The 55973-nt window shown below is 66.3% G+C and carries 56 protein-coding genes and 1 tRNA gene (2 of these 57 cut by a window edge); 36 read left to right on the top strand and 21 right to left on the bottom strand.

All coding sequences use genetic code 11. From position 1 onward, the window contains the following. The 3 genes from queC to ACDC67_RS11630 form a co-directional block, all read left to right on the top strand. Window positions 1-625, top strand: the 3' portion of a protein-coding gene (queC, locus tag ACDC67_RS11640) for a 7-cyano-7-deazaguanine synthase QueC (protein ID WP_376693352.1). 38 nt of this gene lie to the left of the window's left edge; only the last 625 of its 663 coding nucleotides appear in the window; its start codon lies beyond the left edge, outside the window; it ends in the stop codon at window positions 623-625. A 100-nt stretch (window positions 626-725) separates the two neighbouring features. Beyond that, window positions 726-3113 carry a protein kinase domain-containing protein gene (locus ACDC67_RS11635; protein ID WP_376693321.1) on the top strand — a complete coding sequence of 796 codons (2388 nt, stop codon included), beginning with the start codon at window positions 726-728 and terminating at the stop codon, window positions 3111-3113. Between the two features lie 152 nt (window positions 3114-3265). Next, on the top strand, window positions 3266-5104 hold the full coding sequence (locus tag ACDC67_RS11630) for an SLC13 family permease (RefSeq protein ID WP_376693319.1): 1839 nt from the start codon (window positions 3266-3268) through the stop codon (window positions 5102-5104). A 35-nt stretch (window positions 5105-5139) separates the two neighbouring features. On the opposite strand, the gene ACDC67_RS11625 is transcribed toward ACDC67_RS11630, so the two are convergent. After that, window positions 5140-5997 carry a substrate-binding periplasmic protein gene (locus ACDC67_RS11625; protein ID WP_376693318.1) on the bottom strand — a complete coding sequence of 286 codons (858 nt, stop codon included), beginning with the start codon at window positions 5995-5997 and terminating at the stop codon, window positions 5140-5142. An 85-nt stretch (window positions 5998-6082) separates the two neighbouring features. Further along, window positions 6083-6427 (bottom strand): Rieske (2Fe-2S) protein, encoded by a 345-nt coding sequence (locus ACDC67_RS11620; RefSeq protein ID WP_376693316.1) that lies wholly within the window; start codon window positions 6425-6427, stop codon window positions 6083-6085. Window positions 6428-6442: 15 nt separating this feature from the next. Here ACDC67_RS11620 and ACDC67_RS11615 point away from each other — a divergent pair, with 15 nt between their 5' ends. Continuing rightward, window positions 6443-6709: a hypothetical protein gene (locus ACDC67_RS11615; RefSeq protein ID WP_376693315.1), complete on the top strand. Its 267-nt coding sequence runs from the start codon at window positions 6443-6445 to the stop codon at window positions 6707-6709. Window positions 6710-6739: 30 nt separating this feature from the next. On the opposite strand, the gene ACDC67_RS11610 is transcribed toward ACDC67_RS11615, so the two are convergent. From ACDC67_RS11610 to ACDC67_RS11565, 10 genes are read right to left on the bottom strand one after another with little or no spacing between them, the layout of a single operon-like run. After that, window positions 6740-8440 (bottom strand): proton-conducting transporter transmembrane domain-containing protein, encoded by a 1701-nt coding sequence (locus ACDC67_RS11610; protein ID WP_376693313.1) that lies wholly within the window; start codon window positions 8438-8440, stop codon window positions 6740-6742. Beyond that, on the bottom strand, window positions 8430-8645 hold the full coding sequence (locus tag ACDC67_RS11605; RefSeq protein WP_376693311.1) for a hypothetical protein: 216 nt from the start codon (window positions 8643-8645) through the stop codon (window positions 8430-8432). The genes ACDC67_RS11610 and ACDC67_RS11605 overlap by 11 nt, the downstream gene beginning before the upstream one ends. Next, a complete protein-coding gene (locus tag ACDC67_RS11600; RefSeq protein ID WP_376693309.1) occupies window positions 8645-10093 on the bottom strand; it encodes a proton-conducting transporter transmembrane domain-containing protein in 1449 nt (482 codons plus the stop codon). The genes ACDC67_RS11605 and ACDC67_RS11600 overlap by 1 nt, the downstream gene beginning before the upstream one ends. Continuing rightward, the gene (locus ACDC67_RS11595; RefSeq protein WP_376693307.1) at window positions 10090-11577 is read right to left on the bottom strand and encodes a monovalent cation/H+ antiporter subunit D family protein; all 1488 of its coding nucleotides are present in this window, start codon (window positions 11575-11577) and stop codon (window positions 10090-10092) included. The genes ACDC67_RS11600 and ACDC67_RS11595 overlap by 4 nt, the downstream gene beginning before the upstream one ends. Further along, a complete protein-coding gene (locus ACDC67_RS11590; RefSeq protein WP_376693306.1) occupies window positions 11574-11945 on the bottom strand; it encodes a cation:proton antiporter subunit C in 372 nt (123 codons plus the stop codon). The genes ACDC67_RS11595 and ACDC67_RS11590 overlap by 4 nt, the downstream gene beginning before the upstream one ends. Beyond that, the gene (locus ACDC67_RS11585) at window positions 11945-12394 is read right to left on the bottom strand and encodes a Na(+)/H(+) antiporter subunit B (protein ID WP_376693305.1); all 450 of its coding nucleotides are present in this window, start codon (window positions 12392-12394) and stop codon (window positions 11945-11947) included. The genes ACDC67_RS11590 and ACDC67_RS11585 overlap by 1 nt, the downstream gene beginning before the upstream one ends. Continuing rightward, window positions 12391-12939, bottom strand: coding sequence for a DUF4040 domain-containing protein (locus tag ACDC67_RS11580; RefSeq protein WP_376693303.1), 549 nt, complete (start codon window positions 12937-12939; stop codon window positions 12391-12393). The genes ACDC67_RS11585 and ACDC67_RS11580 overlap by 4 nt, the downstream gene beginning before the upstream one ends. A 26-nt stretch (window positions 12940-12965) precedes the next feature. Beyond that, the gene (gene mnhG, locus ACDC67_RS11575) at window positions 12966-13313 is read right to left on the bottom strand and encodes a monovalent cation/H(+) antiporter subunit G (protein WP_376693302.1); all 348 of its coding nucleotides are present in this window, start codon (window positions 13311-13313) and stop codon (window positions 12966-12968) included. Then, window positions 13306-13599 carry a monovalent cation/H+ antiporter complex subunit F gene (locus ACDC67_RS11570; protein WP_376693300.1) on the bottom strand — a complete coding sequence of 98 codons (294 nt, stop codon included), beginning with the start codon at window positions 13597-13599 and terminating at the stop codon, window positions 13306-13308. Before ACDC67_RS11570 ends, mnhG begins: the two co-directional genes overlap by 8 nt. Further along, entirely contained in the window at window positions 13596-14087 is a 492-nt protein-coding gene (locus tag ACDC67_RS11565; protein ID WP_376693298.1) for a Na+/H+ antiporter subunit E, read from the bottom strand. Before ACDC67_RS11565 ends, ACDC67_RS11570 begins: the two co-directional genes overlap by 4 nt. Before the next feature lie 118 nt (window positions 14088-14205). On the opposite strand from ACDC67_RS11565, the gene ACDC67_RS11560 reads away from it, so the two are divergent. Further along, entirely contained in the window at window positions 14206-15717 is a 1512-nt protein-coding gene (locus tag ACDC67_RS11560) for an AAA family ATPase (RefSeq protein WP_376693296.1), read from the top strand. 51 nt (window positions 15718-15768) lie between these two features. Here ACDC67_RS11560 and ACDC67_RS11555 read toward each other — a convergent pair whose 3' ends face one another. After that, window positions 15769-17190, bottom strand: a complete 1422-nt coding sequence (locus ACDC67_RS11555; RefSeq protein WP_376693350.1) for a phospholipase D-like domain-containing protein — start codon at window positions 17188-17190, stop codon at window positions 15769-15771. A gap of 341 nt (window positions 17191-17531) precedes the next feature. On the opposite strand from ACDC67_RS11555, the gene metK reads away from it, so the two are divergent. The 3 genes from metK (at window position 17532) to metF (ending at window position 21353) form a co-directional block, all read left to right on the top strand. Beyond that, the gene (metK, locus tag ACDC67_RS11550) at window positions 17532-18749 is read left to right on the top strand and encodes a methionine adenosyltransferase (RefSeq protein WP_376693295.1); all 1218 of its coding nucleotides are present in this window, start codon (window positions 17532-17534) and stop codon (window positions 18747-18749) included. A 182-nt stretch (window positions 18750-18931) separates the two neighbouring features. Then, entirely contained in the window at window positions 18932-20392 is a 1461-nt protein-coding gene (ahcY, locus tag ACDC67_RS11545; RefSeq protein ID WP_376693293.1) for an adenosylhomocysteinase, read from the top strand. 91 nt (window positions 20393-20483) lie between these two features. Beyond that, window positions 20484-21353, top strand: a complete 870-nt coding sequence (metF, locus tag ACDC67_RS11540) for a methylenetetrahydrofolate reductase [NAD(P)H] (RefSeq protein ID WP_376693291.1) — start codon at window positions 20484-20486, stop codon at window positions 21351-21353. A 34-nt stretch (window positions 21354-21387) separates the two neighbouring features. Here metF and ACDC67_RS11535 read toward each other — a convergent pair whose 3' ends face one another. Both ACDC67_RS11535 and ACDC67_RS11530 read right to left on the bottom strand, forming a co-directional pair. Beyond that, window positions 21388-21585: a CPXCG motif-containing cysteine-rich protein gene (locus tag ACDC67_RS11535; protein ID WP_376693289.1), complete on the bottom strand. Its 198-nt coding sequence runs from the start codon at window positions 21583-21585 to the stop codon at window positions 21388-21390. Further along, on the bottom strand, window positions 21582-22577 hold the full coding sequence (locus ACDC67_RS11530; protein WP_376693288.1) for an isoaspartyl peptidase/L-asparaginase family protein: 996 nt from the start codon (window positions 22575-22577) through the stop codon (window positions 21582-21584). The genes ACDC67_RS11535 and ACDC67_RS11530 overlap by 4 nt, the downstream gene beginning before the upstream one ends. Window positions 22578-22664: 87 nt before the next feature. Here ACDC67_RS11530 and ACDC67_RS11525 point away from each other — a divergent pair, with 87 nt between their 5' ends. Continuing rightward, entirely contained in the window at window positions 22665-23072 is a 408-nt protein-coding gene (locus tag ACDC67_RS11525) for an MAPEG family protein (protein ID WP_376693287.1), read from the top strand. Window positions 23073-23077: 5 nt separating this feature from the next. On the opposite strand, the gene ACDC67_RS11520 is transcribed toward ACDC67_RS11525, so the two are convergent. After that, entirely contained in the window at window positions 23078-23599 is a 522-nt protein-coding gene (locus ACDC67_RS11520) for an NUDIX hydrolase (RefSeq protein WP_376693285.1), read from the bottom strand. 105 nt (window positions 23600-23704) lie between these two features. On the opposite strand from ACDC67_RS11520, the gene ACDC67_RS11515 reads away from it, so the two are divergent. Further along, the gene (locus tag ACDC67_RS11515; RefSeq protein WP_376693283.1) at window positions 23705-25144 is read left to right on the top strand and encodes an NHL repeat-containing protein; all 1440 of its coding nucleotides are present in this window, start codon (window positions 23705-23707) and stop codon (window positions 25142-25144) included. Here ACDC67_RS11515 and ACDC67_RS11510 read toward each other — a convergent pair. Continuing rightward, the gene (locus tag ACDC67_RS11510; RefSeq protein WP_376693281.1) at window positions 25101-26054 is read right to left on the bottom strand and encodes a 5'-3' exonuclease; all 954 of its coding nucleotides are present in this window, start codon (window positions 26052-26054) and stop codon (window positions 25101-25103) included. The genes ACDC67_RS11515 and ACDC67_RS11510 overlap by 44 nt on opposite strands. Next, the gene (locus ACDC67_RS11505) at window positions 26054-26653 is read right to left on the bottom strand and encodes an HNH endonuclease (protein WP_376693279.1); all 600 of its coding nucleotides are present in this window, start codon (window positions 26651-26653) and stop codon (window positions 26054-26056) included. The genes ACDC67_RS11510 and ACDC67_RS11505 overlap by 1 nt, the downstream gene beginning before the upstream one ends. A 221-nt stretch (window positions 26654-26874) precedes the next feature. Between ACDC67_RS11505 and ACDC67_RS11500 the strand changes: the two genes are divergently transcribed. From ACDC67_RS11500 to ACDC67_RS11480, 5 genes are all read left to right on the top strand, one after another. Further along, complete coding sequence (locus ACDC67_RS11500) at window positions 26875-28230, top strand: Do family serine endopeptidase (RefSeq protein ID WP_376693278.1); 1356 nt, start codon at window positions 26875-26877, stop codon at window positions 28228-28230. 103 nt (window positions 28231-28333) lie between these two features. Continuing rightward, entirely contained in the window at window positions 28334-29446 is a 1113-nt protein-coding gene (locus ACDC67_RS11495; RefSeq protein WP_376693276.1) for an MlaE family ABC transporter permease, read from the top strand. Then, the gene (locus ACDC67_RS11490; protein ID WP_376693275.1) at window positions 29443-30240 is read left to right on the top strand and encodes an ABC transporter ATP-binding protein; all 798 of its coding nucleotides are present in this window, start codon (window positions 29443-29445) and stop codon (window positions 30238-30240) included. Before ACDC67_RS11495 ends, ACDC67_RS11490 begins: the two co-directional genes overlap by 4 nt. 2 nt (window positions 30241-30242) lie before the next feature. Then, window positions 30243-31205, top strand: a complete 963-nt coding sequence (locus ACDC67_RS11485) for an MlaD family protein (protein ID WP_376693274.1) — start codon at window positions 30243-30245, stop codon at window positions 31203-31205. After that, window positions 31202-31828 (top strand): ABC-type transport auxiliary lipoprotein family protein, encoded by a 627-nt coding sequence (locus tag ACDC67_RS11480; protein ID WP_376693272.1) that lies wholly within the window; start codon window positions 31202-31204, stop codon window positions 31826-31828. The genes ACDC67_RS11485 and ACDC67_RS11480 overlap by 4 nt, the downstream gene beginning before the upstream one ends. Here ACDC67_RS11480 and ACDC67_RS11475 read toward each other — a convergent pair. Continuing rightward, window positions 31822-32919, bottom strand: a complete 1098-nt coding sequence (locus tag ACDC67_RS11475; RefSeq protein ID WP_376693271.1) for a GGDEF domain-containing response regulator — start codon at window positions 32917-32919, stop codon at window positions 31822-31824. The genes ACDC67_RS11480 and ACDC67_RS11475 overlap by 7 nt on opposite strands. Window positions 32920-33124: 205 nt before the next feature. Here ACDC67_RS11475 and ACDC67_RS11470 point away from each other — a divergent pair, with 205 nt between their 5' ends. Together ACDC67_RS11470 and ACDC67_RS11465 are read left to right on the top strand one after the other, a co-directional pair. Next, the gene (locus ACDC67_RS11470) at window positions 33125-33604 is read left to right on the top strand and encodes a DUF2937 family protein (RefSeq protein ID WP_376693269.1); all 480 of its coding nucleotides are present in this window, start codon (window positions 33125-33127) and stop codon (window positions 33602-33604) included. Window positions 33605-34020: 416 nt separating this feature from the next. After that, window positions 34021-35388 (top strand): leucyl aminopeptidase family protein, encoded by a 1368-nt coding sequence (locus tag ACDC67_RS11465; RefSeq protein ID WP_376693267.1) that lies wholly within the window; start codon window positions 34021-34023, stop codon window positions 35386-35388. 1 nt (window position 35389) lies between these two features. On the opposite strand, the gene ACDC67_RS11460 is transcribed toward ACDC67_RS11465, so the two are convergent. Continuing rightward, the gene (locus tag ACDC67_RS11460) at window positions 35390-36052 is read right to left on the bottom strand and encodes an SEL1-like repeat protein (protein ID WP_376693265.1); all 663 of its coding nucleotides are present in this window, start codon (window positions 36050-36052) and stop codon (window positions 35390-35392) included. A gap of 178 nt (window positions 36053-36230) precedes the next feature. On the opposite strand from ACDC67_RS11460, the gene ACDC67_RS11455 reads away from it, so the two are divergent. The 12 genes from ACDC67_RS11455 to pmbA all read left to right on the top strand — a co-directional run bounded on the left by ACDC67_RS11455 (window position 36231) and on the right by pmbA (window position 51534). Further along, on the top strand, window positions 36231-36764 hold the full coding sequence (locus ACDC67_RS11455) for a hypothetical protein (protein WP_376693263.1): 534 nt from the start codon (window positions 36231-36233) through the stop codon (window positions 36762-36764). A gap of 86 nt (window positions 36765-36850) precedes the next feature. Continuing rightward, complete coding sequence (gene leuS / locus ACDC67_RS11450; RefSeq protein ID WP_376693262.1) at window positions 36851-39439, top strand: leucine--tRNA ligase; 2589 nt, start codon at window positions 36851-36853, stop codon at window positions 39437-39439. Continuing rightward, window positions 39439-39948, top strand: a complete 510-nt coding sequence (locus tag ACDC67_RS11445) for an LPS-assembly lipoprotein LptE (RefSeq protein ID WP_376693260.1) — start codon at window positions 39439-39441, stop codon at window positions 39946-39948. Before leuS ends, ACDC67_RS11445 begins: the two co-directional genes overlap by 1 nt. Continuing rightward, window positions 39945-40964 carry a DNA polymerase III subunit delta gene (holA, locus tag ACDC67_RS11440; protein WP_376693258.1) on the top strand — a complete coding sequence of 340 codons (1020 nt, stop codon included), beginning with the start codon at window positions 39945-39947 and terminating at the stop codon, window positions 40962-40964. The genes ACDC67_RS11445 and holA overlap by 4 nt, the downstream gene beginning before the upstream one ends. After that, window positions 40961-41635, top strand: coding sequence for a nicotinate-nucleotide adenylyltransferase (gene nadD, locus ACDC67_RS11435; RefSeq protein ID WP_376693257.1), 675 nt, complete (start codon window positions 40961-40963; stop codon window positions 41633-41635). Before holA ends, nadD begins: the two co-directional genes overlap by 4 nt. Window positions 41636-41689: 54 nt before the next feature. Further along, the gene (gene rsfS / locus ACDC67_RS11430; RefSeq protein WP_376693255.1) at window positions 41690-42052 is read left to right on the top strand and encodes a ribosome silencing factor; all 363 of its coding nucleotides are present in this window, start codon (window positions 41690-41692) and stop codon (window positions 42050-42052) included. A 1-nt stretch (window position 42053) separates the two neighbouring features. Beyond that, window positions 42054-42515, top strand: coding sequence for a 23S rRNA (pseudouridine(1915)-N(3))-methyltransferase RlmH (gene rlmH, locus ACDC67_RS11425; RefSeq protein ID WP_376693254.1), 462 nt, complete (start codon window positions 42054-42056; stop codon window positions 42513-42515). Between the two features lie 251 nt (window positions 42516-42766). Next, on the top strand, window positions 42767-43345 hold the full coding sequence (locus tag ACDC67_RS11415) for a Maf family protein (RefSeq protein ID WP_459117373.1): 579 nt from the start codon (window positions 42767-42769) through the stop codon (window positions 43343-43345). 93 nt (window positions 43346-43438) lie between these two features. Further along, entirely contained in the window at window positions 43439-44911 is a 1473-nt protein-coding gene (gene rng, locus ACDC67_RS11410; RefSeq protein WP_376693252.1) for a ribonuclease G, read from the top strand. Continuing rightward, window positions 44908-48690 (top strand): YhdP family phospholipid transporter, encoded by a 3783-nt coding sequence (locus ACDC67_RS11405; protein ID WP_376693250.1) that lies wholly within the window; start codon window positions 44908-44910, stop codon window positions 48688-48690. The genes rng and ACDC67_RS11405 overlap by 4 nt, the downstream gene beginning before the upstream one ends. Before the next feature lie 34 nt (window positions 48691-48724). Beyond that, window positions 48725-50155, top strand: coding sequence for a metalloprotease TldD (gene tldD, locus ACDC67_RS11400; RefSeq protein WP_376693248.1), 1431 nt, complete (start codon window positions 48725-48727; stop codon window positions 50153-50155). Beyond that, complete coding sequence (gene pmbA / locus ACDC67_RS11395) at window positions 50152-51534, top strand: metalloprotease PmbA (protein ID WP_376693247.1); 1383 nt, start codon at window positions 50152-50154, stop codon at window positions 51532-51534. The genes tldD and pmbA overlap by 4 nt, the downstream gene beginning before the upstream one ends. Window positions 51535-51642: 108 nt before the next feature. On the opposite strand, the gene ACDC67_RS11390 is transcribed toward pmbA, so the two are convergent. Next, window positions 51643-52224: a YceI family protein gene (locus ACDC67_RS11390; RefSeq protein WP_376693245.1), complete on the bottom strand. Its 582-nt coding sequence runs from the start codon at window positions 52222-52224 to the stop codon at window positions 51643-51645. 134 nt (window positions 52225-52358) lie between these two features. On the opposite strand from ACDC67_RS11390, the gene ACDC67_RS11385 reads away from it, so the two are divergent. From ACDC67_RS11385 to ACDC67_RS11355, 7 genes are all read left to right on the top strand, one after another. Next, window positions 52359-52931 carry a DUF2845 domain-containing protein gene (locus ACDC67_RS11385; RefSeq protein WP_376693243.1) on the top strand — a complete coding sequence of 191 codons (573 nt, stop codon included), beginning with the start codon at window positions 52359-52361 and terminating at the stop codon, window positions 52929-52931. A 107-nt stretch (window positions 52932-53038) separates the two neighbouring features. Then, window positions 53039-53788: a triose-phosphate isomerase gene (gene tpiA, locus ACDC67_RS11380; RefSeq protein WP_376693241.1), complete on the top strand. Its 750-nt coding sequence runs from the start codon at window positions 53039-53041 to the stop codon at window positions 53786-53788. A 29-nt stretch (window positions 53789-53817) separates the two neighbouring features. Continuing rightward, window positions 53818-54255: a preprotein translocase subunit SecG gene (gene secG, locus ACDC67_RS11375; RefSeq protein WP_376693239.1), complete on the top strand. Its 438-nt coding sequence runs from the start codon at window positions 53818-53820 to the stop codon at window positions 54253-54255. A 34-nt stretch (window positions 54256-54289) separates the two neighbouring features. Continuing rightward, a tRNA-Leu gene (locus ACDC67_RS11370) sits at window positions 54290-54376 on the top strand. 115 nt (window positions 54377-54491) lie between these two features. Continuing rightward, the gene (locus ACDC67_RS11365; RefSeq protein ID WP_376693237.1) at window positions 54492-54848 is read left to right on the top strand and encodes an NADH-quinone oxidoreductase subunit A; all 357 of its coding nucleotides are present in this window, start codon (window positions 54492-54494) and stop codon (window positions 54846-54848) included. Window positions 54849-54856: 8 nt separating this feature from the next. Beyond that, complete coding sequence (locus ACDC67_RS11360) at window positions 54857-55384, top strand: NuoB/complex I 20 kDa subunit family protein (RefSeq protein ID WP_459117374.1); 528 nt, start codon at window positions 54857-54859, stop codon at window positions 55382-55384. Beyond that, window positions 55381-55973, top strand: partial view of an NADH-quinone oxidoreductase subunit C gene (locus ACDC67_RS11355; RefSeq protein ID WP_376693234.1) — the 5' portion only. Its footprint extends 133 nt past the window's final position; 593 of the gene's 726 nt are visible here — the first part of the coding sequence; it begins with the start codon at window positions 55381-55383; its stop codon lies beyond the right edge, outside the window. The genes ACDC67_RS11360 and ACDC67_RS11355 overlap by 4 nt, the downstream gene beginning before the upstream one ends.

Below are 55973 nucleotides of genomic sequence, written 5' to 3'. Positions count from 1 at the left end.
GCTGGCCGAGGCGGTTGCTGCCGGCCACCAGTGTCACTCCCTGGCAGTGGATTACGGACAGCGCCACCGCGCCGAGCTGCAGGCGGCCCGGCAGCTGAGCCGCTCCCTGGGAGCGGCTTCGCACCGTGTTGTGAGCGTCGACCTGCGTGCGATCGGCGGTTCAGCGCTGACCGACGACATCGAGGTGTCCGAGGCCGAGACAAGCGGCATCCCGTCCACCTACGTCCCGGCTCGCAACACGCTGATGCTTTCACTGGCGCTCGGGCATGCGGAAGTCATCGAGGCCACCGAGTTGTTCGTGGGCGTCAACGCCGTCGACTATTCCGGCTACCCGGATTGTCGGCCGCAGTTCATCGCGGCCTTCGAAGCGCTTTGCCAGGTGGCGACCCGCGCCGGCGTCGAAGGCGCGGGCTTTCGGGTGCATGCGCCCCTGATCAGTCTCTCCAAGGCGGAAATCATCCTTCGTGGCGTGGCGCTGGGCGTCGATTACGCCCAGACCGTGTCCTGCTACCAGGCCGACGAGTCAGGCCGAGCCTGCGGGCGTTGCGATTCCTGCCGTCTTCGGCGCTCGGGCTTCGAAGCCGCCGGCCTGGCTGATCCGACGCGCTACGCGGCTGCCGTTTGAGTGCGGCTTGCACGCGGCCCGGCCGGGCGCCGATACTCGCGTGCCACGCCCCTGGGCCAGCCAGACGCCTGAAGGGGTATTTCGATACAGGCTTTCGAACATGAGCAATAACGTGCCACCCGATGAGGATCGAACCGTCGTCGACGGTGCCGGGTCCGCTGCCTCGGCGGCGTCGGACGTGCCCGACCGGATCGGGGCCTATCGACTGATTCGGCAGCTCGGCCGCGGCGGCATGGGCGAGGTTTATCTCGCCGAGCAGCTCGAGCCGGTGCAGCGCAAGGTGGCCCTGAAGCTGATTGGCGCACGTGCGCAGGGCGGCTCGGTCGGAGCCATGTTCGAGGTGGAACGGCAGATGCTCGCGCGCATGCACCATCCGGCGATTGCCCAGGTGTTCGATGCCGGAACAGCCGATGACGGTCGACCCTGGTTTGCCATGGAGTGGGTGCGGGGGGAGCCCATCGTCGATCACGTCGAACGGCACGCCCTCGGTATCGAGCAGCGGCTGGATCTTTTCGTGCGTGTTTGCGGCGGCATCCAGCATGCCCACCAGCAGGGCGTGATCCACCGCGATATCAAGCCCGGCAATGTCCTGGTCGATCGCGTCGACGGGGTTTCCATGCCCAAGATCATCGATTTCGGGGTGGCAACGGGGGTGGTCGAGCACGCAGGTCGTGCGCGCTCGGATACAACCGACCGGGCCGGGACGCGTGGCTACATGAGCCCGGAGTTGCTGGCCGGCCCCGCGGCCGAGGTCGATACCCGAACGGACGTCTATTCGCTCGGTGTCCTGTTGTTCGAACTGCTGACCGATGGTCGTCCGCCACCGGCTGACGACACGGTTGCGATCGACTCCATTCGCCGGATGCTGCTCGGTTCGACCGGCCGGGACACGCCGCTCGACGGCGATGCCCTGAAATCGGCGCACGACGCCCGGCATCTGCCCCGCGAGCTGCGCTGGATCCTGGCGCGGGCACTGGCTCCCGACCGGGAGGAGCGCTACGACTCGGCGGCTTCGCTGGCGCGTGATCTGAGGCGCTACCTGAACAACGAGGTGGTCGAGGCGGTGCCGAACACGCGCGCCTATCGCGGGCGCAAGTTTCTTGCGCGCCATGCCCTGGCGGTTTCGGCCGCAAGCGTCGTGACCCTGGCGCTGGTGGCCGGTCTGGTCGTCGCGGTCTACGGTCTTCTGGAGGCGCGGGCCCAGGCCGACCGGGCCGAGCAGATCGCGGCCTTTGCAACCCGTATGCTGTCTTCGATCGATCCCGAGGTCGCCGAAGGTGCGCCAACGCCGGTGCTCGACCGGGTGCTTGCGGATGCCGCCGAGCGGGTCGACAAGGAGCTGGCCGGCCAGCCCCGGATTCGCGCCGAGATCGAACTGACGATCGGCGAGGTCTACGCCAGCCTCGGCCAGTACGAACGCGCGCGTGAGCACTTGCAGAATGTGCTTGAGCTGATCGATCGACGGCAGGCCGTCGAGATCTACCTCGATGCCGGGGCGGAATTGAGCCTTATCGATATCCAGGAGTCGAAGCTGGCCGATGCCGAGCGTCGCGTCGATCAATTGCTGCATACGGCAGAGCAGCATCTTCCCGAGCGCCGGGTGCAGTGGCTCGACCTGCTGTCGATCCGGGGCAGCGTCCGCTTCGAGCAGGCGCGTCACGACGAGGCCTTTGCGATCTACCAGCGCATTCTCGACGAGATCGGGCCGGAGCCCCCGGATGCCCTGCGCTGGACCTACGTCAGCGTCATGCGGCAAATGGGGCAGTCCTATTCCGAGATTTACGAGTTGGAGCAAGCCGGGCAGTGGTTTCAGGCTGCCCTTGAGGCAACCAGCGAGTGGGACGATCCGACGGCGCGATCGATCAGGACAAAGCTGTTCAACGACCGAGGCGTGGTACTACTCAGGCAGCAGCGCTACGCCGAGGCCGAGAGCGTACTGCGCGAAGGCTTGCGCGAGTCCGTGCGGCTTTATGGAGAAGATCACCCGGGCCTGATCGTGCAGTACGGCAACATGGCCGGCGCCCTCCGGCAGCAGGGTGGGGACGACAAGCTCGAAGCCTCGCTGCCCTACTACGAGCGGGCCCGCGGCATGGCCGTCGAGCGCTACGGGCCCGATCACCCACAGTCCGTGGCCTTTACCTACAACCTGGGAAACGCCTATCGCGATTCGGGACAGGTCGACCAGGCCCTGGCCATGCATCGTGAGGCGCTCGAGCGGCGCAGCGTCATGCCCGAATCCCACATGTTCCAGGGCCTCGTCCACTTCGGCCTGGGGCAGAGTGAACTGGCGGCCGGCCATTTCGAGGCTGCGCGGGATCACCTGCAAACCGCCGTCGATCGCCTGGGCGAACTGGTGGGCGAGGACTTTGTTCGGCGAATCGAGGCGATGGATTTCCTGGCCCAAGCCTACGACGAGCTCGGCCGCCCCGACCGCGCGGCGGCTTTGCGCGAAGAGGCCGAAGCGCTCCGCGCCGCCGGCAGCGAATGATCCGGTCTTTCAGCGACCCCGATTCGATTCCCCACCCGATCGGGTTCCAGGCGCGCCGATCTACTGAAAATCCGCGCATTCCCGTTATCCTTCGGGTAAGGTAATCGAACGGGAATCATTCGAACCAAGCACGGAATCCAAGCATACGCACGATGGACGGCGGCCTGAACCTCAGCGGCGACATGATACTGGTGCTGATGCTGCTGGGGCTGACCGTCGTGTTGTTCGTCACCGAACTGGTTCGCCTGGACGTGGCCGCCATTTGCATCATGGTGCTCGTGGGCCTTCTTGGCCTGATTCCCGGCGATCAGCTCTTTTCAGGGTTTGCCTCCAACGCCGTCATCGCCATCATCGCGGTGATGATACTCGGCGCCGGCCTGGACCGGACCGGCGTGATGAACGTGGTTTCCTCGTTCATCGTCAAGGTCGGCGGGCCGTCGGAATCGCGCATCGGGACGATGCTCTCGGCGACCGTTGGGATTACATCGAGCTTCATGCAGAACGTGGGCGCCACGGCACTGTTCATGCCCGTGGTCAGCCGCATTTCCGCGCGCCTGGACCTGCCGCTGTCGCGGCTGCTCATGCCGATGGGTTTCTGCGCCATCGTGGGCGGTACGATGACCATGGTCGGTTCCTCACCGCTGATCCTGCTCAACGATCTCATCGACACATCCAACCGCTCGCTGCCCCCGGGTGCGGAATCCATGCAGCCGTTCCAGCTGTTCGACGTCACCCTCGTTGGTCTCGGCTTGCTGGTGAGCACGCTGCTTTATTTCCTGCTCGCCGGCTCTTCACTGCTGCCCAAGACCGAGGAAAAAAAGCCGGCTTCGCCGGGGCGCACCAAGAACTACTTCAAGGAGGTTTACGGCATCGAGGGCGATCTCTACGAGATGCTGGTGACCGTCGATTCGCCGCTGGTCGGCATGCGCATCGCCGAAGCCGAGAATCTCGAGGGTGCGCCGTTGATGCTCGCCATCCAGAACACCGACCAGCCGCGCCTGGCGCCGCCGGCCGGCGAGATGATCTGGGTCGGTACGGTGCTGGGGGTGATGGGAACGCGCGAGCAGGTCGGTGAGTTCGCCCTGGCCAACAACCTGCGCCTGCAGCCGCGCTTGCGCACTTTCGGCAGCCTGTTCAACCCGACCCGCGCCGGCATTTCGGAGGTCGTCATACCGCCGGGCTCGCGGTTGATCGGCCAGACCATCGGTGACGCCCGCCTGCGTTCGCGCTTCGGTATTTCCGTTCTGGCGATCAACCGCCGCAACGAGATCATCACCGAGGACTTGCGCGAGGGCGTGCTACAGGTCGGCGACTGCCTGGTGTCGCATTCGACCTGGCGCGACCTGGCCAGCCTGGCGCGCGACAAGGACTTCATCGTCGCCACCGACATCCCGAAAGAGGAGCAGCGTCCGCAGAAAGTCGTGCACGCCGTGTGTTTTTTCGGACTGAGCCTGTTCCTGATCCTGTTTACCGATTTCGAGCTGTCCATCGCGCTGATGGCGGGTGCCATCGGCATGGTGCTGACCGGCGTGTTGAGCATGGACGAAGCCTATCAGGCGGTGAGCTGGAAGACGGTTTTCCTGATGGCGGGACTCATTCCGCTCGGCATCGCGATGGAAGTGACCGGCACGGCGGCCTGGCTGGCTGAGCAGGTGCTGGACGCACTGGGTGACGTCCCGGACCTGGTCGTGCAGATCGTGCTTGCGACCCTGGCGACCTTGTTCACCCTGATCATGTCGAACGTGGGTGCGACGGTACTGCTGGTGCCCATCGCCATCAATATCGCGCTCGCTACCGGCGGTAATCCGGCCGTCTACGCCTTGCTGATTGCGCTGGCGACCTCCAATGCGTTCATACTGCCCACCCATCCGGTCAACGCCCTGATCATGGGGCCGGGCGGGTACAAGGTGAAGGACTTCGTGCGGGTCGGCGGCATCATGAGCGTGATCTTCATGGTCGTGATGCTGGTCGGGCTCAATCTGGTCTACTAGTCAGGTAACGCTCAGCCGCATGGCCCACCAAGCCCTCAGTCCTTCTGCATGTAACGGTCGAGGATGCGCTGGTGTTCGCCGCTGTCGTGCAGCTCGGCCAATGCGTCGTCGAAGCGCTCGACCACTTCAGCGTCGACGCCGGCCTTGCTGAACATCAGGTGCACGCTGCCGCTATGAATATCGGCCGGCAGCGCCTCGAAGGTCACGCCCCATTCGCGTCGGTGGTCGATGCTGGCGGCCACGAAGGGGTCCTCGAGAAAGCCGTCGATGCGGAAATCCATCAGGTTGAGGAAGTTCAGTTCGCCGACCGGGGCTTCGACGATCTGGTCGCGCCATTGCGGGTCGTCGAGCACCGCGTCGACCTCCTCGCCGTAGATGTAGCCACGGGTCAGCCCGAGACGGAAATCGTTTTCCAGCAACTCTGTCAGGGTCATGCCCGACCATCGATCGGACTCATCGGCGCGCACGTGGATGCGGAACGACTCCTGCCGATAGGGGGCGGAAAAATGGGCGAACGCCTCGCGCTCGGCGGTTCGGGTCGCGCCGGGCAGCACGTCGAGATCGCCGGAGCGGACGAGTTGCAGCATGCTGGCCCAGCTGCCCTGTTCCCAGGCCAGTTCGCAGTCGGCCGCGTCGGCCATGGCTTCGATCAGGTCGACATCGAGGCCCTGGACGCGGTTGCCGACGGGGGCGTAGTGGTAGGGTTCCCAGGGATCCCATCCAATGGTGAGCCGACAGTCATCGGTGGTCCGCGTGGTCTCGCCGCTGTCGGCCGTGGTTGCTTCGGCCGCTGCACCGGCGTCGTCGTTGTCGGGGGCCGTCGAGGGGGCATCAGCTTCCTGGCACGCCGTCAGCAGCAGGGCCAGAATCAGGGTTGCAAGCAGCTTGTACACGGTTCGGTCTCCACGGTGACCCGGAATTCACTGTAGCTCAAACCCGGGGCATGCGGCAATCAACCCGCGGCATGCCGGTCAGCTGCTATGCTGGAAGGGATGCGCGGATCTGCCCGCCTGATTCGTCGATGACGACTTCGCGCAGGGCGGCGTTCTTGCACGGGCCCGACACGCACTGGCCGGTGGCGGGCTCGAAGACCGCGCCGTGATGTGCGCAGACCAGGCGGTTGTCGCCGTCGGTCAGGAAACGGTCGGGTGCGAAGTTGAGGGGGCGGCCCTGGTGCGGACAAAGATTGAACCAGGCGCGCAGCTGTCCCCGATGGCGGGTGGCGATCAGCCACACCGGCTCGCCCTCGAGCTCGATCTGGAACTCGCGGTACTGTCCCTCCGCCATGTCGTCGGCGGCGCACAGGAACACTGGCTCACTCACGGGGTCTGATCTCACATGCAGGATCCATGGCAACGATTTTACCAGCCGCCGAGCAGTCCGCTGGCCCGCTTCGGGATGGTGCTCCTCGGAATCGGCATTCTGGCGCTGAGCTTTCTGCTCGGCCTGGTGTTCCTGGCCGTCGCCGTGGGCGCGGCCGTGATCGGTTTCGTGGTGCTCACGCTGCGACGCTGGTTGGGCGGAAGTTCCCGCAAGCGCGGGGATGACGGCATGATCGACGTCGAGTACCGGGTGGTGCATCGCAACAAGCGCGGCGACGACTGAGGACTCGAGCGCGCCGCAAGGGCAGTGCTTTCAGCCGCGGCTGATTCCGAACAGCAGCATCACGGCCAGTAATACGGCCACCCAGAGCGCCATGGATCCGGTCGGCCAGGTTTGTCCCAGCCGGTGTGCCAGCCGGCCATCGCCCGGCGTTGTCGCCAGGACACGGGCAAGGTGACGGGTCGCCTGCTCGCCGGCGGAAGCCAGGAGACGACGGATCGTGCTCGCCACGGCCGGCACGCCGCGCCGGTACAGCCACTCTGCGTCGAGCCACCGGGCCGGCCCGGGTTGCGGCAGCCCCAGCCCGGCGCGAGCGAGCAGGACATAAGCGAGCAGGCCGAACAGCAGCATCTGCAGCTGGCCGATGATCTTGCCGGCATACAGCGGTGAATAGTCGCCGCCGTTGGGTCGCAGCATGTCCGTCAGCCCGGGCACCACGCCGCCGGCGATCAGCAAGACCACCGGAATCAGCATGGCCAGGGCCATCGGCCAGGGGGCGTCGGCCGGCGATTCATCCCGTGGCGCAACGGGCCGCAGAAAGCCCTCCCACAGAACGCGCACGCCGGCATACAGGACAGCCAGGGACGAAAGCGTCACCAGTGCCAGCCAGAGCAGCACCGGCACGTCGCCGTACTCGATGGCTGACAGCAGAAGTTTCTTGCTGATGAAGCCCGCGGTAAAGGGAACGGCGGCATTGGCCGCCACGGCCACGGCCACGCAGGCGGTGGTCAGCGGCATCGAGCGCCACAGCCCGCCCAGGCGGTCGGCACGCGTCGTGCCCAGGCGGTGGAGTACCACGCCCAGGGCCATGAACAGCGTCATCTTGAACAGCACATCCATCACGATGTGCATGCTCACCCCGTCGATGGCACGGTCCGAGCCGATGCCGATGCCAACCACCATCAGCCCGATCTGAACCATCATGGCGTAGGCGACCACGCGCCTGAGGTTGTTCTCGACCAGGGTGTAGAAAATCGGCCAGAAGGCCATCACCGCGCCGATGACGATCAGGATCGATTCGCCGGCAAAGCCGCGGGCCAGGCCGTACACGCCGACCTTGGTGGTGACCGCGACCAGTACCGCCAGGCCGGCGGTCGATGCCTTCGGGTAGGCGTCGGTGATCCAGTTGTGCAACAGCGGAAAGCCGGACTTGATGCCGAAGGCGAGCAGGATCAGCCAGCCGCCGGGCGCATCGAGGCCGATCGATCGGAACTGCCAGTCGCCGGTGCTCGATCCCAGGATCAGGACACCGGCCAGCAGGGTCACACCGGCGGCAACCTGGAAGACCAGGTACCGGATGGCCGCCGGCAGCGAGGCCTCGGTTCGGGCAGTCAGCACCAGCAGGGTGCCGCCCAGGCCGATCAATTCGAAGAACACGAACAGGCTGATCAGATCCCCGGCCAGAACCGCGCCGATGCCGCCGGCGATGTAGAGCATGATGCCGGCATGCTGCAGACGATCGCGCACGTTCCAGGCGTACAGCGCGCCGATCACGGCCACGAGGTGGAAAAGGCCGGTCATGACCAGGCCAAAGTGGTCGGCGCTCACCGGCTGCAGCCGGTAGTCCATGATCGCCCACTCGGCCGTCGCGCCGGGCGCGAGCACGTTGAGCGACACGATCGCCGAGACGATCGGCACCAGCAGGGCGACCAGCGGTGCGACGCGGTCGCTGCTGAATCCGGCGACCAGCGCGCCGATCAGGAACAGCCCGACGGGCAGCAGCTCAATCGGCATTGTCATCTCCCCGGTCGCGGCCCAGCAGCGGCGCCAGCGCACGAGCAAGCAGCACGGCAACGCCCACGGACACCACGCCCAGCAGTGGATAGAGCAGCGGCAGCGACTCGGCGCCCTTGTCGGCGCGGAAGAACAGGCCCGCGACGGCCGTCACCGCGCACAGGGCGACAAGCACAAGCAGGGCGTTTCGCTTGATGAAATCCATCACGGCACCAGCATTTGCGCGAGGTTGAACAGGGGGTCGGGCCAGAAGAACAGCAGCACCGTGCCGGTCGCGCAGATCATCATGGCAAGCACCTGCGGCAGCGGCGCTTCGTGGATGCCTTCCGTGGGCACGCCCTCAGCGGCCGGCGCGAAGAAGGCCCGGATCGGGATGATCAACAGATAGAGAATGTTGAGCAGCGAGCTGGCGATCAGCGCCCCAGCGAGGATCAGCTGGTGCGCCTCCAGGCTGCCGAGCAACAAGTACCATTTCGACCACATGCCGCCAAACACCGGCAGGCCGATGATGCTCAGGCAGCCGACGGTGAAAGCCCCGAATGTCCAGGGCATGACCCGACCCAGGCCGTCGAGTTCGGAAATGCTCTTGCGGTTGTGCGCGACCTGGATGGCGCCGGCGCCGAAGAACAGCGTGATCTTGGCCACCGCGTGCATGGCCAGGTGCATTGCAGCGCCGGTGATGGCGATCGGCGTAGCGATCATCGCGCCGATGACGACGTAGCTCAACTGGCCCACGGTCGAGTAGGCCAGGCGGGCCTTGAGGTCCGACTTGGTCAGCGCCGCCAGGGATGCGGCCACGATCGTGAAGGCGGCGAACCAGGCGATCCAGATGCCGGCCTGGGTTTCGGCCAGGAAATCGGCGCCGAAGATGAAGACCGCCACTTTCAGGACGCTGAAGACCCCGGCCTTGACCACGGCCACAGCGTGCAGCAGGGCGCTGACCGGCGCCGGCGCCACCATCGCCGCCGGCAGCCAGCGGTGCATGGGCATGATCGCCGCCTTGCCGATGCCGAACATGAACAGCCCGGCCAGCACCGGTACCCAAACCGGGTCGATGTTGCCGGCGAGGATGCCGCCGGCGGTGAAGTCGGTGGTGCCGGCGACGTGCCATGTCCAGATGATGGCCGGCAGAAACAGCCCGATCGAGGAGGCGAGCAGGTAGAACAGGTAAGTGCGCCCGCCCTTGCGGGCGTTGTCGGTGCCCGAGTGCGTCACCAGCGGATACGTGGAGATCGACAGGATCTCGTAGAAGATGAACAGGGTCAGCAGGTTGGCGCTGAAGGCGATGCCCGCCGCCGAGCCCAGGGCGATGGCGTAGCAGGCGAAGAACCGGGCCAGGTGGGGGTAGTTCAGCGCCTTCATGTAGCTCTGGGCGAACAGCTTGGCGACCAGCCACAGGCTGGAGGCGACCAGGGCGAACAACAGGCCCAGGGGGCCGATGTTGAAGGCGATTTCCAGGCCCGGCATCATCGTCCAGACCAGCTGCTGGCGGCCCTCGCCTTCGAGTACCGGATCGATCTGCTGAACCACGCCGACGAAGAACAGCGCGGCCGCCGACCAGCTGAAGATGTCGCGTTGCAGGGGGCGGCGATGCGACAGGGCGATCGCGACCGCGCCGATGAAAGGGATCAGCACGACGGTCAACGGGCTCATGGTGTCGCCCCCGCGCCCGCTCCGAACAGCGCCTCGGCCGCCGCGCCGGCGCCGGCCAGCGGCAGGCGCGTGTCGATGCCGAAGTAGAAGTTGAGCGCGACCAGCACCCACACGGGAATCAGCAGCGGCAGCGGCGCCTCATCGACGGCTGGCCGACCTGCGGGCGGACTGCGGAACCAGGCCGCCTCGACCACGCGCCAGATGTAATAGACGGCCATCAGCGAGGTGATCAGGATGAGCATCACCAGCCACCACTGCCCGCCTTCCATCGCCGCGAGTATCAGGTGCCACTTGCTGACGAATCCGACCGTGGTCGGCACGCCGATGATCGACAGCCCGGCCAGGGCGAAGGCGGTCATCGTCCAGGGCATCTGCCGACCGATGCCGGCAAAGGCTTCGATCCGGGGCGAGCCGACCCGAAACATCACGCTGCCGACGGCCATGAACAGCGCGGCTTTCATCAGCGCGTGGTTGAACAGGTGCAAAAATGTGGCGGTCAGGCCGGCGAGGCTGACGAGCGAGACGCCGAGCACCATGTAACCGACCTGCGCGACCGAGGAGTAGGCCAGCATGCGCTTGAGATTGGCCTGGAACATGGCGACCCAGGAGCCGGCGAACATGCCGGCGATGGCCAGCGCCATCAGCACGGCCGAAAGCGGCAGCACCAGGAAGCTGTAGTCGGGCGAGAAGACCGTGAAGATGAAGCGCAGCATCACGTAGAGCGCCACCTTGGTGGCCGTTCCGGCGAGGAATACGGTCACGAAGTTGGGCGCGTAGGCGTAGGCGTTGGGCAGCCAAAGATGTAGCGGCAGCAGCGCGAGCTTCAGGCCCAGGCCGACGATGATGAAGGCCAGTGCGGCGCGCACCATGCTGGTGTCCTGCACTTCGGGCAGCCGCTCGGCCAGGTCGGCCATGTTGAGCGTGCCCGTCATCACGTAGAGAAAGCCGATGCCGATCAGCAGAAAGGTCGCACCGACGGTGCCCATGATGAGGTAGCGGAAAGCCGCCAGCAGGGCTCGCCGGTCGGGTCCGTGTGCGATCAGGGCGTAGGTGGCAAGCGAGGAAATCTCGAGAAAGACGAAAACGTTGAAGGCATCGCCGGTGAGGGTGATGCCCATCAGGCCGGCGAAGGCCAGCAGGAACAGGGCGTAGAAAGTGCCCTGGCGCTCGGGAACCTCGCGGTCGACGCTGGCTTTCGCCCAGGGCAGTGTCACGGCGGCCAGGCCGGAGACCAGCAGGGCGACGAAGGCGTTGGCGGCGTCGACCCGGTACTCGATGCCGATCGGCGGCTGCCAGTTGCCGAAGGCATAGCTCAGCGTTGAGTCCATGGCGGCCGAGAGCGTGATGGCCGCGATCACCGCGCTGGTGATGGCCGCGGCCAGGCTCAGCAGCCAGGGCGCGACGCGACCGGGCAGCAGCGCGCAGGGCAGGGCGGCGATCAGCGGCACGAGTACGCTGAACGGCATCAGTTCGGTGATGGTCATTTTCCGTCCAGCTCCCCGTCGCGCGCTTCTTCGTCGCTGATCAGATCATCCTCGATCGAGCCGTAGGCCTCGTTGATGCGCACCGCCAGCGCCAGGCCGACCGCGGTGGTGGCCACGCCGACGACGATGGCCGTCAGGATGAGTACGTGCGGCAGCGGGTTGGAATAGACCTCGACGCCCTCGCGCAGGATCGGCGTGGAGCCGCCGATGATCTTTCCGGCGGAGATGAAGAAGATGAACACCGAGGTCTGGAAGATGTTGAGCCCGATGATCTTCTTGGCCATGTTGCCGCGGGCGATGACGCAATAAAAGCCGATCATCATCAGCACCACGACGATCCAGTAATTGAAGTGGCCGAGCAGCTCCATCAGCCGTCCTCCCCGGCCAGGGCTTCGTCGCGCTCGCGGCGGCGGCGAGAAAACATGGTGAAAATCATCATCACCACGGTGGCCACGGTCACGCCGACGCCGAACTCCACGGTGATGATGCCGAACTGCTGCGCGGCATGCTCGCCGGGCAACAGTGGATAGAAATCGAGAAAATGCCCGCCCAGCGCGACACAGGCGACGCCGACGGCGCAGTAGAGCATCACCCCGCCGACCATCAGCCAGTACATGGCACGCTCGGGGATGACCTTGAGTGCGGCGTCGAGGCCGTAGATGAGCGCAAACAGGATCCAGCCGGCGGCAAAGACGATCCCGGCCTGGAACCCGCCGCCTGGCGAGTACTCGCCGTGGAACTGGATGTAGAGCCCGAACAGCATGATCAGGGGGATCAGGAAGCGGGCGATGATGCGCAGGATGCCGTTGCCCCTCATTTTCGATCCTCCTTCTCGTCCGTTTTTTCGTCGGACTTCGGGTCGAGCTCGCCGCGCCGTCGTGGCGGCGGTACCGAAAGCAGGGCGAACACGGCCAGGCCGGCGACGAGGATCACGAAGGCTTCGCCGAGCGTATCGATGGAGCGGTAGCTGGCCAATACGGCCGCGACCATGTTCGGGACCCCCATGTCCGGATAGCTCTGTTCCACGTAGTAGGGCGCGACATGGGTCTGGACCGGGTTGTCGGCTGCCCCGAATTCCGGCATGTCGAGCGTGGCGTAGATCAGGGCCGCGCCGGTGACGAACACGACCATCAGCGCCAGCTTGTTGTGACCCCGCACGGGATGCTCGTGGCGTCGGGCGAGCGCGAGGACTGCCAGCACCAGGATGGTGCTGATGCCCGCGCCCACGGCAGCCTCGGTGAGCGCGACATCGCCGGCGTCGAGCACGGTGAACAGGGCGGCCGACAGCAGCGAGTAAATGGCGAACAGCATGGCCGCGGCGAACAGGTCGCGCTGGCGCACGACCGCGACCGCCACGATCACCAGGAAGGTGAGCAGTCCGATGTCGATCAGGTATTCGATGACGGCGCTCCCTGTTCGGGCCTTGCGCTGTCGCCGGTTTCAGGTTCCAGGTCGTCGGTCATGGCCGCTCGCGCCAGCGCATGTGACGCCGTCGGCGCGGTGAACAGCAGGAACAGAAGGATCAGCGCCAGCTTGACGGTGAGCAGGCTGAAACCCGACTGCAGCGCCAGTCCGACGACGATCAGAAGGGCGCACAGCGTATCGGTGACGCCGGCGGCGTGCAGGCGCGTGTAAAAGTCGGGGAAGCGCAACAGGCCCAGTCCGCCCACGATTCCGAAAGCACCGCCGGTCAGCAGCAAGACCCCCGATACGATATCGATCAGCCCGTCAGCCATCGGTAATATCCCCTTCGCCGGCGCCGGCGAGGTCGCGCATCTTGACCAGCTTGAGCACGGCCACGATCGCGATGAAGTTGATCAGGGCATAGACCAGCGCGACGTCGATCAGGTCGGCGTGGCCGGTCACGTAGGTGATCAGCGCGACGACCAGCACGGTCTTGGTGCCGAAGACGTTGACCGCGACGATGCGGTCGTAGATTGTCGGTCCCTTGAGCGCGCGGACCAGCGCCAGCGCCATGGTCGCGAATATGGCCAGGGTCGTGAGGACCAGAACGGTGTTCACCTTGACGCTCCCCCGGCACGGCCGGCTTCGAGCCACTGGACGCGGCGATCCATCTCACCTTCTTCCACACCTTCGGCCGATTGTCGGTCGAGGGCGTGTACCAGCAGTTCCGTGTCGGACAGGTACAGAGAAATCGTGCCCGGCGTCAGGGTGACCGAATTTGCGAAAGTGACCTTGGCCACGGCCGAGCTGTGGCCGACCGGTACGCGGATCAGGCGCGGGTCGATGCGTGACGGCGACAGGATCGAGCGCGCCACGTTCAGGTTGGCCGCGATGATCTGCCCGACCAGCCAGGCCCAGTAGACCGGAAGCCGCCATGAGTAGATGACCGGGTTGTGCTCGGTTCCGACCACTTCCATCCGGGCCGAAAGCCAGACGACCAGCACAACCGAAGCGCTCCCCAGCGCCAGGATGATCGGCTTGTAAACGCCGGAGATGCTCAGCCAGAGCGCGGCGAGAAGGACGGCCAGTGAGAGGAGATAGCGCATGGCTGGAAATTCTACCAACATCCGGATGACGCGGGGTGAATCCGCCGAGCGCGTCGAGCCGTCCGGCCAGATCAATTAAGGCACAATTGCCGTTGACTCCCGTCAGGCAGGAAGGGCCATGAATTCAGCATCTCTCGCATCTTCGGTAAATGCCGCCGAGCTGGCGGAACTGGCCGCCCTGGTTCGCGGCGGCGCGTCGCTGGTGGTGATCGAAAGCCACGACGAACCGCATGCGACCAACCTGTTCCGGGAGCTGCAGCGTTCGCTCAACCGGCCCCTGATCCAGTGGAGTTCCGCCCGAGGGCTCTACTGGGTGGAGCGACAGCGACCGCTGGCCGCATCGCTGCGAGAGCCGGACAAGGCCATGATGCACCTGGCCCAGCGCGAGGATCGCCCGATCGTGCTGCTGCTCGATTTTCATCCCTACCTCGACGATCCGGTTGTCGTGCGCCTGCTGCGCGAGAACGCGCGCTCCGGCGCCGAGGGGCGGGGCCCGACTGTGGTGCTGATCAGCACTCGCATCGAGTTGCCGCCGGAGCTCGAGAAGGCGGCCCGCCGATTCGAGCTGCATGCGCCGGATGCGGAAACCCTCACTGCCATGGTGCGCAGCGAGGCCGGAAACTGGGAGGGTCGCTCGGGCGCATCAACTGCCGAGCTGTGCGAGAAGACCCTCCAGCGGCTGGTCAACAACCTGTCGGGTCTGACCATGAAGGATGCCCGGCGTCTTGCGCGCAACGCGATCTTCGACGACGGCGTGCTCGATCCAAGCGACCTGGAAGAGCTGATGCAGGCCAAGTTCGCGCTGCTCGATCCCGGCGGCATTCTCAATTTCGAGCTCGAGACCGCGCGCTTTTCCGAAGTGGCGGGCATGCCCAACCTCAAGCGCTGGCTATCACTGCGCGCGGACGTGTTTGCCGCGGCCGAGCCGCCACCGGGCCTCGAGCCGCCCCGCGGGATGCTGTTGCTGGGCGTTCAGGGCTGCGGCAAGTCGCTGGCGGCCAGGGCGGCGGCCGGGCTGTTCGGCGTGCCGCTGCTGCACCTGGACTTCGGCGCCCTGTTCAACCGCTATCACGGCGAGAGCGAGCGCAACCTGCGCGAATCGCTCAGGGCGGCAGAGCGCCTGGCGCCTTGCGTGATGTGGATCGATGAGGTCGAGAAGGGCCTGGCCAGCTCCGACAACGACGGCGGCACTTCCAGGCGCATGCTCGGAACCTTCCTGACCTGGCTGGCCGAACATCGATCACGCGTGTTCATTGCCGCCACGGCCAACGACGTGAGTTCCCTGCCGCCCGAGCTGATGCGCAAGGGACGCTTCGACGAAATCTTCTTCGTCGACCTGCCCGATGCCGCAACCCGCCGCGCGGTGCTTGCGATCCATCTCGCGCGCCGGGAACTCAAGCCACAGCTGTTTCCCCTCGACGACCTGGCGGCCGCCACCGACGGTTTCTCGGGGGCCGAACTGGAGCATCTTGTCGTCAGCGCTCTCTATGTCGCGCATGCCGAAGGCGAACCCCTGGCCACCGAGCACCTTCTGGCCGAGGTCGAGCGCACCCGGCCGCTGTCGGTCGTGCGCCGCGAGGACATCGCCGAATTGAGACACTGGGCCGCGGAGCGCACGGTTCCCGCCTGATTGGCCGCATGGCTCGCTAGGGACCAGGGACTAGGGACTCGGGACTCGGGACTAGAGATACGGGCTGAAGAGCCAGCAGGCCGCGTCGCGCAAGCGTGACGGTAGCGTGCGCCCGTCGACTTCTTGCAGGTGCAGTTCGCGGCCCGTGGCGGCGGCTGCGTCGATGTGTTCGGACACGCGGGCGGCGAAGGCGGCGTCGTAGATTTCGACCTGCAGTTCGAAATTCAGGCGCAGGCTGCGCGGATCCCAGTTGGCCGAGCCGACCAGGCTGTAGAAGTCGTCGACGACGAACAGCTTGCCGTGGTTGAACGGCGCCGGCTGAAGGCTCACGCGCACGCCGCGAAACAGCAGTTCCCAGAGCATGTTGCGGGTCGCCCAGTCGACGTAGCGCAGGTTGCTTTTCTCCGGCAGGATCACGTGCACGTCGATTCCGCGCACTGCGGCCGCCTGCAGGGCGCCGATCAGCTCGCGCGGCGGCAGGAAATAGGGCGTCATGATGCGGATCGAGCGCCGCGCGCTGGCCGCCGCGGCCGACAGCAGCATGGTCAGGCGGTCGAGATCCTCGTCCGGGCCGTCGGTCAGCGTGCGGCAGATGACGTCGTTCTCCGAGGTCTCGACGGTGGGTGTGAGCGTCATGGCCTCGCCGGTCGCGAATTCCCAGGCGCGGTAGAACTCCTGGGTGAGCTGACCGACGACCGGCCCGCGCAGGCGAAAATGCAAGTCGGCCGTCGGATGGGCGGTGCCGGGCGCGTCGACGCAGTGCCGGTCGCTGATGTTCATGCCGCCGGTGAAGCCGACGCGGTCGTCGACGACCAGGATCTTGTGGTGGTTGCGCAGGTTGATCGACGCCGAGGGCGGCAGCAGCCTCGGCGGCAGGAAGCGGGCCGTTCGCACGCCGGCCCGGAGCAGGCGTCGGCTGGCGCGCGGCCGTGAATACCACTCGCCCACGCCGTCGATCAGTACGCGCACCGACACACCGCGCCCGGCAGCCGCGGCCAGGGCCTTGCAGAAGGCCTGGCCCGTGCGGTCGTCGTCGAGGATGTAGGTCGTCAGGCAGACGCGTTCGCGCGCGCCCTCGATCGCCTCGAGCATGGCCGGATACGCCTGTTCGCCGTTGAACAGGGGTTCGACCTGGTTGCCGCCGATCAGCGCGTGCCGGCTCAGCGCGCGGCCGCTGCGCGCCAGCTCGGTAAAGGCGCCCGGAAGATCCTCGGGCAGGGGGTGGAGCCGGCTTACGGCGGCCCCGCGTTCCCCCGACCGCAGCGGTGGCATGTCGAAGCGCTGCGCGCTTCTGCGTGTTCGGTTGACGCCGAAAAACAGGTAGAGCAGCGGACCAGCGACCGGGGTGACCACACACACGGCGATCCAGCCGAAGGCGCCACGGGGTTCGCGCTTGAAGAGCATGGCATGAATCGCCGTGGCCGGCGCCAGCACGGCGTGGAACAGCAGCAGGAAGAAGGTCTCCGGGCTCAGGGTTTTGGCCTATGCGGGGTGCCTGGGGTCATGATACGGCGTCGGGACGAGCAAGGTTTCAGGGTTCAGGTTTCAGGTTTCAGGCGGCAACCGCCGGTGCTTGGTGGGCGGCTTTGCCGCGCGAAATGCGGGACAGCCGTTTAGGCTGCTCGACCAGTCAGCTCAGCGCTTGGGTTCTATGCGTATCGGCCTGCAGGGCGGTTTCGCGGCAAAGCCGCCCACCAAACCGCCGCTTCGCCGCCCTGAACCCTGAACCCTGAAACCTTGGTTCGGATGCATCCCCGCCCCATCTACGTTAGAATCCATATCTTTCTATCCCGATCAAGAGATAAAGTAGCGCCATGAGATCCTACCTGTTCACTTCCGAGTCGGTGTCCGAGGGCCACCCGGACAAGATGGCCGACCAGATTTCCGATGCCATCCTGGATGCGATCCTGACGCAGGATCCGCACGCGCGCGTCGCCTGCGAGACCTTCCTGAAGACCGGGGCGGTGATCGTCGGCGGCGAGATCACCACGACCGCCTGGGTCGACCTGGAGGACCTGATCCGCAAGGTCGTGGTCGATATTGGCTACGACTCCTCGGACGTCGGGTTCGACGGCCATACCTGCTCGGTCATCAACATGATCGGCAAGCAGTCGCCCGATATCGCGCAGGGTGTCGATCGCGAGATTCCCGAAGACCAGGGCGCCGGCGACCAGGGCCTGATGTTCGGCTACGCCTCGAACGAGACCGAGGTGCTGATGCCCGCGCCGATCTACTACGCGCATCGCCTCGTCGAGCAGCAGACGCGAATCCGCAAGCACCGCGACAATCCTTTGCCGTGGCTGCGGCCCGACGCCAAGAGCCAGGTCACCCTGCGCTACGAGGACGGGCAGCCGGTTGCCATCGACGCGGTCGTGCTCTCGACCCAGCACGACGACGGCGTGGGCCTGGAAGAACTGCGCGAAGGCGTCAGGAAGCACATCATCGAGCCGGTGCTGCCGGCGGAGTGGCTGCACGAGAAAACCCGTTTCCACATCAATCCGACCGGAAAGTTCGTCATCGGCGGGCCGGTCGGTGATGCCGGCCTGACCGGGCGCAAGATCATCGTCGATACCTACGGCGGCATGGCGCGCCACGGCGGCGGTGCCTTCTCCGGCAAGGACCCGTCCAAGGTCGACCGCTCGGCAACCTACGCGGGGCGCTACGTGGCCAAGAACGTGGTCGCTGCCGGCCTGGCCGACAAGTGCGAGGTGCAGGTCAGCTACGCCATCGGCGTGGCCGAACCGACGTCCGTGTCGGTGACCACCTTCGGCACCAACAAGATCCCCGAAGAAAAGATCGAGGAATTGATCCGTCGACATTTTGATCTCAGGCCTTACGGCATTCTCAAGGCCCTGGACCTGCTGCACCCGATGTATCGCGAGACCGCGACGCACGGACACTTCGGCCGCCATGCGCAGGAAACCTCGGCGAAGGTCGTGCGCGAGGGTCATGAGACGACCGAGCATTTCACGACGTTCAGCTGGGAGAAGACCGACAAGGCCGAGGCACTGCGCGCCGACGCCGGTTTGTGAAGAACAAGCAGCAAATGACAAGCACCAAATTACAAACACGTTCGAAATTCGAATGAACGAATGCTCGAAACGAAAAGGCAGCTGGCGGCGCAATCGGACTTGCCGATTGCGCGCTCGTGCCTGACGAAGCCCGAAATCAATCGACGAATTCACTGATCTAGAGAACCAAGAGGTAAGCACCAATGAACGCCAATCCCGAAGACGTAAGAAAGGGCGTGCTCTTCGACGAGCAATATGCGCCGACCGACAAGGACTTCTGTATCGCCGATCCGAGCCTGGCCGATTTCGGCCGCAAGGAAATGAAGATCGCAGAGACCGAAATGCCCGGTCTCGTGCAGACCCGCGCGGAGTATGCCGACGACCAGCCGCTCAAGGGCGCTCGCATCGCCGGATCGCTGCACATGACCATCCAGACCGCCGTGCTGATCGAGACCCTGGTCGAACTGGGTGCGGAAGTGCGCTGGGCCTCCTGCAATATCTACTCCACGCAGGATCACGCCGCGGCCGCGATTGCCGAGCGCGGCATTCCCGTGTTCGCCTTCAAGGGTGAGTCGCTGGACGAGTACTGGGAGTTCACCCATCGCATCTTCCAGTGGCCCGACGGTCAGACCGCCAACATGATTCTCGACGACGGCGGCGACGCCACCATGCTGCTCAATCTCGGTGCCCAGGCCGAGCAGGATCCGAGCGTGCTCGACAACCCGGGCAGCGAGGAAGAGAAGGCGCTGTTTGCCGCCATCAAGAAGCGTCTGCAGTCCAGCCCCGGTTGGTATACCGAAGCGCTCGAGAACATCCAGGGCGTGACCGAGGAGACCACCACCGGCGTCAATCGCCTCTACCGCATGGAGCGCGAGGGGACGCTGAAATTCCCGGCCATCAACGTCAACGATTCGGTCACCAAGTCGAAGTTCGACAACCTCTACGGCTGCCGCGAGTCGCTGGTCGACGCGATCAAGCGCGCCACCGACGTGATGATCGCCGGAAAGACCGCCATCGTCTGCGGTTACGGCGACGTCGGCAAGGGCTCGGCCCAGTCGCTCAGGGCCCTGTCGGCCAACGTCTGGGTCACCGAGGTCGATCCCATCTGCGCACTGCAGGCGGCGATGGAAGGCTACAAGGTGGTCAATCTCGAGGACGAGGGCGTGGTCGAATCGGCCGACATCTTTGTCAGCGCGACCGGAAACTACAACGTCATCAACCACGATCATATGCGCCGGATGAAGGACGAAGCGATCGTGTGCAATATCGGTCACTTCGACAACGAGATCGACGTGGCCAGCCTCGACAAGTACGAGTGGGACGAGATCAAGCCGCAGGTCGATCACATCACCTTTCCCGACGGCAAGAAGATCATCCTGCTCGCACGCGGCCGCCTGGTGAACCTGGGCTGCGGTACGGGCCACCCGAGTTTCGTGATGTCGAACAGCTTCACCAACCAGACCCTGGCCCAGATCGAGCTGTTCAAGCACGGCGACCGCTACGAGAACCAGGTCTACGTGCTGCCCAAGCACCTCGACGAGAAGGTCGCGCGTTTGCACCTGGAGCGCATCGGTGTGCGCTTGACCGAGCTCAAGCCGGAACAGGCCGATTACATCGGCGTGACGGTCGAAGGCCCGTACAAGCCCGACCACTACCGCTACTAGGCAAAGAAGGTTTCAGGGTTCAGGGTTCAGGTTTCAGGAAAGAGTGAACCGGGGCCCGCCCTGAAACCTGAAACCTGAAACCTGAAACCTTATGAGTAATCCGCAACTGAGCTTCGAATTCTTCCCGCCGAAGAACGAGCAACAGCAGGAAACCTTTGAACGCTCGCGTGATCGGCTGGCGGCACTCGGGCCGGAGTACATGTCGGTGACCTTCGGCGCCGGCGGGTCGACGCGTACGCGTACCTTCGAGACCGTGCGAAGTATTGCCGAGGCGACCGGCGTGCCGGCGGCGCCGCATATTTCCTGCATGTCCGAGGACATCGACAGTATCCGAGACCTGCTCGACGACTACCGCGACAACGGCATCGAGCGGCTCGTGGTGTTGCGCGGTGACCGGCCCTCGGGCGGGGGAACGGGTGTTTTCGATCATGCCGTCGACCTGGTGCGCTTCATCCGCGAGCACTACGGCGATCGTTTCCATATCGAAGTGGCCTGCTACCCGGAGCATCACCCGGAATCGAGGGATCCGACCTCGGATGTGGCGCATTTCCGCGCCAAGGTCGACGCCGGCGCCGATGGCGCGATCACCCAGTATTTCTTCGGCGCCGAGAGCTATTTCCGGTTCGTCGAGGATGCCCGCGCGGCGGGCGTGGACGTGCCGATCGTGCCCGGCATCATGCCGATCACCAATTACTCGGGCCTGGCGCGCTTTTCGCGCATGTGCGGCGCCGAGATCCCGCTGTGGATCGCCAAGCGGATCGAGGCCTGGGAAGCGGCGGGCGACGTCCGTTCACTGCGGGCTTTCGGCGAAGAGGTCGTCACCGACCTGTGCCGGCGCTTGCTCGAAGGCGGCGCGCCGGGCATTCATTTCTATACCCTCAACCGCTCGACCGCACCGCTGGCGCTGTGCCGGAACCTCGGCCTGGGGAAAGTTGACGCGGGCGAACGTAGCATTGCGTGACTAGGGACTAGGGACTAGGGACTAGGGGCCATCCTCACTGATCCTCGGGGCGTACGTCTGGTGCCTCGTCCGGATTCAGTGGTAGCGCGATCTCGATGGGACGGCAGCATACGCGGCAATCCATGAGCACCACTTGCCCGCGCTCGTCTGGGTCGATGAACAGCTCGTTGGGCTCGTTGCACCAGGGGCAGGTGAAACCGAAGTCTTCGCCCTCCGCATCCCCGACGATCACTCGGTTTCGCCGTAAATGCCGATCTCGAAGCGGCCGTCGGCATGGATGGCGGCGCGGTACATGCCGGTCGTGTTGAACGGCATGGAGATTCTGCCCTGGGGGTCGATGGCGATCACGCCGCCGTCGGCGCCGGCTTGCTTGAGCGTTTCGTTGACAACTTGGTCGGCGGCCGTCTCGAGGTCCATGTCGGCCAGGCGCACCAGTGAGCAGATGCTGTGGGCGGCGACGTGACGGATGAAGAATTCACCGTGGCCGGTGGCCGAAACCGCGCAGGCGCGGTTGTCGGCATAGGTGCCGGCGCCGATGATGGGTGAATCCCCGACCCGACCCCAGCGCTTGTTCGCCATGCCGCCGGTCGAGGTCGCGGCGGCCAGGTTGCCTTCGGTATCCAGTGCGACGGCACCGACGGTCGAGTGCCAGCTCTCCGATAGCTGCATGCCGGCCTGTTCGTTCGACTGGAGCGCTTCGAGTTGCTGGCGCCGGAAATCGGTGATGAACCAGTCTTCGTCCATGAACTCGAGGCCGTGACCCTCGGCGAAACTCATCGCGCCTTCGCCGATCAACATCACGTGCGGCGATTCGTGCAGGACGAGGCGCGCGGCCTCGATCGGATGGCGGATGCGCTTGACCGCGGCTACCGCGCCGGCATCGAGGCCGGCACCGTCCATGATCGAGGCATCCATCTCCACGGTCCCGGTGTTGGTCAGCACCGCACCCCGGCCGGCGTTGAACTCGGGCGCATCCTCGAGCACGCGGATGGCCGCCACCACCGCGTCGAGCGCCGGGCCGCCGTCTTCGAGTACCGCATGACCGGCGCGCGCGGCCTGCTCGAGCGCCGCGCGAATGGCCTGCTCGCGCTCGGGCGACATCTGCTCGGGCGAGATCGTGCCGGCGCCGCCGTGAATGGCAATGGCGACGGGCGCGTCGGAAGATTCAGCCACGGTCGATCCGGCGGCCAGGGCGCAAGCCGTCAAAATCAGAATTCGAAGCATGTCGGTTCATTTCCTCGGTCATTGCTTGGTCGTTTCCAGTGTACCCGTCCTATACTGCGGTCTCGACAATCTTGAGGGAACTCCCGGATGGCTCTGACGATTTCCATGTTCTATGCCGGACTGCTGGTGCTGCTCTACCTGGCGCTGTCGCTGCAGGTCGTTCGGCTGCGCCGGACGCTGCAGGTCGGGATCGGCACCGGCGGCAACGAGGTGCTCGACCGCGCCGTGCGGGCCCACGCCAATTTTGCCGAGTATGTCCCCCTGGCGCTGCTGCTGCTCGTACTCGTGGAGGCTGGAACGGCCGCGCCGGCCTGGCTGGTCCACCTGCTGGGCGCGGCCTTGCTGGTCGGCCGGGTCATGCACGGTTTGGTCGGGCTCAATCGCAGCGCCGGGTACTCGGCGGGACGCTTCTGGGGTACTTGCCTGACCTGGCTGGTCTTTGCCGCCGGCGCGCTGATCGTGATCGTCACCGCAGTCGGCCGCTGGATGATCTGAGCGATTCAGCGCCCGCGCAGGGACCAGTAAAGCGCGGCGTAGATCTTGGGGTCGATGGCGAGCCCTGCCGCGTGGCGTTGTCGCAGCCAGTCGTCGATGGCATCGACCGCGACCGCGTGCACCACGATGTCTTCGCTTTCATCACCGCCCCCGTCGCCGACTCGCACCAGGTCGGTCGCCTTCACGAACACGGCGATCTCGTCGGTCAGGCCGGCCGAGGTCGGGCAGGGCATGAGTTCCGAGACCTCGCGGGCCTGCCAGCCGGTTTCCTCTTCCAGCTCGCGTCGCGCGGCCTCGAGCAGGGGCTCGGACTCGAGGCCGGCCTGGTCGCCGACCAGTCCCGCGGGGAGCTCGATGGTGCGGCGCTCGACCGGAACCCGGTACTGTTCGACCAGCAACAGTTCGTCGGCCGGCGTCCAGGCGACGAGCACCGCGACCCGGTGCCGGCGCGAGACCAGCTCCCAGCCGCGACGCTCGACCAGGCGAAGGTAGCGACCGTCGTACAATGTGCGCGTTTCATCGGACATATACCGCCCTCCGGGCGTGAGTAGTGTCGGGCTGAACGAATCGGGCGTTTGGCAGTCCCAACGCTCGCAATCGACCATTAAAACGTATTCAATACAGGAAGGATTATGCGTATTTCCGCACTGGTGTTCACCCTGGCCGTCGGCCTGCCGGTTTTCTCCGGCGCTCTCGCCCAGACGGCGGCCGAAGCGACCGACGAGGCAACGGAGTCATCCGAGCCGTCGTCCCAGGCCGGTCAGCCGGCTCCCGGGCAGCAGATGGCCCATTGGTTCGGCAAGGCTGCTGAAGCCTACCGCGAACAAGATATCGAGGCCTGGGTGAAGGCCACCGAGGAGCTGCATCGGCTGCGTCCCTACAACCAGGATTTCATGCGCCACCTGGTCGAGGGGCATGCCCGGCTCGGCAACCTGCGCCAGGCTTACGACATGATGCTCAAGATGCAGCAGCAGGGGCTTTCGGAAAACTGGGACGAGATCGATGCGGTGGAGCCGATGCGCGGGCACGACCTCTACGATCATCTCAGCGGCATGATGAGTGAGGCCGGCCAGCCCTTCGGCGATGTTTCCGTTTGGTCCACCCTGGATCCGGAGTTCGCCATGCCGGAAGCGATGGCGGTGGGCGATGACGGTCGGTTTTTCGTCGGCACCGTCCGCGACGGCCTGATCCTGACCAGCGACGACGGCGAGGCATGGGAAACCTTTGCCAGCCCCGGGGATGTGCCCCAGTTGCAGGCGGTTTTTGACCTGGCCGTCGATGCCGAACGCGGCCACCTCTGGGTGGCTACCGGCAGCGTGTCGCAATTTCAGGGAAAAGCACGCGAAGACGACGTGCGCAGCGCCTTGCTGCGGCTGGATCTCGAAAGCGGTGAACTCCAGGCCGAGTACCCCGTCAGCAGCGGCGGCGGCCGCAACCTGATCGGGTCACTGGCGGTCGCCGGCGACGGAGCGGTTTTCGCCGCCGACACCCAGTCGCCGATGGTCTACCGGCTCGCGCCCGGCGCCGAGGATCTCAAGCCTTTCTTCGGCCATCCCAATTTCACGAGCCTGCGCGGACTCGCCCTGAACGACGATGACAGCCTGCTCTACGTGGCTGACTATGAGCTGGGCATCTTCGTCGTCGACGCCTCCGGTGGAAAGCAGGCCTGGAAGCTGGCCGTGCCGGAAACCTTCAACGCAGGCGGCATCGACGGCCTGTTTCACTGGAACGGTCACCTTGTCGCGATTCAGAACGCCATCTCGCCCGAGCGAGTCGTTCGCCTGGAACTGGGCCCCGACGGCCTGGGCGTGGACGGTGTGGCGCCCTTGGCGGCTGCGCGCGAGGAGTTCGATACGCCGACATTCGGCGTGATGGACGAAGGTGACCTGTATTTCCTGGCCGTCAGTCACTGGCGACATGTCGACGCCGAGGGCGATCCCAGGGCGGCGCTGCCCGAAGTGCCGATCATGAAGATCGATGTCGACAATGCCTCGGTCCAGAACGTCGGACGGGAAATGCTCGACGAACTCAAGCGTCGGCAGGCCGAGGGGCAGCAGTCGGGCGAGGGCTGATATCGCGCAGGCGGTGCAGCCGCTCGCGCAGCGGACGGCCGAAGCCCAGGCCGTCGAGCAGTGCATCGAGCGCGTCGGCGTTGCCCGGGCCGCGGTTCAGGTCGCCGATGCCGGAAAGTTTCGGCACCTCGCAGTGCAGTCCCGTCAGGCGGCGCGCCAGGCGCGCCGCCGCCTCATGCTCGCGCAGTTTCGGTCCCAGCGTCCTGGCGCCACGGATCTTCAGATAAGGAATCTCGTCGAGGCGGTCGTAGAGCGCATCGAGGCTGCCGAAGCGCGCCAGCAGCGCGCCGGCGGTCTTGGGGCCGACACCGGGGACCCCGCGGATGTTGTCGACGGCATCGCCGGTCAGGGCGAGAAAATCGGCAATCTGGTGGGGATGGACGCCGAAGTGGTCTCGCACGCCGCCTGAATCCAGCGGCTTGCGGCGCGAAAAATCCCACCACTGATCGCGCTCGACCAGCAACTGGGCGAGGTCCTTGTCGCCGGTGACCACGCAAACCGTCTGCCCCCTTGCGCGGCACTGGCTGGCGAGAGTGGCGATCAGGTCGTCGGCCTCGTAGTAGCCGTCGGCGCAGACGCTCAGGCCCAGCGCTCGCGCCAGGTCCTGGCACCAGGCGAACTGGCGCTTGAGCTCTTCCGGCGCGCTCTCCCGGTTGGCCTTGTAGGCCGGATAGATCTCGTTGCGGAACGACGTCGTGAGCGATTCGTCGAAGGCCACCGCCACGCGATCGGCCCTGGTGCGTTCGATCAACTCGCACAGGAATCGCGCGAATCCGTAGACCGCGTTGGTCGGGTTGCCGGCCGGGTCGGCGAAGCGGTCGGGCAGGCTGTGCCAGGCGCGAAAGATGTAGACGCTGGCGTCGACCAGGTAGGCCGGCGACTGGCCCGGCGCTTCGGAGCGGTCGGCCATCAGAAGCTCGCTGTCAGTCGCTTGCGCAGCACGCTGTCGCGCGGGAAATGGGCGAGCAGGAATTCCATCTGGTCGGCCAGGATGCGGCGGCCCTGCAGGTAGACGTACTCGGCGTGCGTGGGCGTGAACGGAATGGCGAGCAACTGCATGCCCGCTTGCTCGGGCTTGCGTGATCCCTTGTGGTTGTTGCAGCGCTTGCAGGCGGTGACCACGTTGGCCCAGGTATCCACGCCGCCCTGCGCGAGTGGGTGCACGTGATCGCGCGACAGCTCCCGGTCGCGAAACTGCTCACCGCAGTAGAGGCACAGGTTCTCGTCGCGGCGGAAAAGCGCACGGTTGGACAGCGGCGGGGTATAGCGGTCGTAAAACCGGTGGGCGTCCGGGTGAGAGCCGTGCGTGGCGATGATGGCGTTGACCGGGATCTCGGTCCGGCGGCCGCTGCTGGCATTGATGCCGCCGTGCAGCCGGTAGAGGACGCTACCCAGGGCGTAGCAGACCTGTTCGAGTACGATCAGGCGAACGGCATCCTGGTAGCCGATCCATTCGAGCGGCATGCCGGTCACATCGGTTCGCAATACTTGCTGGTCCAGGTTCAGCATATTGTGCTCTCGAGGCCTTACTGACCCAAGATGTTGGGTCGCGAAACCCGCGCTGCGCCTCTATCATCCGGGTTTTGCCGGCAAATGCAACCCCGCCGTTGCGCGTCGCGGGTCCCGTCTTCGCGGGGCCGGGCCACGCCAGATGGAGTGAACCTGTTGCCGCCAAGGCCAGTCCAACGCGGCGACGTTCCACTCCGCAATCCAAAGCCTACAGGTCGATGATGAACAACGCATTTCGGATTTCGCTCACCCTTACCCTGCTTTTCCTGCTGCGCAGTGCTCCGGCGGCCTTGCCGGCCTCGGTCGACGGTGAACCCCTGCCCTCGCTGGCGCCGGTGCTCGAAGCGGTCATGCCGGCGGTCGTCAACGTGCATACGCGTACCCGTGTGCAGGTGCGGACCAGTCCGTTCTTCGACGACCCCTTCTTCCGCCGCTTCTTCGATTTTCCCAGCATGCCGCGCGAACGCGTGCAGCAGAGCCTCGGCTCGGGCGTGATCGTCGATGCCGACGGCGGCTACATCCTGACCAACAATCACGTCATCGACAATGCCGACGATATCGCCGTTCGGCTGGAGGATGGCCGCGAGATCGCGGCCGAGCTGGTCGGCTCCGATCGCGACACGGATCTGGCCGTCATTCGCATCGAGGCCGACGACCTGGCCGAGCTGCCGCTGGACCAGTCCGACCAATTGCGGGTCGGCGATTTCGTGGTCGCCGTGGGCAATCCCTTCGGCCTGGGGCAGACGGTGACCTCGGGCATTGTGTCGGCACTGGGTCGCAGCGGCCTGCGCGGGCTGGAGTACCAGAACTTCATCCAGACCGACGCCTCGATCAATCCCGGCAACTCCGGGGGCGCGCTGATCAACTTGCGCGGCGAGCTGGTCGGGATCAACACCGCCATCTTCACACCCTCGGGCGGCAACGTCGGGATCGGTTTCGCCATCCCGGTCAGCACTGCCACGCATGTGATGCAGCAGCTGGTCGAGCACGGCGAGGTCCGGCGCGGTTCCTTCGGTATCGACGTGCAGGATCTCGACGAGGAGCTGCGTGAGGCGCTCGAACTCGAGTCCACCCGCGGCGCCGTCGTCACCCGTCTCGAGGAGGACTCGGCGCTGCGGGCGGCGGGGGTCGAGGCCGGCGACGTGATCGTGTCGATCGATCGGCGTCCGGTGGAGAACGCGCAAGGGCTGCGCAATATCGAAAGCCTGCTGGCCGTGGGCAGCCGGGTGCGCGTCGAGTTCCTGCGCGATGGAGCGCGCGATTCCGTGCGCGTGGTCATCGAGGAAGACCTCGACGAGCGGATTTCCGGCCAGCGGCTCGACCAGCGGCTGGAAGGCGCCTCTCTGGTGCGCGTGCCGGAACGTGCCCGCGCCACCGGCGTGCTGGTCGAGGACGTTCGCCGCAACTCGTCGGCCTGGAGTGCGGGTCTGCGCCAGGGCGACCTGGTCGTCGCCGCCAATCGCCAGCGCATCAGAAGCCTGGCCGAGCTGCGCGACCTATTCCCGCTCGAGGACGGGGAGGAATTGACGCTGGAAATCCGCAGGCGCGGCGGCGCCTACCGCGTGCCCTTCGACTGAACCCGGGCGAAAGGGAAGGCCGCGGCGTCGAGCAGGCCCGGTCTCCGCGGCCGGGAATTCTGCTAAGTTGTCATCGTTTCTCGAACGATGGCAGCCTGCGCCGATGGCCGAAGCCCCCCAGCTCGTTGTAGACGACGCCGACGATGGCCGCTGGCTGGCAGCCGGTGACTGGCTGCTGGGCCAGGTGGCGGCGCTGGAAGCCCTGGTCGAGGCCGCCGGCGGCAGCGCCCGTGTAATCGACGCGACCGGCATTCGACGCCTCGACGCGGGCGGCGCCATGCTGCTGGTGCGAGCCGCGCGCGAACTCTCACTGTCGCCCGACCGCATCGAGCTGCGCGAGGAGCACCGGCCGCTGGTCGATGTCGTGGTCGGCACGCTCGAACGCGACGAAGAGGGCGAATCGCCGCGCTCGCCCTTGTGGCGCGTGTGGCTGGGCGGTATCGGGCAGGCCGTGGCTGGAGCCGCAGCGAACATGAGGCTGCTGATCGGTTTCCTCGGGCTGGTCCTTGCCCGGCTGGCGGCGACGGTGTGGCGACCCGCGCGCTGGCGCGTGACCGCCACGGTTTTCCACATGCAGCAGACCGGGGTCAACGCCCTGCCGCTGACCGCCTTGCTGGCTTTTCTCGTCGGGGCCGTGGTGGCCTACCTCGGCGCCACCGTCCTGCGCGACTTCGGTGCGGAGCTGTTCGTCGTCGACCTCATCACCTATGCCTTTCTGCGCGAGTTCGGCGTGCTGCTGACGGCCATTCTGCTGGCCGGGCGCACGGCCAGCGCCTTCACCGCCCAGATCGGCACCATGAAATCGCGCGAGGAGATCGATGCCATGCGCACGATCGGCCTCGATCCCGTCGTGTTGCTGGTGCTGCCCCGGTTGCTGGCCCTGATCGTGATGCTGCCGATCCTGTCGCTGATGGCCACGCTGGCGGGCTTCGTCGGCGGCCTGGTGGTGTCGGTGCTCGCCCTGGGGCTCGAACCGGACATGTTCCTGACCCGGGTGCGCGAGGTCGTCACGCTTGAGCACTATCTCGTCGGCCTGATCAAGGCGCCCCTGTTCGCCATGACCATTGCATTGATCGGTTGCCTCGAAGGCTTCAAGGTGACCGGCACGGCCCAGTCCGTGGGCGAACGCACGACGTCGGCGGTCGTGCAGAGCATCACCCTGGTCATCGTCATCGACGCCCTGGCCGCCGTCTTCTTCATGGAGATGGGCTGGTGAGCGGCGCGGCGGAATCGGCCGACCTCGCGGTCCGCGTCCGCGGCCTGTTGAACCGCTTCGGCGCGCAGGTCGTCCACCAGGGCCTGGATCTGGATGTCCGACGCGGCGAGATACTGGGAGTGGTGGGCGGCTCCGGCAGCGGCAAGTCGGTGCTGATGCGCTCCATCCTCGGGTTGCGTCCGCCCGACGCCGGCGTGGTGGAAGTGCTGGGAAGACGCGTCGAAGGCGGCGGGCAGGCCCTGCAGGCGCTCAGGCGCCGAACCGGCGTGTTGTTCCAGGACGGCGCGCTGTTTTCGTCCCTGACCGTGCGCGAGAACGTCGAGGTGCCGCTGCAGACGCATCATGCCGAAATCGGGGCGGAACTCAGGCGCGAACTGGCGCGGCTGAGGATCGGCCTGACCGGTCTTTCGATGTCCGCCTGCGGCAAGTACCCGTCGGAGTTGTCGGGCGGCATGCGAAAGCGCGCCGGGCTGGCGCGCGCCCTGGCGCTCGACCCGGAATTGCTGTTCCTGGATGAACCGACCGCCGGTCTCGACCCGATCGGCGCCGCCGACTTCGACCAGTTGCTGCGCACGCTGGCCGATGCCCTGGGGCTGACCGTGTTCCTGATCACCCACGATCTTGATACGCTCTACGGTATCTGCGACCGGATTGCCGTCATCGGCGATCGTCGCGTGCTGGTGTGCGGTCGCCTGGAAGAGGTTGAACATTTCGATCACCCCTGGGTCCGGGACTATTTTCACGGTCCACGCGCGCGCCAGGCCAGACCGTCGCAGGCCGAAGGGAGAAACTGAAAATGGAACCGCGGGCCAACCACGTATTGATCGGCGCCTTCACCCTGGCAGGCGCTGTCCTGCTCGTTCTCGGCGCGCTGTGGTCGGCGCGCTGGGCCAGCGAGGAGGCCTGGCAGGAAATCGAGGTTCATTTCCTGCAGCCGGTCACCGGCCTCAATGTCGGCTCCTCGGTTCAATACAACGGCATCAACATGGGCAGCGTCCGGGACCTGCGCCTGTCGCCCGATGATCCCGGTCGCGTCATCGCCGTGATCCGGATCGAGACCCAGGCGCCCTTGCGGCAAGACACCACCGCCCGCCTGTCGGCGTCGGGTCTGACTGGGGTTTCCACCATCCAGTTGCGCGGCGGCAGCTCCGACAGCCCGCCGCTGCGCCCGGAGGACGGCCGGCCGGTGATCATCGCCGAGGAATCGGGGCTGCAGCGCCTGATCGAAACCTCCGAGGATATCGCCAGCACGGCCAGCGAGGTTATGCTTCGGCTGCTGGATTTTCTCAGCGAGGACAACGCCGAGCGCGTCGCCGCCACGCTCGACAACATCGACAACTTCACCCGGGCCGTCACCGGTGAGGGTGACCGGATCGGGCAGATCGTTCGCAACTTGCACCGCTCCAGCGAGGAGGTCCTCCCGCTGGTGCAGGATCTCAGGCGCGCCGTCGGCGACCTGTCGTCGACGCTCGAGCGCGTTGAACCCGCCCTGCTCGAGACCTTCCCACAGGCAACCGAGGCCCTGCGCGATGCGATGACGCAGCTGGCCGAGACGGCCGAGCGGGTCGATCGAATGGTCGCCCAGAACGAGAACGCCGTGGCCGGATTCGGAGACCGCGTCGTCACGCCGCTCGGCCCGGCCGTGCAGGAGCTTCGGCACCTGATCGACGAGCTGTCGGCCCTGACCGAGCGAATCGAGCGCAACCCGGCCGGATTCCTGTTCGGCAGGCAGGGCCCCGAGGAGTACGAACCGCAATGAGCCTTCGCCCGATCAGACTATTGATCCTGTCCATCGCCGCTGTCGTCCTGGCGTCTTGCGCGCTCGGTGTCGGCACGGAAAGCTACCGACTCATGGCGCCGGAGGTGGCGTCGGCCGATACGCGCGAGCCTGGTCCGGGTGACCGGCGGCTGGCGATTTCCCGGCCGGAAGCCGACCGCTCGCGCGATTCCACCCGCATCCTCGTACGGCGCGGGCGATCGCTGATGCCCTGGGCCAATGCCGCCTGGATCGATCGCGCCCCGGAAATGCTGCAGGGCCTGCTGGTCGAGTTTCTCGACGGTCGCGTGGCCACCGTGGGGCGGGCCGGCAGTCTGCCCGCGCAACACCGGCTGGACCTGGTCCTGCGCCGTTTCGAACTGGTCGAAAGCGGCGACGAGCTCGAGGCCGAGCTGGTGATGGTTGCGCGCCTGTTTGCGGCCGATGGCCGGCTGCTGGACGTCAACGTCGTCGACGCGCGAACCGCCTCGACCGGTGGCACGGTGGATGACGCCGTCGGGGCGATGGAAAGTTCCATCGCCGAGGTGTTCGCAAAGCTTGCCGAATGGCTCGAGCCGCGTCTGGACGCGGCCCGGAACGAGCGCCCGTCGCATCCGGCTCAGTGAGAACGGCGGCTGGAGTCTCCGCGGGCGTTGGGCTGATCGAGAAGATGGGCGTTGCCGAACATTTCCAGTAAGGGCTGGAGTGTCTCCTGCAGGGTCTGGAGGTGTGGCTTGACGCGATCGGCCTGGCCGCGCTCGATCATGCGCAGGGCCTGTTCGATGCCCGGCGCCGATTCCCTGGCGTCGTCGTGGCTGACCGGGACCGGCCGGTCCGACAGGCCTTCCTCGAGAATCTGCGCGCCGTCGCGGCCGTTCATGGGCGGTGGGGTCTGAACGATGAAGCCGGCTTCGACCGCGAGGGCTTCATCGTCCGGCGAAAGGCCCAGTTCGTCGAGATCGGGCAGGAAGCGGCGCTGAAGTTTGCGCGCCCCTTCCGCGTCGGTGGCCGCCAGCAGGAAGGTGAAGGTTTCGGCTTCGGTCCGGAAAACCGTATCTTCGCGCCGGATGCGGCGAGCCAGCGTGTCGCCGATGCGCTTGAGTGCTCGCGATGCGTGCGGCTCCCCGAGATCCTCGAGCAGCGCGGTCAGGCCTTCGAGGCGCAGGTGCATCAGCACCAGCGGCTGGCCGTGACGATGAGCGAAGCTCATGGCCTGCATCAGTCGTTCCTCGCAGTAGCGCCGGTTGCCGATCCCGGTCGCGGGGTCGATATGGTGGGCCTGTTCGAGCAGGCGCAGCCGCTTGGCCGACCGGCTCGTCTGCGCGTAGGCGCTGGCCCGCGCCATCAATTCGCTCGACTGGAACGGTTTGGAGATGAAGTCCGTGGCGCCGAGCATCAGGGCGTGCTTGCGCCGCGTTTCGCCGTCTTCCTCGCCGGTGATCAGCACCACCGGCAAGTCGACCAGGTGCGGTATGTCGGACTGTCGCACTTGTTCGAGTAGATCGAAGCCGCTCTTGCCGTTCATGTGCAGGTCGCTGAACAGCGCCGCGATGCTCGGGTCGTCCTGCAGCAGTTCCCAGGCCTCTTCGGCCGACTCGGCCAGCAGCAGATCGAAGCGGTCGCCCAGGATTCGGGTCGCGCAGGCGCGCATGAGTCGGCTGTCATCGACAAACAGGAGGCGGGGTCGAAATTCGGGGGATCGGGTTTCTGTATCCATGCCCTCGAGATGCAATTTCTGCGCCAGATGAGCCCGTGGCTTGCTGCGGGTCATCATGAGCGCGGTCCGGAGCCGTCTATCCAGTCACTCGGCGCTTGTTGCCACCCGCGGACGGGGTGACGCGGGCGGTCAGTTGCCGGCGCAAAGCGGCAGGCGCGATCACCGTCGCTTGACTTGCCCGCAACCCCGCCGGAGACTTGGGTGCATGGGATGGATGGGTCGCAAGTTCGACAATCTCGGTAGCGCGGTGTCCGGTGCCGGCGGAGGAATGGGCCTGTCGCAGGCGCCCGCTTATACCCAGGCGTACCTGCAGCGACTGGGTGGCCACCTCGACGAGGCGCGCCGCACACTCGAGCTGGTCGAGCGCGGTGTGCTGGTGCCGGAGCTGACCGATGTCGAGCGCGAGCAGGCGGTGCGCGGGTTTTCCGACCGCGTGGCCGAACTGGAAGCAACCTATTCGTCGATTGCCGACGCCTCGCCCCTGGTGCAGCCGATGCTGATGATGCGCCATGCCGATTCCGACATTGCCCGGCGAGCCTGGGAAGCGTTCACGCCGGCGATACCGGTTGACGCACCCTCGCTGATCTGGACGGGCGTGGGTGTCGTCGTGGCCCTGCTGGTCTACGAGCTGGTGAAATCGCCGGCGGCCGTCGTTCGTCGGCGTCGAAAGACTTGGTCGCGCTGACGCCCCCTTCGGCCCGATCGGACGGCTGCGGCCACGGCGCCGGGGTACACCAGTGTACCCCGTCACTCATCTTGTAACTTATAGAGCGCCGTACAAGCCCGAGCGCAAGGCGGCGCTCGCCGGGAAGGGTGGTGCCCTTTGCAAGAGCGCCAACGCCGCGATCGGGCTTGTACGGCGCTCCCTTCGGGCGAGCGCCTCAGGAGCCATCTGCAGGGCAGGCGAAGCCGCATGGCGGCATTCGCGAAGCGAAGAAAGCCTTGCGGGCGCAGCCGTCGCCCGTGTTGCGATTGCTTGACGTAGCCCCACTACGCCGGCGCAATCGCGCCTTGCATCTGGCCCCTGAGGCACTCGCTATAAGTCACAATATGAGTGCCGGGGTACACTAGGCGCCCTCGTTTCACTCACCCGGAGCCGTCATGTTCAGCGTTACACCCGAACAGTCCATCCCTCTCCACTCCCTGGATGCCGAAAGCCTCGATAACTGGAAGCAGTCTGCCGACGCCGCGACGCGTTCCTGGGTCGAGGCCAGTGGTTTTCAGGCCGCGCCCGGCAGTCTTCTGCTGGTGCCCGACGGGGAGGGCGGGCTGCAGCGTGTCCTGGCCGGACGCGAACCCGGCGACCGACTCTGGTCCCTGGCGCACTTGCCCGCGGCGCTGCCCGAGGGCGACTATCGGCTCGAGTGCGACTGGTCCCGGGATGAGCGGGAAAGAGCCGCCATTGGCTGGGGCCTGGCCTGTTACCGCTTCGATCGATACAAGGCCGTCGAGCGGCCGAGCGCGCGCCTGGTCCTGGAAGCGGACGACGAGCGGCGAATCCGCGTCCTGGTCGATTCATCGGCCCTCGTGCGCGACCTGGTCAATACGCCCGCCATCGATCTCGGGCCGGCCGAGCTGGCCGATACCGCGCGCGATCTGGCCGAAGAACATGGCGCCGACTGCGAAGTCATCGAGGGTGAGCGCCTGGAACGCGAATTCCCCGCCATCCATGTCGTCGGCCAGGCGGCCAGCCGCGCGCCGCGCCTGATTCGCATGCAGTGGGGGCGTGCCGACGCCCCGCCATTGGCCCTGGTGGGCAAGGGCGTGATCTTCGACTCCGGCGGACTCAACATCAAGCCGGGGTCGGGCATGGTCCTGATGAAAAAGGACATGGGTGGCGCCGCCCACGTGCTGGGCCTGGCGAAGGTCATCATGGCCCTGGGCCTGGACGTGAACCTGCGCGTCTATATCCCGGCCGTGGAGAACGCCATCTCGGGCAATGCCTATCGTCCATCCGACATCATCCACACCCGCAAGGGCACAACCGTGGAAATCGGCAATACTGATGCCGAGGGACGCGTGGTGCTGTCCGATGCACTCACCCTGGCGTCCGAAGAGGGCGCCGAGCGCATCATCGACTTCGCTACGCTCACCGGGGCCGCACGCGTCGCCCTGGGCGAGGACCTGCCGCCGATCTACGCCCGCGACAAGCAGTCGGCGCGTGCCATCGAGGACCTGAGTCTCGACATCGAGGATCCGCTCTGGCACATGCCCCTGTTCGAGCCCTATCGCCGCCAGATCGAGCCGGCGATTGCCGATATTTCCAACACCGGCAGCTCGAAGTTCGGTGGCAGCCTGACCGCAGCGCTGTTTCTCGACCACTTCGTGGCCGAGGAGATCGACTGGTTCCACCTGGATATCTACGCCTGGAACCTCTCGGATCGACCCGGCCGCCCGGCCGGTGGCGAGGCGCAGGGCCTGCGCAGCATGTGGCAGTGGCTGCAGGGCGTGTACGGCGGCGAAGTCTGACCTACTCGTCGTCCTCGACGACCTTGAACTCGCCGATGCTGACCCGGGCGTTGGCCATGGCGTCGAAGATCTGCTTCTCCTGCTGCACGACCTGGCGGAAGTCCCACTTTTCCTCGGCGTAGAACTCGTCGCCGCTGCGTACGTTGCCGGAGGCGTCCACGACCTGGAGGAAACCGACGAACCCGACCCGCGATCCGGTCACGCTGCGGCGCTGGCGTTCCATGTACTTCGCCGTTCGCTCGACGGCCGCCTCGTCGCCGTAGCGCGGTTCGAGTTCCCTTCGGATGGTCTTCGCGCGCCGGCGAGCCTCTTCGTCGAGCTCGCCCCAGACGGCGTCGGCCATTTCGACGAAGGCGCCGTAGTCGCGTTCTGCCGCCAGGTCGAACCAGGCCCAGGCCCGGCTTGGATCGCGATCCACGCCGTCGCCGCGGTAGTGAATCACGCCGAGGTTGTACTGGGCGAACTTGTCGGCCCACCAGGCCGCGCGCTGGAATCGATGGCGGGCATCGAAGTAGCGCCCGTGTTCCCACGACTCCTGCGCATCGACGGCGAAGGAGTAGCCCGGCGTGTGTTCGGCCACCCTGAACGGGGATTCGGCCGTCGCCGGGCTAAAGGCGAACAGTGCCACCACTGCAAAAGTTGTTGCGAACTTTGTCATCATCATGCCTTCATGCGCCCGACTCATTCGTTTGAGCTGGCCCAAATCCTGCCACAAGCCCCGTGGCGCTGTCGAATGCGGCCGTTCGAGGCCGGCAAAAACTGCTGCTGTCAGCGCGGAATGGCGTTAGGATAAGCACAGGTGCGCATGGGTGCACTGCAAGCGCTTTTCGAGGAGAAAGAGAATGCGATATTTCGTGGTCCTGTCGATGATTCTGGTGCTGGCAGCCTGCCAGTCCGAAGAGGCGAACGAGATGGAAGAGGCCGGTGACGAGGCGTCCGAGCAGGTCGAGCAGGCCGGTGAGGAAGCCGCAGAGGCTTACGAGGAAGTCCAGCAGGGTGCCGAAGAGGCCCGGGAAGACCTCGAGGAGTTCGTCGAGGACGGCCCGGACGCGAACGATGAGGCCATGCACGAGAAGGTCTGGGAACGCGCTCGCGAATTGGCCGAGGAAGCGCGCGTCAAGGCCGAAGAGGCCTTGGCCGTTGCCGAGGAAGAAGGCGGCGAGGCCTGGGAAGAAGCCCGCGAGGCGGCCGAGGTCGCGCAGGAGCGTGCCGAAAGCGCCTGGGAAGAGGCCAGCCGTTTCGCCGATGACAGCTGGGAAGGCGCCAGCGCCCGGGCGCGCGATGCCTGGCAGGACGCCGGGGATGCCTGGGATCGCCTGGCCCAACGCGCCGAAGAGGAAACCGAGGGCGACGAGGAGCAGGACGAAGAACAATAGTCCTTTACTGATACTGCGCCCGCGCCGCCCCGTCCTCGGGGCGGCGCCTGTTTTTAACCTGCAACCCTTCGGGATCGATTTCTAAGGTGACTGAAAGCTACCGACCCGGCGAACTGGAGCCGGCCGTTCGCCGCTCCTGGCGAGCGCACAACGTCGACCGTGCCGAGTCCGGCGACGGCGAGCGCTTCTACTGCCTGAGCATGTTTCCCTATCCCTCCGGCAAGTTGCACATGGGTCACATGCGCAACTACACCATCAGCGACGTCATCACGCGCTACCACCGCATGCAGGGCAAGCGCGTGCTCCAGCCCATGGGCTGGGATGCCTTCGGCCTGCCGGCGGAAAATGCCGCCATGGCCAACGGTGTGCCGCCGGCGAAGTGGACGCGCGACAACATCGAACACATGCGCGGCCAGCTCAAACAGCTGGGCTTTGCCATCGACTGGGAGCGCGAGCTGGCCACCTGCGATCCCGAGTATTACAAGTGGAACCAGTGGTTCTTCCTGCGCCTGCTCGAGCGCGGCATCGCCTACAAGAAGACCGGTACCGTCAACTGGGATCCGGTCGACCAGACCGTGCTGGCCAACGAGCAGGTCATCGACGGCAAGGGCTGGCGCACCGGCGCGCCGGTGGAAAAGCGCGAAATCCCGATGTACTACCTGCGCATCACCGACTACGCCGACGAGCTGCTCGAGAGCCTGGGCGACCTCGACGGCTGGCCCGAGCGGGTGCGCACCATGCAGGCCAACTGGATCGGCAAGAGTGAAGGCGCCGAGATCAGCTTCAGTTGCGGCCTGGAGACCATCAAGGTCTTCACCACCCGGCCCGACACCCTGATGGGGGCGACCTTCATGGCCGTCGCCGCCGAGCACCCGCTGGCGAAGAAGGCCGCGGACGACGATCCCGAGCTGGCCGCCTTCATCGCCGAGTGCCAGAAGGGCGGGGTCTCGGAAGCCGACATCGCCACCCAGGAAAAGAAGGGCATGGACACCGGCCTGAAAGCCATCCATCCCCTGACCGGTGACGAGCTGCCGGTGTGGGTCGCCAACTACGTGCTGATGGCCTACGGCGAGGGCGCGATCATGGCCGTGCCCGGCCACGACGAGCGCGACTTCGAGTTCGCCAACAAGTACGGCCTGCCCATCCGGCAGGTGATCAGCCTGCCCGAGGGTCGCGAATACGACGACCGCAACTGGCACGACGACTACGCAGCAAAGGCGGGGCACCTGGTCAATTCCGGCCGCTACGACGGACTCGATTGGACCAAGGGTTTCGAGGCCATCGTGTCCGAGCTGGAAAAGAAGAATGCCGGCCGCGCCCGCACGCAGTTTCGCCTGCGCGACTGGGGCATCTCGCGCCAGCGCTACTGGGGCTGCCCGATTCCGATCATCCATTGCCCCGACTGCGGCGACGTGCCGGTGCCCGACGAGGATCTGCCCGTGGTGCTGCCCGAGGAGCTGGTTCCCGACGGTTCGGGCAATCCGCTCAACCGGCACACCGACTTTCTCGACACGCCCTGCCCGAATTGCGGCGCGGCGGCCAAGCGCGAAACCGACACGATGGACACCTTCGTCGACTCGTCGTGGTATTTCCTGCGCTACACCTCGCCGGACAACCACGACGCCATGGTCGACGAACGTGCCGACCAGTGGATGCCGGTCGACCAGTACATCGGCGGCATCGAGCACGCCATCCTGCATCTGCTGTACGCGCGCTTCTGGACCAAGCTGATGCGCGACGAGAGCCTGGTGAGCGTCGACGAACCTTTTGCGCGGCTGCTGACCCAGGGCATGGTGCTGGCCGAGACCTACTACCGTGAAGACGAGTCAGGCCGCAAGAGCTGGTTCAACCCGGCCGACGTCGACGTGCAGCGCGACGGCAAGGGCGAAATTCTCAGCGCCGTGCTCAAGAGCGACGGTGAGCCGGTCGAGGCCGGCGGTATCGAGAAGATGGCCAAGTCCAAGAACAACGGCGTCGATCCGCAGGCCCTGGTGGACGCCTACGGCGCCGACACGGTGCGCCTGTTCTCGATGTTCGCCGCACCCCCGGAGCAGTCCCTGGAGTGGTCCGAGGCGGGCGTGGAAGGCGCCTGGCGTTTCCTCAAGCGCCTGTTCGCCGGCGTCCAGGCGCACGTCGCCGATGGCGCGCTGCCCGGTTGCCGCCCCCAGGGCCTCGAGGGCGCCGCGCGCGAGCTGCGCACCCGCCTGCACGAGACCATCGGCAAGGTGGGCGACGACATGGGCCGGCGCCAGACCTTCAACACCGCGATCGCGGCGATCATGGAGTTCTGCAACGAGCTGCAGCGCTTCGAGGCCGGCGACGCGCCGGGCCGAGAGCTGATGCAGGAAGCGTGGGAGTCCGTGGTCCGGCTGATCGCACCGGTTACGCCGCATATCGCCGAAGCGCTGTGGCGCGATCTCGGGCACGCAGGATCCGTCTTCGAAGCCGGCTGGCCGCAGGTCGACGACTCGGCGCTCGAGCGCGCCGCCGTGACCGTGGTTGTCCAGGTCAACGGCAAGGTGCGCGGACGCGTCGAGGTGGCCCCGGGCGCCGACCGCGACAGCGTCCAGGCCGCGGCCCTGGCCGACGAGAACGTCGCCCGCCATGTCGAGGACAAGACCGTGCGCAAGGTGATCCTGGTACCCGACAAGCTGCTCAATATCGTGGTCGGCTGATGCGACGCGCGATCGGCATCCTGCTGATGGTGGCGCTGCTGGCCGCCTGCGGCTTCCAGCTCCGGGGCGATGCCCGCCTGCCGGGTTTCATGGAGCGCACGCACATCGCGGTGGCCGACGAGAGCACCGTTTTCGTGCGTGAACTCAGGCTTCTGCTGGAGGCCAACGGCATCGAGATCGTCGACGAACCGTCGCCGCGGGCCGCCACGTTGCGGATCGATTCGCAGAATATCCGGCGCCAGGCCTTGTCGGTCTCCGGGCAGGCGCGGGTGCGCGAGTTCCTGATCGTCTTCGAGGTGAGCTGGCGCCTGGAGGATGCAGACGGCGAGGAGGCGCTCGAGCGCACCACCCTCCGCCTGACGCGTGACTACAGTTTCGACGAGGGTGAGATCCTGGCCGCCCAGCGCGAGGAAGAGTTCCTGCGCGATGATCTCGGCCGCGCCATGGCCGATCAGATGATCCGGCGCCTGGAGGCGTTCAGGGCGCCTGTCGACGGCGCGCAACCGTGAAACTTTTTCCCGAGAAGCTGACGAAGCGCCTCAGGCAGGGCCTGGATCGCGTCTACCTGGTCGCGGGCCAGGAACCGTTGCTGATCGAGGAAGCCTGCGACGCCGTCCGGGCGGCCGCGCGCGAGCACGGCGTGGCCGAACGCGTGGTGCTGGAAGCCGACGGGCGCTTCGACTGGGGCCAGCTGGGCAGCTCCACGGAGACCGGCTCGCTGTTCGCCAGCCAGCGCCTGGTCGAAGTGCGCCTGCCCTCGGGCAAGCCCGGGCGGGAGGGCGCGGCGGCGTTGCGCGAGTTCGTCGAGCGCGACGGTGACGATATCCTGCTGGTCAAGTGCGATGCCTGGGACATGGGAAGCGAGAAGACGGCCTGGGTCAAGGCCCTGGACTCGGCCGGTGTCTACGTGCCCTGCTGGAAGGTCAAACCGCAACGATTGCCGCAGTGGATCACCCAGCGCCTGTCGAGCCGCGGCATTCGCGGCGACCAGGCCGCCTGCCGATTCCTGGCCGAGCGCCTGGAAGGCAACTTGCTGGCCGCCGCCCAGGAGATCGAGCGCCTGGCCTTGCTCTACCCCGGCGGACAGGTCGATCTCGAGCGCGTGCGCGCGGCCGTTGCCGACAGCGCCAGGTTCGACAGTTTCCGCCTCATCGAGCTGGTGTTTGCCGGCCAGCCGGGCGCGGCCGTGCGCTGCATCCGGGGCTTGCGCGAGTCCGACACACCCATGCCCCTGATCGTCGGTGCGCTGGCGCGCGAACTGCAGACCATCGGCAGTTTCCAGATGCTTTCGCGCCAGCTGCCGCCCGGCCAGGCCTTCTCGCAGTTGGGCATCTGGAAGAGCCGGCAGCAGCCCGTGGCCGACGCGGCCCGGCGCCTGTCGCCGCAGGTGGTGCGCCGGACCCTGGCCCAGCTGTCCGATCTCGATCAGCTGTCCAAGTCCAGCGGTCGCGAAATGTTCTGGCTGCGGCTCGAGCGCCTGTGCGTTGCCCTGGCCACCAACCGGCTGGAGTATTGCGCGGCATGAAGGCGGCCACGGTCATTTTCGGGGGCACCTTCGACCCCGTTCACTACGGGCACCTCCGGGCGGCCTCCGAGGTGTGCGAGAAGCTGTCCGCCGACGACTTTCGGCTGCTGCCGGCGGGTCAGCCGCCGCACCGCGACCACACCGGCGCCGAGGCCTATCACCGACTGGCCATGCTCGAGCTGGCGCTTGCGCCGTATTCCGACCTCACCGTTGACGAACGCGAGGTGCGCCGCGACGGGCCTTCCTACATGGTCGAGACCCTGGCGACGATCCGACAGGAAGCCGGTTCGCGGCCGATCATCCTCTGCCTGGGGCAGGATGCCGCCAACCAGCTCAGCGGCTGGCATCGCTGGCGCGAACTCCTCGACCTGGCCCACCTGCTGGTGATGAAGCGCCCGCGCAGCCGCCCGAAGTATGCGGGCGAGGTGGCCGAGTTGTTGCGTGAGCGGCGCGTGCGCCGCCCGGGCCAGCTGATGGAAGCCGCGTCGGGCCGGGTCTGTTATCTCGGCGTGACGCAGCTGGCCATCTCTTCGACCGACATTCGCCGGCAGCTTGCCGAGGGCCGCGATCCACGTTTTCTCCTGCCGTCGACGGTGCTGGCCTACATCCGCAAGCACGGTCTCTACCGGCGATCCGGCGCAGCGACCGGCAAGCCGGGAAAGACCGGATGAAAGCGGCGCCAACTAAGCGTAAAATACGCGTCGTGTTCAATCATGGATGATTCGTTGAGCGAAAAGGATCTGCTCGACCCGCAGGAACTGCGGGATCTCGCCGTCACCGTCCTGGAGGACGCCAAGGCCCAGGACATCCAGGTCATCGATCTGTCCGAGCGCAGCAGCTTTGCCGACTACATGGTGATTGCCTCGGGCACTTCGTCCCGCCAGGTCAAGGCCATGGCCGAAAGGCTGGTTCAGCGTGCCAAGGCACAGGGTATCCGGCCGCTTGGCGTGGAAGGCGCCGACTCGGCCGATTGGGTGCTGGTCGACCTGGCCGATGTGATCGTCCACGTCATGCAGCCGCAGACACGCGCCTTCTACAACCTCGAAAAGCTCTGGTCGGCACCGCCGGCGACACGCGCCCAGGCCTGAAGTGGACCTGGTCGTTGCCGGCGTGGGCACCCGCATGCCCGCCTGGGTGGCCGACGGCTGGCAGGAGTATGCCCGGCGGATGCCATCGCACCTGCCGCTGCGGCTCATTGAAGTGCCGGTGGCGGGCAAGGCCGGAGCGGGGCGCGAGTCGGCGCTGGAGGCCGAGCGCCTGCTCGACAAGCTGCCTCCCCGCGCGCGAATCGTCGCCCTGGAAATCACCGCCCGTCCCTGGTCGACCGAAAAGCTGGCTGGCCGGCTGGAACACTGGCAGCTCGACGGCGAGCCGGTCTGGTTCCTGATCGGTGGCGCCAACGGCCTGGACGCGCGGCTGCTCGAGCGTGCCCACGAGCGCTGGTCCCTGGGCCCGGCCACGCTGCCGCACATGCTCGTTCGGGTGTTGGTGGCCGAGCAGCTTTATCGGGCTTCGACGATCTTGAGTGGGCATCCTTATCATCGGGCATGACGCCCGAAGTTTGCTGGTTGGCTTGTTTGCTGGTTTGCTGGTTTGCTGGTTAGCTGGTTCGGCTTCGACCAACGGGCAGGGCGCTCTTTGATCGGGTTCCTCCGGATAGACTTGATGCGTCATCCGAAAAGCAATTTACACTCCTGCCCAACCAGCCAACCAGCCAACCAGCCAACCAGCCAACCAGCCAACCAGCCAACCAGCCAACCAGCCAACCAGCCAACCAGCCAACCAACCAGAAAGCTATCCGCATGAATGAGCCCAACCGTCTTGTCCTGGCTTCCGCCTCCCCCCGCCGCCGCGAACTCCTGTCGCTGTTCGATATCGACTTCGATGTCCGGCCGGCGGATATCGATGAGACGGTACGCGAGGGTGAGACGCCGGAAGACTACGTGCGGCGCGTGGCCCGGGATAAGGCGCTGGCCGTCCACCGACGGTCCGGAGACCGTTTCGTGCTCGGTTCGGATACCGCCGTTGTCGATGACGGGCAGTGCCTGGGCAAGCCGGCCGACGACGCCGAGGCGCGCGATATGTTGCAACGGCTGTCCGGAAGCGAGCACCAGGTGCTCTCGGCCGTCGTGCTGGTGGCGCCCGGCGGCCAGATCGCCGAACGCCTCAGCGTCACCGCGGTCGAATTCGGGCAACCGCCCGCGAAGTGGGTCGAGCGCTACATCGCCTCGGGCGAACCGCACGACAAGGCCGGCGCCTACGGCATCCAGGGGTCGGCCGGTATCTGGGTGCGGTCGTTGTCGGGCAGCTATACCGGTGTGGTCGGCCTGCCCTTGTTCGAGACCGGCGAGCTGTTGCGAGAGGCCGGCCTGATCGTCTGAGATGCGCCTCCGGCCGGGTCGGCGTGAGCTTGCGCGCTCCGGGCCGGTGCTATTCTTTCCGATTGCTGACTTTTTCGAGCGGTATTCCAGGCTGTGAGTGACGAAATACTGATCAACGTCTCGCCCACCGAGCGTCGCGTGGCGGTGGTGGAAAGCGGTCTGCTGCAAGAGCTTTACCTCGAGCGCAGCGGCGAGGCCAGCTATGTCGGCAATATCTACATGGGACGCATCGAGCGCGTTCTGCCCGGCATGCAGGCGGCTTTCGTCAATATCGGTCTCGAGCGCACGGCCTTTCTGCACGCGGCCGACATCCTGCCGCGGCAGCCCGAGCTGGACGAAAACGGCGAGGCGCGGCCCGTTCCGTCGATCACCGAACTGGTCAGCCAGGGTCAACGCCTGCTGGTGCAGGTGGTCAAGGACCCGCTCGGCAGCAAGGGTGCGCGCCTGACGGCGCAGTTGAGCATTCCGTCGCGTTACCTGGTGCTGTTGCCGGGAATCCAGAGCCTGGGCGTTTCGGTTCGCATCGAGCTCGAGGCCGAGCGCGAGCGACTGCGTGACATCCTGCGCGATTTGACGGGCGAAGAACCGGAGCACGGTTTCATCATCCGCACCAACGCCGAGGGCGTTGAAGTCGATGCGCTGGCGCGTGATCTCAAGTACCTGCGCCGGCTCTGGCCGCGCATCGAGACGGACGCCGGACAGGCTGCGGCCGGGCAGCTGGTCTACGAGGACCTGTCGTTGCCCTATCGCTCTCTGCGGGACTTGATGCACGCCGAGATCGAGAAGGTGCGCATCGACGAGCCGGAAACCTTCCGGCGCGCGGTCCGCTTCGCCGGGGAATTCTTTCCGGAATGGGCCGACCGCATCGAGTTCTACGACGGCGACCGGCCGCTTTTCGATCTGTACGGCGTCGAAACCGAGATCGAGCGCGCGCTCGATCGCAACACGCCGCTGAAGTCGGGTGGGCACCTGACCATCGACCAGACCGAGGCGATGACCACCGTCGACGTCAATACCGGCTCCTACCTGGGCTATCGCAACCTCGAAGAGACGATCTACAAGACCAATCTCGAAGCGGCCCAGGCCATTGCCCGGCAGCTTCGGCTGCGCAACCTGGGCGGGATCATCATCATCGATTTCATCGACATGACCGAGGACGATCACAAGCGTCAGGTGCTCCGGACCCTGCAGCGGGCCCTGGCGCGCGACCATGCCCGCAGCACCGTCTCGGAAATCTCCCCCCTGGGCCTGGTCGAAATGACGCGCAAGCGCACCACCGAAAGCCTCGAGCATCGCGTGTGCGAACCCTGTCCGGCCTGTGACGGACGCGGCCGGGTCAAGAGCGTGGATACGGTCTGCTCGGAGATCTTTCGCGAGATCATGCGGGCGGTGCGGCAGTTCGAGACCGGGCAGATGCGCGTGATGGCCTGTCCGGCGGTGGTCGATCGGATGCTCGAAGAGCATCATCGTTCGATTGCCGAGTTGACCGAACAACTGGGCACGAGCATTCATTTCCAGCCCGAAGAGCAATACGACCAGGAACAGTTCGACGTGGTTCTGCTTTGAGCGAGCGCAGCATCGACAAGCCGGCGTCTTCAGCGCGCGGAATCCTGAGGCGATTGCGCCAGTGGCTGGCTGCGATCGCGGCTGTGGTGATCATCGCCACGGCCGTGATCGTCGGTATCGGGCGCCTGTTCATCCCCTATGCTGACGAACTCACACCCTGGCTCGAGAGCCAGTTGTCCGATCGTCTGGGTCAGCCGGTCACCATCGAGCGGGTGCAGGCGAGCTGGCCGCGGCTTACCCCGCGGATCAGCCTCGAAGGACTGCGTGCCGGTTCGGGCGCGACGTCGACGGTCGAAGTCGAGCAGGCCAGGCTCGAGCTTCACCTGCCCGACCTGCTGCGGTCCGATCGCAACCCGTTCCGGCTGGTCTTGCTCGGACTCGACCTCGTTCTGGCCGAAGACGAGGCCGGACAATGGGGCCTGCGCCTGGAGGAGGGCGGGCGGCTTTCCGGCGACCCAGGCGGCGGGCAGGCGCTGGCCGGCGATCTCGTGGTCCGGGACCTCGAGCTCGGCATCAGCCCGCAGCGCGGCCCGCGCCTGGACCTGGTCATCAGCGAGGGCGAGTTGCGGCGTCGCGGCAATCGCACGGCCCTGGTTGCCCGTGCGCATCTTGCCGCCGCGCCGGAAGCGGCGCTGTCGCTGTCGCTGCTGGGTGAGCAGGTGGCGGGCCGGTTGCAGTCCCTGACCGGTAACATCGACCTCAACCGGTTGCGCCTGGAAGCGCCGGGCCTCGATCGCATCCTGCCGGATTTCCTGAACCTGCCGCCGGATCGACTCGATGCGGATCTGGCCTTCGACTGGCACGTCGATCACGGCGGGTCTGCGGACCTGGGTTTCGAGCTGGCCGGCAACGACGGCTTCGACCTGGGCGGCGCGCTGCGCGTGGAGCGTCGCGGGCGTCGCATCGATGCCGAGTTGCTGCGGCTGGAAAGCGGCGGTCGCCGGCTGGCCAGCGATATCGTGATCGCGCACGATGATCGGCTCTGGGCGGCCGAAGTGCCCGAACTTGACCTGGCGCAGCTGCACGAGGTGTTCGGGCGCTGGCTGTCCGGTTGGCGCCGCTGGCCGGCTTCCCTGGCCGGTGAGGTGCGTGATCTCGAACTGCTCTATCAGCACCCGGGGGCGCTGCACCGCCTGGACGGCACGGTGGCGGGCGCGGGCCTGAACATGCCGGGAGACCGCCTGCGCCTGTCCGGGCTGGACCTGGATCTCGGCCTGGCCGGCGACCGCGCCGAGCTCTCCCTTTCCGGCAGCCCGGTCGTCGACTGGCCCGCGAAGATGCGCCAGCCGGTACCGATCGAAACGATCGAAGGACGTGTTGTGGTCTCGCCCGGGGCCGTGCAGCTCGATGGCGTAGTGGGGACGCGTCCGGAAGCCCGGGGCAGGGCGGACGGCTGGGTCTGGCTGGGCGGCGGCCGCCCCTTCCTCGATTTCCGTGTCGACGCCGAACGCATCGCTGCCGTCGATCCACGACCCTGGTTGCCGTCCGGCCAGATTCCGCCGAAGACGCTGAACTGGCTCGATCGCGCCTTGCTGGGTCTGTCCGGCGGAACCGGCGGGCTCAACTACCACTTCCGGCTCGGGCACAAGTTCCGCGAATGGGCCCCGGGCGATTTCCAGGCCTGGATCGATTTTCGCGGCGCCGATATCGACTTCTGGGAAGACTGGCCCCTCGCCCGCGGCCTGTCCGGCCGGGTCGACTTTGTCGGCCGCAGCATGATCGCGCGCGTCGACAGCGGCTCGCTGGGACCGGTGCCGGTGAGCGCCGAGCAGATTGCCATCGGCGACCTGCTCGAGCCGGAGATTTCCATCGCCCTGGCCGCGGATGAAGTCGATGCCGGGGAAGTTCGAACCCTGCTCAGGGACTTTCCGTTCGAGGGCTGGTCGGATTTCGTGGACCCGGTCAGCGCTTCGGGCTCGGTTTCGATCGCGACCGAACTGTTCCTGCCGCTTCGCCGCATGGCCGAATGGCGGCTCGACGGCAGCGCCGAGTTCGAAGGAACGACCCTCGGGCTGCCGGCGGCCAACCTGGGCTTTCCCGGCCTCGAGGGACGCGTCATCTTCGATCGCGAAGGTCTTGGCCCGGCGCGCCTGCAGCTGGACGGCGCGACGGAGGTCGAGATCGAGGCCGGCTTCGAGTCACCGGCCTGGTTGACCCTGTCCGGTGACCTGCCACCGGCCAGGCTGCTGCCCGAGCGCGCGCCCTGGTCGGCGCTGACCGAGCGTGTCGATGGCAGCAGCCAGTGGCAGGTTCGGCTCGATGGTCACCCCGATGGTGGCTGGCAGCTGGAAGCGGCTTCCGATTTGCGCGGGCTGGCGCTGGATATGCCGCCGCCGCTGAACAAGGAAGCCGGGGAAGCGATGCCGCTGGACTTGAGCCTGCGGGCCCGGGCCGGCGGAATGACGATCAGCGCCCGGCTGGCCCAGCTGCTGCAGCTGACCGCCGAGGATGCCGAGGGGCGCTGGCGCGTCGCCGCCGGTCTGGGGCAGTCCGCGCCGGCGCTGCCGGCCGAGAACGGCTTCGATGTGGCCGGGCAAGTCGATCGACTCGATCTGGCCGGCTGGAGCGAGTGGTTTTCGCACTTCTCCACGACCGGCGGTGACGGTGACGGCGACGCCCGGCCGGGGCGTGTCCGCATCGGGCTGGGTCAACTCGACTACGGCAGTTTCAGCCTCGAGGAGGTCGAACTCGATGCGCATCGCGAGCCGTCCCAATGGCGCATGAGTCTGTCCGGCCCGTCGATCGAGGGCGACATCACCTTGCCCATGCCGGTCGACTCCGGGCGGGTGCTCGCCGTTGACCTCGAGCGGGTCGATCTGTCCCGCAGGCCGTCTCAAGTGCCGAGCGGGGACCTCGCCCGGGCCCCGGTGCCGGGGCAGACGCGAACCCGCGTGCCGACCGAGTTCCCCCCGATTCATCTGCTGATCGAGTCCCTGCGCATCGGCGATATTCCGCTCGGGCGTGTTCGTATCGAGAGCCATGCCCGCAGCGAGGGCATCGAGATCGAGCGCATCGAGGTTCTCGGGCCGCACCTGGAGTTGAGCGGCTACGGACGCTGGATCCTTGCCGAAGCCGGTCCCGTCACGGAGTTCGAGGGCCGCCTGATCAGTACGCGCTTGCCGTCGCTGCTGGCGACGATGGGCTACGAGACGCAGTTCGACGCGGCGCGGACACAGCTGGACCTGAACGGTCGCTGGACCGGCGCGCCGATGGATTTTTCCCTCGCCCGGCTCAGCGGTACGCTCGGGCTCGTGATGGTCGACGGCACCATTCCCGAGGCGCAGCCGGGGGCGGGTCGCCTGGTCGGCCTGATCAGCCTCAGCGCCATGCCGCGGCGCCTGATGCTCGACTTTCGCGATGTCTTCAGCCAGGGTCTCAAGTTCGATCGGGTCGAAGGGGCCTTCGAGCTGGCCGGCGGCGTCGCGCGCACCGATGGACTGCGCCTGGAAGCCCCGGCTGCCGACATCACGGTGACCGGCACGACCGACCTGGGCGCGCGCAGCTACGATCAGACCGTGCTGGTCGAGCCGGGGGTGAGCGGCACCCTGCCGGTACTTGGCGGCCTGGCCGGCGGGCCGGCGGGTGCGGCCGCCGGACTGATCCTGCGCAGCCTTCTGGAGCGCCCCCTGCAGGGCGTCGGCGAGGCCCGCTACCGGGTCACCGGTTCCTGGGAGGCGCCGAAGGTTGAACTCATCGATGCGCGCGCGGCCGAGCCGGAAGACCGTCGGCTCGAGGACGAAGCGCCCGAGGAAGACGAATCTCCTGCTCCATTCGATTGAAACCATTCACCCGCGCCCGGATATCCTTGACACCATGTATCAACAAGTACTCGACAGCCTGCTGGCCCCGGCCGGTGTAGGCGAAAATGAACTGGAGCTGGCCCTCGGCCGGCTCGTTTCCTCACAGATCGACTTCGGCGAACTGTACTTCCAGCGCCGCATCAGCGAGGGCTGGATGCTCGAGGACGGTGCGGTCAAGAGCGGCAGTTTCGATTCCGACCAGGGCGTCGGTGTCCGGGCCGTGGCCGGCGCCGGCACCGGCTTTGCCTATGCCGACTCGATGGCCCTGCCCGCCCTGCTCGATGCGACCGGCAGCGCGCGCGCCATCGCTCGCTCGGGCGGCAATGGGATGGTGCGGGTCGGCCAGCCGCGCGTTGCCCCGGCGCGCTACGGTGCGCACGACCCGGTCGGCGGCGGGCAGTCCTCCGAGCGGGTGGAACTGCTGCGTACCATCGACGCCTACGTGCGTTCCCTCGACTCGCGCGTCAGCCAGGTCAGCGTCAACCTCTCGGCCAGTCACGAATCCATCCTGGTGGCGGCAACCGACGGTGTGCTGGCCGGCGACGTCAGGCCGCTCGTGCGGCTCGATATCCGTGTCCTGATGGAAGAGGACGGATTGCGCGAGCAGGGCATGTCCGGCGGCGGCGGGCGCTGGAGCATGGACTCGGTGACGGATCCGGAATTCTGGCAGGAGCACGCCCGCGAAGCTGTGCGCGTCGCGGCGATCAACCTGACCGCGGAGCCGGCGCCGGCCGGCTACATGACGGTGGTGCTCGGGTCCGGCTGGCCCGGTGTGTTGCTGCACGAGGCCGTCGGCCATGGCCTGGAAGGCGACTTCAATCGCAAGGGCATTTCGGCCTTCGCCGACCGCATGGGCGAGATGGTCGCCACCGAGCAGTGCACCGTGGTCGATGACGGCACGCTGGCTGACCGCCGCGGATCGTTGAGCATCGATGACGAAGGCACGCCCACCGCCTGCAATACCCTGATCGAGAACGGCCGCCTGGTCGGCTATATGCAGGATCGACTCAACGCCCGCCTGATGGGTGCCGAGCCGACCGGCAACGGCCGTCGCGAGTCCTTTGCGCACCTGCCGATGCCGCGCATGACCAACACCTACATGCTGCCGGGCGCGCACGATCCGGGCGAAATTCTCGCCTCGGTCGACGACGGCATCTACGCGGTCGGCTTCAACGGCGGGCAGGTCGACATCACTTCCGGCAAGTTCGTCTTCGCCGCCTCCGAGGCCTACCGCGTCAAGAACGGCCGGGTTGCGGCCCCCATCAAGGGCGCGACCCTGATCGGCAACGGTCCCGACGTGCTTACGCGCGTGGGCATGGTCGGCAACGATCTCGAACTCGATTCGGGCATCGGCGTGTGCGGCAAGGAAGGCCAGGGCGTTCCCGTCGGCGTCGGTCAGCCGACCCTGCGGATCGACGGACTCACCGTCGGGGGTACGGGATGAGCCGCCGGGAATTGACCGACACCGACAACGCCGCCCTGCTGCATGATCCGGACCGGGAAACCGAGCTGCTGGTCGGGATCGCCCAGCATGTGCTCGAGCGCGCGCGCACGGGCGGCGCCGAGCAGGCCGAGGTCTCCCTAGGTTCGAGCCTGGGGCGGGAGGCCTCGGTACGCCTGGGCGAGGTCGAAACCCTCGAAGAGGCGCGCGACCGCAGCGTTCAGGTCACCGTCTACGTGCGCCAGTGCAGCGGCAGTGCGAGCACCGGCGACTTGCGGCCGGAAGCGATCGACGAGACGGTTGACCGCGCCCTGGCAATCGCCCGCAATACCCAGCCCGACCGGGCGGCCGGCCTGGCCGAAGCACGCCTGATGGCCAACGATTTTCCTGACCTGGAGCTGTGGCATGCCAAAGACATTCCGCTCGACGAGATGGTCGAGCGCGCGCGCGTCATCGAGCAGGCGGGGCGCGAGGCCGATGAACGCATCGCCAATTCCGAAGGCGCGAGCGTGACGAGCGAAGCGAACCTGGCCGTCTACGCCAACAGCCACGGCTTTGTCGGCCGCCTGCGCGGCACGGCGTACTCGCAGAGTTGCGTCCTGATCGCGCGTGACGAGTCCGGGATGCAGCGCGACTACGATTTCGATGCGCAGCGATGCTGGACCGACCTGGCCGCGCCCGAGATCACCGGCAGTGAGGCCGCGCGGCGCAGCGTGCGCCGCCTGGGCTCGAAGCGGATTCGCACCGGCCGGATGCCCGTGCTGTTCGTGCCGGAAGTGGCACGCGGCCTGATCGGACACCTCGTCGCCGCCGTATCCGGCGGCAACCTTTACCGCCGCAGCAGCTTTCTGCTCGACGCGGTGGGTGAGCGCGTTCTGCCGGAATGGGCCTCGCTGGTCGAGCGTCCTCATCTGCCGCGCGCCGCGCGATCGGCAAGCTTCGACGGCGATGGCGTGGCCACGCGGGAGTCGCCGCTGGTGGAGGCGGGCGTTTTGTCGCGCTACGTTCTGAGCAGTTATTCCGCCCGCCGCCTGGGCCTGGAGACCACCGCCAATGCAGGCGGAGTGCACAATCTGGAGTTGGCCGGCGCGACGCACTCCTTCGATGAGCTGCTGGCCGAAATGGGCGAGGGGCTGGTGGTGACCGAGCTGATGGGGCAGGGCGTCAACATCGTCACGGGTGACTACTCGCGCGGTGCGGCCGGCTTCCGCGTCGAGGACGGCCGCATCGCCGCCCCGGTCGAGGAAATCACCATCGCCGGCAATCTGCGTGACATGCTCACCGGCCTGGTGGCGGCGGGCACCGACATGGATCCCCGCCACAACATTCGTACCGGCTCGCTGCTGGTCGGCGCGATGACTGTGGCCGGGCAGGAGGGGTAGGAAAAGGTTTCAGGTTTCAGGTTTCAGGGTTCAGGGTTCAGGAGGTCGGGCGACCTCCAGGTGGATTTCCTGAAACCTGAATCCTGAACTCTGAACCCTAGATTCCGATCAGGAATCTTCCTGGCGCACACCCTCGATCGAGAGGATGATCTCGACTTCCTTGGCCGCCGGGCCCAGGTCGTAGTCGATGCCGAAGGCTTCCAGCGGCAGCTCGGTGCGGCCCTGGAATCCGCGGCGGAAGCCGCCCCAGGGGTCCTCGCCGGCGCCGATCTGGGTCACGTGGATTTCGATCTCGCGGGTGACGCCGAGCAGGGTGAAGTCTCCGCTCAGGCGATAGCGATCGTCGCCCAGGGGTTCGAAGCCGGTCGACTCGAAGCTGGCCTCGGGATAGTTTTCAACGTCCAGGAAGTCGTCGTTGCGCAGGTGCTGGTCGCGCCGTTCGTGGTTGGTGTCCACGCTGGCGGTCTGGATGGTGGCCTGCACGGCCGAATTCTCGGGGGCTTCCGGGTCGAAGGTGAAGTCACCCTCGAAGTCGTTGAAGCGGCCGTAAAGCCAGGAGTAGCCGAGGTGCGAAATCTTGAACTGAACGAAGGCGTGCATGCCTTCGGTATCGATCGTATAGCGCTCGGCGGCCTGCAGCGGAAGTGCCAGGCTCGCGGCGAAAATTGCGGTCATCAGTTGCTTTTTCATGGTGCAAGTCTCTCCAGGTGAGTGTTGCAGTATGGCCATTATTGCATTTGCGCAGATGATCTCCGAATTCAGGCAAGGATCTCGTGAAGGGCGTTCAGTGAGTATTCATGGCCGATGGATAAAATGAAGATGGTATGAAATTGCTGACCTCCGCATTCGGCCTGCTCTTGCTCGCGCCCGCCCTCGCCCTGGGCGTCAACGACGGTTTCTATTGCGGCCAGCGCATCGTCAGCGTCGGCGACCCGGTCTGGGAAGTGGCGCGCAAGTGCCCCGAGCCCTTCTGGACCGAATCCCGGGACGAACCCCTGGTCGCCGATCGCCATGGGCGAGTGCTGGAAGTGGGGCGCGTGGAGGTCTGGACGCTCAACTTTGGCGCCAGGCACTTCATGCGGCGTCTCGAGTTCGTCAACGGGCGCCTCTCACGCGTGCGCGAGCTCGGCTACGGCGTCAACCACGAGCCCGGCAGCCGCCGCTGCGGGCCGGGCGACCTGACCCAGGCCGGGGAAACCATCGCGGAGGTGTTCGCTCGCTGCGGTTTGCCGGATTACAGTTACGACATACCCTCGCCGCGGCGTCATGGCTACTATGGTTCGAGTGTGCAGCAGGCCGGCGAGCGCCGGATCTGGACCTATGATTTCGGGCCCCGGTTGCAGCCGCGCGAGCTGCTGTTCGTCGACGGCCGGCTGCGCCGCGTGTCGATTCCCTGAAGTCTGTCGGGGGGGCTCTGAACAACCCTTCCTGCACGCGCACTTTATCCTCCCTGCCGGAAAGCAGTAGAATCTGCGTCCTTCGTTGAGCCTTCTACGGTGGAACCATGCGCACCAAGCTGATCGCCGGCAACTGGAAAATGCACGGCAGCAAGCCCGAGATTCGCAGCCTCATCGGCGGCATTCTCGCCCGTCTCGATCCCAACCGTTCGGCCGAGGTCATGGTGCTGCCGCCATACCCGTACCTGCCCCTGGTCGATTCGCTGGTCGATGCCACACCGGTCATGCTGGGCGCCCAGGATCTCAGCAAGCATGCCAGCGGCGCCTATACCGGCGAGGTTTCCGGCGCCATGCTGGCCGACTGGAATTGCTCTCACGTGCTGGTGGGCCATTCCGAGCGGCGCGCCCTTCACGCCGAGTCGAGCGAGCTGGTGGCCGGCAAGTTCGTCGCCGCCCAGGACGCCGGCCTGCAGCCGATCCTGTGCGTCGGCGAAACGCTCGAGGAGCGCGAGGCCGGGCGTACCCGCGAAGTGGTCGGGGCGCAGATTGCCGCGGTGATCGAGGCCGCCGGCATCCAGGCGATTTCGCGTGCGATTCTGGCCTACGAGCCGGTCTGGGCGATCGGCACCGGGCAGACGGCTTCGCCCGAACAGGCCCAGGAAGTTCATGCGGCAATCAGGGCGCAGCTCGCTGCGGAGGATGCTACAATAGCCGGCCGAGTCAGGATCCTGTACGGCGGCAGCGTCAAACCCGACAATGCTGCTGATCTGTTTGCCTGTGAGGATATCGACGGCGGTCTGATCGGCGGCGCATCGCTGCAGGCAGAAACGTTCATGGCGATCTACCAGGCGGCCTGAACCCAACAGTTTTCGAAACGAGATTTTAGATGTATACGGTTCTCATCGTTCTTCATGTCCTGCTGGCCGCGGCCCTGATCGCCGTCGTGCTGGTTCAGCGCGGCCCGGGCGCCACCATGGGTGCCGCATTCGGCTCCGGTGCCTCCGGCACGGTGTTCGGCTCGCGCGGCGCGGCAGGCTTCCTGACCAAGCTCACGAGCTGGCTCGGCGTGGCCTTTTTTGCCATCAGCCTGACGATGGCCGTGATGGTCGCTCGTTCGGGCAATGTCGGCACTCAGCCGGCTGAAGACCTGGGTGTGGCCGGCCAGATGGTCCAGCCGTCTGCCGAGCAGCAGTCCGAAGGCGAGGCCGCCTCCGGACAAGCCGACTCTGACGACCAGGCGGACGACGAGGCGTTCCTCGAAGTGCCCGTGGACGAAGAGTCTGACGAAGGGGAGCAACAGGAAGAGCCGCCCGCCCTTGACTGATGTCAACAGCGGTTTTCCTGCATAAGTGACAATAGCCGAAGTGGTGGAATTGGTAGACACGCTGTCTTGAGGGGGCAGTGACCTAACGGTCGTGCCGGTTCGAGTCCGGCCTTCGGCACCATCTTAGCAATGCCGGCGCCCCGCCACCGGGGGCGCGGCGGCCAACGCGACGCGAGTCGCCGCTCCAAGCGCTGCGACAAGGGTCGCGATAATCGACGTACTGGCAGGATAGACCGATGCTCGCTGATTATTTTTCGATTCTGCTGTTCTTGACCATGGCGCTCGGCATGGGTGTCGTGTTGCTGCTGGTCGGCGGCATCCTGGGGCCGCGACGCCCCTCGAGCGAGAAACTCTCGCCCTACGAATGCGGATTCGAGGCCTTCGAGGACTCGCGCATGAAGTTCGACGTGCGCTTCTACCTCGTGGCCATCCTGTTCATCATCTTCGATCTGGAAATCGCCTTCCTCTTTCCCTGGGCGGTGGCGCTCGATACCGTGGGCATCACCGGTCTGGTGGCGATGGGCGTGTTCCTGCTGATCCTTGTCATCGGCTTCATCTATGAATGGAAGAAGGGAGCGCTGGAATGGGAATAAGCGAAATCATGCACAACCCGGTCCCCGAGGGCCAGGTTGACGACATCCTGCGTCCCGGCGGCGACAACCCGCTGCTCCAGAAGGGTTTCGTGACCACCAGCGCCGACGCGCTGATCAACTGGGCGCGCACCGGCTCGATGTGGCCGGTCACTTTCGGCCTGGCCTGCTGCGCGGTGGAAATGATGCATTCGGCCGCCTCGCGCTACGACCTCGACCGCTTCGGCATGATCTTCCGGCCCAGCCCGCGCCAGTCCGACGTGATGATCGTCGCCGGCACGCTGGTCAACAAGATGGCCCCGGCGCTCAGAAAGGTCTACGACCAGATGCCCGATCCCAAGTGGGTGATCTCCATGGGTTCGTGCTCGAACGGCGGCGGCTACTATCACTACTCCTACGCGGTCACCCGCGGCTGCGACCGGATCGTTCCGGTCGACATCTACGTCCCTGGCTGCCCGCCGACCGCCGAGGCGCTGGTCTACGGCGTGCTGCAGCTCTACAAGAAGATTCGTCGCACCAACACCATCGCCCGATCATGAGCCAGTTCTCATCCCGCAACCAGGCGCTGGCCCAGTCGCTGAAGGATATCCTGGGCGAGCGCATCGACTCGATGACCGAGCAATGCGGCCAGTTGACCGTGGAGGTTCCGCGCGATCACTGGCTGGATGCAGCCTGGCTCCTGCGCGACGAGCCCGACCTGTCGTTCGAGCAGCTGCTCGACCTGTGCGGCGTCGACTACCTGGGCTACGGCGACGACGAATGGGAGACGGCCGAGGCGACCGGCCAGGGCTATTCCCGCGCGGCCGACGAGCTCGGCCCGGGACGCTTTTCCTGGGAGGAACGCCCCGAGGCCGGCGAGATACAGAACCGTTTCGCCGCCGTTGTTCATCTGCTTTCACTCAAGCACAACCGCCGGCTGCGCCTGCGTTGCTTTGCGCCGGACAATGATTTCCCGGTCCTGCCGTCGCTGATCGAGGTGTGGAACTCGGTCAACTGGTACGAGCGCGAGGCCTTCGACCTGTACGGCATCGTGTTCGAGGGGCATCCTGATCTCAGGCGACTCATGACCGATTACGGCTTCATCGGACACCCCTTCCGCAAGGATTTCCCGCTCATCGGCAACGTCAC

This window comes from Wenzhouxiangella indolica, assembly GCF_042310355.1.
In the GTDB taxonomy this organism is placed as follows: domain Bacteria; phylum Pseudomonadota; class Gammaproteobacteria; order Xanthomonadales; family Wenzhouxiangellaceae; genus Wenzhouxiangella.
Note: the sequence above shows the minus strand (reverse complement) of the source record. Positions and strands in the feature narration are given on the sequence as shown.

Bases quoted from the DNA above. Each gene is read 5' to 3' on its own strand.
- ACDC67_RS11635 (WP_376693321.1), top strand. From the start codon at position 726: ATGAGCAATAACGTGCCACCCGATGAGGATCGAACCGTCGTCGACGGT.
- ACDC67_RS11630 (WP_376693319.1), top strand. From the start codon at position 3,266: ATGGACGGCGGCCTGAACCTCAGCGGCGACATGATACTGGTGCTGATG.
- ACDC67_RS11615 (WP_376693315.1), top strand. From the start codon at position 6,443: ATGCAGGATCCATGGCAACGATTTTACCAGCCGCCGAGCAGTCCGCTG.
- ACDC67_RS11610 (WP_376693313.1), bottom strand. From the start codon at position 8,440: ATGCCGATTGAGCTGCTGCCCGTCGGGCTGTTCCTGATCGGCGCGCTG.
- ACDC67_RS11605 (WP_376693311.1), bottom strand. From the start codon at position 8,645: ATGGATTTCATCAAGCGAAACGCCCTGCTTGTGCTTGTCGCCCTGTGC.
- ACDC67_RS11600 (WP_376693309.1), bottom strand. From the start codon at position 10,093: ATGAGCCCGTTGACCGTCGTGCTGATCCCTTTCATCGGCGCGGTCGCG.
- ACDC67_RS11595 (WP_376693307.1), bottom strand. From the start codon at position 11,577: ATGACCATCACCGAACTGATGCCGTTCAGCGTACTCGTGCCGCTGATC.
- ACDC67_RS11590 (WP_376693306.1), bottom strand. From the start codon at position 11,945: ATGGAGCTGCTCGGCCACTTCAATTACTGGATCGTCGTGGTGCTGATG.
- ACDC67_RS11585 (WP_376693305.1), bottom strand. From the start codon at position 12,394: ATGAGGGGCAACGGCATCCTGCGCATCATCGCCCGCTTCCTGATCCCC.
- mnhG (WP_376693302.1), bottom strand. From the start codon at position 13,313: ATGGCTGACGGGCTGATCGATATCGTATCGGGGGTCTTGCTGCTGACC.
- ACDC67_RS11565 (WP_376693298.1), bottom strand. From the start codon at position 14,087: ATGCGCTATCTCCTCTCACTGGCCGTCCTTCTCGCCGCGCTCTGGCTG.
- ACDC67_RS11560 (WP_376693296.1), top strand. From the start codon at position 14,206: ATGAATTCAGCATCTCTCGCATCTTCGGTAAATGCCGCCGAGCTGGCG.
- metK (WP_376693295.1), top strand. From the start codon at position 17,532: ATGAGATCCTACCTGTTCACTTCCGAGTCGGTGTCCGAGGGCCACCCG.
- ahcY (WP_376693293.1), top strand. From the start codon at position 18,932: ATGAACGCCAATCCCGAAGACGTAAGAAAGGGCGTGCTCTTCGACGAG.
- metF (WP_376693291.1), top strand. From the start codon at position 20,484: ATGAGTAATCCGCAACTGAGCTTCGAATTCTTCCCGCCGAAGAACGAG.
- ACDC67_RS11530 (WP_376693288.1), bottom strand. From the start codon at position 22,577: ATGCTTCGAATTCTGATTTTGACGGCTTGCGCCCTGGCCGCCGGATCG.
- ACDC67_RS11525 (WP_376693287.1), top strand. From the start codon at position 22,665: ATGGCTCTGACGATTTCCATGTTCTATGCCGGACTGCTGGTGCTGCTC.
- ACDC67_RS11520 (WP_376693285.1), bottom strand. From the start codon at position 23,599: ATGTCCGATGAAACGCGCACATTGTACGACGGTCGCTACCTTCGCCTG.
- ACDC67_RS11515 (WP_376693283.1), top strand. From the start codon at position 23,705: ATGCGTATTTCCGCACTGGTGTTCACCCTGGCCGTCGGCCTGCCGGTT.
- ACDC67_RS11510 (WP_376693281.1), bottom strand. From the start codon at position 26,054: ATGGCCGACCGCTCCGAAGCGCCGGGCCAGTCGCCGGCCTACCTGGTC.
- ACDC67_RS11505 (WP_376693279.1), bottom strand. From the start codon at position 26,653: ATGCTGAACCTGGACCAGCAAGTATTGCGAACCGATGTGACCGGCATG.
- ACDC67_RS11500 (WP_376693278.1), top strand. From the start codon at position 26,875: ATGAACAACGCATTTCGGATTTCGCTCACCCTTACCCTGCTTTTCCTG.
- ACDC67_RS11495 (WP_376693276.1), top strand. From the start codon at position 28,334: ATGGCCGAAGCCCCCCAGCTCGTTGTAGACGACGCCGACGATGGCCGC.
- ACDC67_RS11485 (WP_376693274.1), top strand. From the start codon at position 30,243: ATGGAACCGCGGGCCAACCACGTATTGATCGGCGCCTTCACCCTGGCA.
- ACDC67_RS11480 (WP_376693272.1), top strand. From the start codon at position 31,202: ATGAGCCTTCGCCCGATCAGACTATTGATCCTGTCCATCGCCGCTGTC.
- ACDC67_RS11475 (WP_376693271.1), bottom strand. From the start codon at position 32,919: ATGGATACAGAAACCCGATCCCCCGAATTTCGACCCCGCCTCCTGTTT.
- ACDC67_RS11470 (WP_376693269.1), top strand. From the start codon at position 33,125: ATGGGATGGATGGGTCGCAAGTTCGACAATCTCGGTAGCGCGGTGTCC.
- ACDC67_RS11465 (WP_376693267.1), top strand. From the start codon at position 34,021: ATGTTCAGCGTTACACCCGAACAGTCCATCCCTCTCCACTCCCTGGAT.
- ACDC67_RS11460 (WP_376693265.1), bottom strand. From the start codon at position 36,052: ATGATGATGACAAAGTTCGCAACAACTTTTGCAGTGGTGGCACTGTTC.
- ACDC67_RS11455 (WP_376693263.1), top strand. From the start codon at position 36,231: ATGCGATATTTCGTGGTCCTGTCGATGATTCTGGTGCTGGCAGCCTGC.
- ACDC67_RS11445 (WP_376693260.1), top strand. From the start codon at position 39,439: ATGCGACGCGCGATCGGCATCCTGCTGATGGTGGCGCTGCTGGCCGCC.
- nadD (WP_376693257.1), top strand. From the start codon at position 40,961: ATGAAGGCGGCCACGGTCATTTTCGGGGGCACCTTCGACCCCGTTCAC.
- ACDC67_RS11415 (WP_459117373.1), top strand. From the start codon at position 42,767: ATGAATGAGCCCAACCGTCTTGTCCTGGCTTCCGCCTCCCCCCGCCGC.
- tldD (WP_376693248.1), top strand. From the start codon at position 48,725: ATGTATCAACAAGTACTCGACAGCCTGCTGGCCCCGGCCGGTGTAGGC.
- pmbA (WP_376693247.1), top strand. From the start codon at position 50,152: ATGAGCCGCCGGGAATTGACCGACACCGACAACGCCGCCCTGCTGCAT.
- ACDC67_RS11390 (WP_376693245.1), bottom strand. From the start codon at position 52,224: ATGAAAAAGCAACTGATGACCGCAATTTTCGCCGCGAGCCTGGCACTT.
- ACDC67_RS11385 (WP_376693243.1), top strand. From the start codon at position 52,359: ATGAAATTGCTGACCTCCGCATTCGGCCTGCTCTTGCTCGCGCCCGCC.
- tpiA (WP_376693241.1), top strand. From the start codon at position 53,039: ATGCGCACCAAGCTGATCGCCGGCAACTGGAAAATGCACGGCAGCAAG.
- secG (WP_376693239.1), top strand. From the start codon at position 53,818: ATGTATACGGTTCTCATCGTTCTTCATGTCCTGCTGGCCGCGGCCCTG.
- ACDC67_RS11365 (WP_376693237.1), top strand. From the start codon at position 54,492: ATGCTCGCTGATTATTTTTCGATTCTGCTGTTCTTGACCATGGCGCTC.
- ACDC67_RS11360 (WP_459117374.1), top strand. From the start codon at position 54,857: ATGCACAACCCGGTCCCCGAGGGCCAGGTTGACGACATCCTGCGTCCC.